Source organism: Hahella ganghwensis DSM 17046 (genome assembly GCF_000376785.1).
Lineage (GTDB): Bacteria > Pseudomonadota > Gammaproteobacteria > Pseudomonadales > Oleiphilaceae > Hahella > Hahella ganghwensis.
The window spans coordinates 1-46,893 of sequence record NZ_AQXX01000091.1 but is presented as its reverse complement, the minus strand read 5'-3'; the positions used below and the strand labels follow the sequence as shown (position 1 = coordinate 46,893).

58 protein-coding genes are annotated in these 46,893 nt (G+C 49.1%); 5 read left to right on the top strand and 53 right to left on the bottom strand.

The genetic code is table 11. From position 1 onward, the window contains the following. Both F566_RS0107535 and F566_RS0107530 read right to left on the bottom strand, forming a co-directional pair. On the bottom strand, positions 1 to 209 hold a 209-nt coding region (locus tag F566_RS0107535), incomplete at its 3' end, for an IS5/IS1182 family transposase (protein WP_020405923.1). Positions 210 to 311: 102 nt separating this feature from the next. Continuing rightward, positions 312 to 1,109, bottom strand: a complete 798-nt coding sequence (locus tag F566_RS0107530; RefSeq protein WP_020406380.1) for an alpha/beta fold hydrolase — start codon at positions 1,107 to 1,109, stop codon at positions 312 to 314. A 383-nt stretch (positions 1,110 to 1,492) separates the two neighbouring features. On the opposite strand from F566_RS0107530, the gene speD reads away from it, so the two are divergent. Both speD and rrtA read left to right on the top strand, forming a co-directional pair. Next, positions 1,493 to 2,284, top strand: coding sequence for an adenosylmethionine decarboxylase (gene speD / locus F566_RS0107525; protein WP_020406379.1), 792 nt, complete (start codon positions 1,493 to 1,495; stop codon positions 2,282 to 2,284). A gap of 77 nt (positions 2,285 to 2,361) precedes the next feature. Next, positions 2,362 to 2,901, top strand: a complete 540-nt coding sequence (gene rrtA / locus F566_RS0107520) for a rhombosortase (protein WP_245555179.1) — start codon at positions 2,362 to 2,364, stop codon at positions 2,899 to 2,901. Positions 2,902 to 3,065: 164 nt separating this feature from the next. Here the strand turns inward: rrtA and F566_RS0107515 are convergent, their stop codons facing one another. Next, complete coding sequence (locus tag F566_RS0107515; protein ID WP_020406377.1) at positions 3,066 to 3,611, bottom strand: hypothetical protein; 546 nt, start codon at positions 3,609 to 3,611, stop codon at positions 3,066 to 3,068. Between the two features lie 155 nt (positions 3,612 to 3,766). Continuing rightward, complete coding sequence (locus F566_RS0107510) at positions 3,767 to 4,633, bottom strand: phosphoribulokinase (RefSeq protein ID WP_020406376.1); 867 nt, start codon at positions 4,631 to 4,633, stop codon at positions 3,767 to 3,769. Between the two features lie 188 nt (positions 4,634 to 4,821). Between F566_RS0107510 and F566_RS0107505 the strand changes: the two genes are divergently transcribed. Next, the gene (locus tag F566_RS0107505; protein ID WP_020406375.1) at positions 4,822 to 6,321 is read left to right on the top strand and encodes an AAA family ATPase; all 1,500 of its coding nucleotides are present in this window, start codon (positions 4,822 to 4,824) and stop codon (positions 6,319 to 6,321) included. A 15-nt stretch (positions 6,322 to 6,336) separates the two neighbouring features. On the opposite strand, the gene F566_RS0107500 is transcribed toward F566_RS0107505, so the two are convergent. From F566_RS0107500 to F566_RS0107420, 18 genes are all read right to left on the bottom strand, one after another. After that, complete coding sequence (locus F566_RS0107500; protein WP_157496703.1) at positions 6,337 to 10,482, bottom strand: DUF6701 domain-containing protein; 4,146 nt, start codon at positions 10,480 to 10,482, stop codon at positions 6,337 to 6,339. Positions 10,483 to 10,550: 68 nt separating this feature from the next. Continuing rightward, the gene (locus F566_RS0107495) at positions 10,551 to 11,012 is read right to left on the bottom strand and encodes a hypothetical protein (RefSeq protein ID WP_020406373.1); all 462 of its coding nucleotides are present in this window, start codon (positions 11,010 to 11,012) and stop codon (positions 10,551 to 10,553) included. Continuing rightward, positions 11,002 to 11,778, bottom strand: a complete 777-nt coding sequence (locus tag F566_RS0107490) for a type II secretion system protein (RefSeq protein ID WP_020406372.1) — start codon at positions 11,776 to 11,778, stop codon at positions 11,002 to 11,004. The genes F566_RS0107495 and F566_RS0107490 overlap by 11 nt, the downstream gene beginning before the upstream one ends. Then, the gene (locus F566_RS0107485; RefSeq protein ID WP_020406371.1) at positions 11,778 to 12,287 is read right to left on the bottom strand and encodes a type IV pilus modification PilV family protein; all 510 of its coding nucleotides are present in this window, start codon (positions 12,285 to 12,287) and stop codon (positions 11,778 to 11,780) included. The genes F566_RS0107490 and F566_RS0107485 overlap by 1 nt, the downstream gene beginning before the upstream one ends. Further along, positions 12,265 to 12,759, bottom strand: coding sequence for a prepilin-type N-terminal cleavage/methylation domain-containing protein (locus F566_RS0107480; RefSeq protein WP_020406370.1), 495 nt, complete (start codon positions 12,757 to 12,759; stop codon positions 12,265 to 12,267). The genes F566_RS0107485 and F566_RS0107480 overlap by 23 nt, the downstream gene beginning before the upstream one ends. A 10-nt stretch (positions 12,760 to 12,769) precedes the next feature. Beyond that, entirely contained in the window at positions 12,770 to 13,249 is a 480-nt protein-coding gene (locus F566_RS37905; protein ID WP_020406369.1) for a pilin, read from the bottom strand. Between the two features lie 87 nt (positions 13,250 to 13,336). Continuing rightward, positions 13,337 to 13,903 (bottom strand): hypothetical protein, encoded by a 567-nt coding sequence (locus tag F566_RS0107470; RefSeq protein WP_020406368.1) that lies wholly within the window; start codon positions 13,901 to 13,903, stop codon positions 13,337 to 13,339. 30 nt (positions 13,904 to 13,933) lie between these two features. Continuing rightward, positions 13,934 to 15,163, bottom strand: a complete 1,230-nt coding sequence (locus F566_RS0107465; RefSeq protein WP_020406367.1) for a type II secretion system F family protein — start codon at positions 15,161 to 15,163, stop codon at positions 13,934 to 13,936. 8 nt (positions 15,164 to 15,171) lie between these two features. After that, positions 15,172 to 16,905, bottom strand: a complete 1,734-nt coding sequence (locus F566_RS0107460) for a GspE/PulE family protein (protein WP_020406366.1) — start codon at positions 16,903 to 16,905, stop codon at positions 15,172 to 15,174. A gap of 87 nt (positions 16,906 to 16,992) precedes the next feature. Next, positions 16,993 to 18,366 (bottom strand): tetratricopeptide repeat protein, encoded by a 1,374-nt coding sequence (locus F566_RS35315; protein WP_051085285.1) that lies wholly within the window; start codon positions 18,364 to 18,366, stop codon positions 16,993 to 16,995. Next, positions 18,363 to 19,205 (bottom strand): ExeA family protein, encoded by an 843-nt coding sequence (locus tag F566_RS0107450; RefSeq protein WP_020406364.1) that lies wholly within the window; start codon positions 19,203 to 19,205, stop codon positions 18,363 to 18,365. Before F566_RS0107450 ends, F566_RS35315 begins: the two co-directional genes overlap by 4 nt. Positions 19,206 to 19,222: 17 nt before the next feature. Next, positions 19,223 to 20,875, bottom strand: a complete 1,653-nt coding sequence (gene mshL / locus F566_RS0107445) for a pilus (MSHA type) biogenesis protein MshL (RefSeq protein ID WP_020406363.1) — start codon at positions 20,873 to 20,875, stop codon at positions 19,223 to 19,225. A 19-nt stretch (positions 20,876 to 20,894) separates the two neighbouring features. Beyond that, positions 20,895 to 21,281: a general secretion pathway protein GspB gene (locus tag F566_RS0107440; protein ID WP_020406362.1), complete on the bottom strand. Its 387-nt coding sequence runs from the start codon at positions 21,279 to 21,281 to the stop codon at positions 20,895 to 20,897. Then, positions 21,274 to 21,915 carry a type IV pilus inner membrane component PilO gene (locus F566_RS0107435; protein WP_020406361.1) on the bottom strand — a complete coding sequence of 214 codons (642 nt, stop codon included), beginning with the start codon at positions 21,913 to 21,915 and terminating at the stop codon, positions 21,274 to 21,276. The genes F566_RS0107440 and F566_RS0107435 overlap by 8 nt, the downstream gene beginning before the upstream one ends. Before the next feature lies 1 nt (position 21,916). Then, positions 21,917 to 22,600, bottom strand: a complete 684-nt coding sequence (locus F566_RS0107430) for a hypothetical protein (RefSeq protein WP_157496702.1) — start codon at positions 22,598 to 22,600, stop codon at positions 21,917 to 21,919. 14 nt (positions 22,601 to 22,614) lie between these two features. Next, positions 22,615 to 23,532: a type IV pilus biogenesis protein PilM gene (locus tag F566_RS0107425; RefSeq protein WP_020406359.1), complete on the bottom strand. Its 918-nt coding sequence runs from the start codon at positions 23,530 to 23,532 to the stop codon at positions 22,615 to 22,617. Between the two features lie 189 nt (positions 23,533 to 23,721). Then, positions 23,722 to 23,859 carry a helix-turn-helix domain-containing protein gene (locus F566_RS38170; RefSeq protein ID WP_425402008.1) on the bottom strand — a complete coding sequence of 46 codons (138 nt, stop codon included), beginning with the start codon at positions 23,857 to 23,859 and terminating at the stop codon, positions 23,722 to 23,724. Beyond that, complete coding sequence (locus F566_RS0107420; protein ID WP_026179828.1) at positions 23,837 to 24,718, bottom strand: GlxA family transcriptional regulator; 882 nt, start codon at positions 24,716 to 24,718, stop codon at positions 23,837 to 23,839. Before F566_RS0107420 ends, F566_RS38170 begins: the two co-directional genes overlap by 23 nt. 140 nt (positions 24,719 to 24,858) lie before the next feature. Between F566_RS0107420 and F566_RS0107415 the strand changes: the two genes are divergently transcribed. Beyond that, positions 24,859 to 26,562, top strand: coding sequence for a hypothetical protein (locus F566_RS0107415; RefSeq protein ID WP_033415939.1), 1,704 nt, complete (start codon positions 24,859 to 24,861; stop codon positions 26,560 to 26,562). 92 nt (positions 26,563 to 26,654) lie between these two features. On the opposite strand, the gene ssb is transcribed toward F566_RS0107415, so the two are convergent. Together ssb and F566_RS0107405 are read right to left on the bottom strand one after the other, a co-directional pair. Beyond that, positions 26,655 to 27,236: a single-stranded DNA-binding protein gene (gene ssb / locus F566_RS0107410; RefSeq protein ID WP_020406357.1), complete on the bottom strand. Its 582-nt coding sequence runs from the start codon at positions 27,234 to 27,236 to the stop codon at positions 26,655 to 26,657. 14 nt (positions 27,237 to 27,250) lie between these two features. After that, complete coding sequence (locus F566_RS0107405; RefSeq protein ID WP_020406356.1) at positions 27,251 to 28,633, bottom strand: MFS transporter; 1,383 nt, start codon at positions 28,631 to 28,633, stop codon at positions 27,251 to 27,253. Positions 28,634 to 28,843: 210 nt separating this feature from the next. Between F566_RS0107405 and uvrA the strand changes: the two genes are divergently transcribed. Continuing rightward, positions 28,844 to 31,669 carry an excinuclease ABC subunit UvrA gene (uvrA, locus tag F566_RS0107400; RefSeq protein ID WP_020406355.1) on the top strand — a complete coding sequence of 942 codons (2,826 nt, stop codon included), beginning with the start codon at positions 28,844 to 28,846 and terminating at the stop codon, positions 31,667 to 31,669. A 170-nt stretch (positions 31,670 to 31,839) separates the two neighbouring features. On the opposite strand, the gene rplQ is transcribed toward uvrA, so the two are convergent. From rplQ to tuf, 29 genes are all read right to left on the bottom strand, one after another. Then, on the bottom strand, positions 31,840 to 32,226 hold the full coding sequence (rplQ, locus tag F566_RS0107395; protein WP_020406354.1) for a 50S ribosomal protein L17: 387 nt from the start codon (positions 32,224 to 32,226) through the stop codon (positions 31,840 to 31,842). A gap of 69 nt (positions 32,227 to 32,295) precedes the next feature. Beyond that, complete coding sequence (locus F566_RS0107390; protein ID WP_020406353.1) at positions 32,296 to 33,300, bottom strand: DNA-directed RNA polymerase subunit alpha; 1,005 nt, start codon at positions 33,298 to 33,300, stop codon at positions 32,296 to 32,298. A gap of 33 nt (positions 33,301 to 33,333) precedes the next feature. Next, entirely contained in the window at positions 33,334 to 33,954 is a 621-nt protein-coding gene (gene rpsD, locus F566_RS0107385; RefSeq protein WP_020406352.1) for a 30S ribosomal protein S4, read from the bottom strand. Positions 33,955 to 33,971: 17 nt separating this feature from the next. Continuing rightward, entirely contained in the window at positions 33,972 to 34,361 is a 390-nt protein-coding gene (gene rpsK, locus F566_RS0107380) for a 30S ribosomal protein S11 (protein WP_020406351.1), read from the bottom strand. Positions 34,362 to 34,378: 17 nt separating this feature from the next. Further along, entirely contained in the window at positions 34,379 to 34,735 is a 357-nt protein-coding gene (rpsM, locus tag F566_RS0107375) for a 30S ribosomal protein S13 (RefSeq protein ID WP_020406350.1), read from the bottom strand. Between the two features lie 212 nt (positions 34,736 to 34,947). After that, positions 34,948 to 35,064 carry a 50S ribosomal protein L36 gene (rpmJ, locus tag F566_RS36230; protein WP_083921027.1) on the bottom strand — a complete coding sequence of 39 codons (117 nt, stop codon included), beginning with the start codon at positions 35,062 to 35,064 and terminating at the stop codon, positions 34,948 to 34,950. A 23-nt stretch (positions 35,065 to 35,087) separates the two neighbouring features. Then, on the bottom strand, positions 35,088 to 36,419 hold the full coding sequence (secY, locus tag F566_RS0107370; protein ID WP_020406349.1) for a preprotein translocase subunit SecY: 1,332 nt from the start codon (positions 36,417 to 36,419) through the stop codon (positions 35,088 to 35,090). Continuing rightward, complete coding sequence (gene rplO / locus F566_RS0107365; protein WP_020406348.1) at positions 36,420 to 36,854, bottom strand: 50S ribosomal protein L15; 435 nt, start codon at positions 36,852 to 36,854, stop codon at positions 36,420 to 36,422. Between the two features lies 1 nt (position 36,855). Further along, complete coding sequence (gene rpmD / locus F566_RS0107360; protein WP_020406347.1) at positions 36,856 to 37,041, bottom strand: 50S ribosomal protein L30; 186 nt, start codon at positions 37,039 to 37,041, stop codon at positions 36,856 to 36,858. A gap of 5 nt (positions 37,042 to 37,046) precedes the next feature. After that, on the bottom strand, positions 37,047 to 37,547 hold the full coding sequence (rpsE, locus tag F566_RS0107355; RefSeq protein WP_020406346.1) for a 30S ribosomal protein S5: 501 nt from the start codon (positions 37,545 to 37,547) through the stop codon (positions 37,047 to 37,049). A gap of 12 nt (positions 37,548 to 37,559) precedes the next feature. Then, positions 37,560 to 37,910, bottom strand: coding sequence for a 50S ribosomal protein L18 (gene rplR, locus F566_RS0107350; protein WP_020406345.1), 351 nt, complete (start codon positions 37,908 to 37,910; stop codon positions 37,560 to 37,562). A 9-nt stretch (positions 37,911 to 37,919) separates the two neighbouring features. Then, positions 37,920 to 38,453 carry a 50S ribosomal protein L6 gene (gene rplF / locus F566_RS0107345; protein ID WP_020406344.1) on the bottom strand — a complete coding sequence of 178 codons (534 nt, stop codon included), beginning with the start codon at positions 38,451 to 38,453 and terminating at the stop codon, positions 37,920 to 37,922. 9 nt (positions 38,454 to 38,462) lie between these two features. Continuing rightward, positions 38,463 to 38,855: a 30S ribosomal protein S8 gene (gene rpsH / locus F566_RS0107340; RefSeq protein ID WP_020406343.1), complete on the bottom strand. Its 393-nt coding sequence runs from the start codon at positions 38,853 to 38,855 to the stop codon at positions 38,463 to 38,465. Between the two features lie 79 nt (positions 38,856 to 38,934). Further along, positions 38,935 to 39,240: a 30S ribosomal protein S14 gene (gene rpsN, locus F566_RS0107335; protein WP_020406342.1), complete on the bottom strand. Its 306-nt coding sequence runs from the start codon at positions 39,238 to 39,240 to the stop codon at positions 38,935 to 38,937. Between the two features lie 11 nt (positions 39,241 to 39,251). Then, complete coding sequence (rplE, locus tag F566_RS0107330) at positions 39,252 to 39,791, bottom strand: 50S ribosomal protein L5 (protein ID WP_020406341.1); 540 nt, start codon at positions 39,789 to 39,791, stop codon at positions 39,252 to 39,254. Positions 39,792 to 39,809: 18 nt separating this feature from the next. After that, on the bottom strand, positions 39,810 to 40,127 hold the full coding sequence (rplX, locus tag F566_RS0107325) for a 50S ribosomal protein L24 (protein ID WP_020406340.1): 318 nt from the start codon (positions 40,125 to 40,127) through the stop codon (positions 39,810 to 39,812). 12 nt (positions 40,128 to 40,139) lie between these two features. Continuing rightward, entirely contained in the window at positions 40,140 to 40,508 is a 369-nt protein-coding gene (gene rplN / locus F566_RS0107320) for a 50S ribosomal protein L14 (RefSeq protein WP_020406339.1), read from the bottom strand. 40 nt (positions 40,509 to 40,548) lie between these two features. Further along, positions 40,549 to 40,815, bottom strand: coding sequence for a 30S ribosomal protein S17 (rpsQ, locus tag F566_RS0107315; RefSeq protein WP_020406338.1), 267 nt, complete (start codon positions 40,813 to 40,815; stop codon positions 40,549 to 40,551). Position 40,816: 1 nt separating this feature from the next. Then, entirely contained in the window at positions 40,817 to 41,008 is a 192-nt protein-coding gene (gene rpmC, locus F566_RS0107310) for a 50S ribosomal protein L29 (protein WP_020406337.1), read from the bottom strand. Then, the gene (gene rplP / locus F566_RS0107305) at positions 41,009 to 41,422 is read right to left on the bottom strand and encodes a 50S ribosomal protein L16 (RefSeq protein ID WP_020406336.1); all 414 of its coding nucleotides are present in this window, start codon (positions 41,420 to 41,422) and stop codon (positions 41,009 to 41,011) included. An 11-nt stretch (positions 41,423 to 41,433) separates the two neighbouring features. Beyond that, positions 41,434 to 42,117 carry a 30S ribosomal protein S3 gene (gene rpsC, locus F566_RS0107300; RefSeq protein ID WP_020406335.1) on the bottom strand — a complete coding sequence of 228 codons (684 nt, stop codon included), beginning with the start codon at positions 42,115 to 42,117 and terminating at the stop codon, positions 41,434 to 41,436. A gap of 12 nt (positions 42,118 to 42,129) precedes the next feature. Then, on the bottom strand, positions 42,130 to 42,459 hold the full coding sequence (gene rplV, locus F566_RS0107295; RefSeq protein ID WP_020406334.1) for a 50S ribosomal protein L22: 330 nt from the start codon (positions 42,457 to 42,459) through the stop codon (positions 42,130 to 42,132). A gap of 12 nt (positions 42,460 to 42,471) precedes the next feature. After that, the gene (rpsS, locus tag F566_RS0107290) at positions 42,472 to 42,747 is read right to left on the bottom strand and encodes a 30S ribosomal protein S19 (protein WP_020406333.1); all 276 of its coding nucleotides are present in this window, start codon (positions 42,745 to 42,747) and stop codon (positions 42,472 to 42,474) included. 11 nt (positions 42,748 to 42,758) lie between these two features. Then, positions 42,759 to 43,583, bottom strand: coding sequence for a 50S ribosomal protein L2 (gene rplB, locus F566_RS0107285; RefSeq protein WP_020406332.1), 825 nt, complete (start codon positions 43,581 to 43,583; stop codon positions 42,759 to 42,761). An 11-nt stretch (positions 43,584 to 43,594) separates the two neighbouring features. After that, positions 43,595 to 43,891, bottom strand: coding sequence for a 50S ribosomal protein L23 (rplW, locus tag F566_RS0107280; protein ID WP_020406331.1), 297 nt, complete (start codon positions 43,889 to 43,891; stop codon positions 43,595 to 43,597). Continuing rightward, entirely contained in the window at positions 43,888 to 44,490 is a 603-nt protein-coding gene (gene rplD, locus F566_RS0107275) for a 50S ribosomal protein L4 (RefSeq protein ID WP_020406330.1), read from the bottom strand. Before rplD ends, rplW begins: the two co-directional genes overlap by 4 nt. A 12-nt stretch (positions 44,491 to 44,502) precedes the next feature. Further along, positions 44,503 to 45,141, bottom strand: coding sequence for a 50S ribosomal protein L3 (gene rplC, locus F566_RS0107270; protein ID WP_020406329.1), 639 nt, complete (start codon positions 45,139 to 45,141; stop codon positions 44,503 to 44,505). 101 nt (positions 45,142 to 45,242) lie between these two features. After that, positions 45,243 to 45,554, bottom strand: a complete 312-nt coding sequence (rpsJ, locus tag F566_RS0107265; RefSeq protein ID WP_011399921.1) for a 30S ribosomal protein S10 — start codon at positions 45,552 to 45,554, stop codon at positions 45,243 to 45,245. Between the two features lie 175 nt (positions 45,555 to 45,729). Further along, positions 45,730 to 46,893, bottom strand: a 1,164-nt coding sequence (tuf, locus tag F566_RS0107260; RefSeq protein ID WP_020406328.1) for an elongation factor Tu, incomplete at its 5' end; no start/stop codon positions are given.

Below are 46,893 nucleotides of genomic sequence, written 5' to 3'. Positions count from 1 at the left end.
TTATAAAATAGCTGCATGCAGTGGACACGAAGCATGGTGGATAACGGATACGGAGGGCGGCCGTTCTCGCCCTTGGGGTAATAGCGGGCGATCTTCTTTTCCATGCGTTTCCATGGGATCAGCTTATCCATTCGCTCCAGAAAGATTTCCCGGCGGGTCTTACGCTTCTTATTCTGGTATTCAGCTTCGGAGAAAGTCATCTGATCCATGGATAGTATTCCTGATGAGTGAAGTTGGCCGTATTATGACTGATTTGGGGAGTTATTCAGAGCCTCCCTAGATAGAGAACTCCTGTGTTACAAGGAGCAGAACTACCGGAGGCCCATGAATTCCACAAAGGTCCGCGCCAGCTCATCTCCTGCGCCAAGCATGGCATGACTGCCGTCCGGTACTTCATAAAGCTGGGCATTGGGGATATGCCGATAAAGATCATGAGAATGATGGTGGGACAGAATCATGTCGTTCGTTCCCGTTGCTACCAGCGTTGGACAAGCCAGTTGCGCCAGCCGGCTCCGGCTGTTAAAGCCCATAATCGCCAGATATTGTTTTAAGTGGGTGACTTTGGGATTAGGCAGGGAAGCGATTCGACGGGCAAAGGTCTCAATATCAGAACTCAGGGATTCATCCTCCTCCCTGGAAAACATCAGATCCAGTTGCCTCTCCTTTAGCGAGCGGTCACGTCTGAGCAGGCTTTTCAGCCAGAACTGCTGCTGACTGCGCGTAATGTGCCTGAGGGATATCGGGCTGGCAGATGTGGACAACAGGATGAGATGCCTGACCCTCTCGGAATACCGCAGTGCGATTTCCTGAGCCACCATGCCCCCCATGGATACACCGAGCACATGGGCTTTCTCAAGGCCCAGGTCATCCAATACGGCCATAGCATCCTGCGCAAGATCCGCCATGGTATAGATCCCTGCCGTATCACTGGAGTTCCCTGCCCCGCGGTTATCCACCAGGATCATCTGTACATGAGGCTCCAAACTGGCCAGCAGCGATTCTGGCCACCATACCCGATTCGCAAGCCACCCCATGATCATCAGCAACGGCATCCCCTGGCCTCGGGTTTCATAGAAAATCCTGACTTTACCGGAACTCGCGTACGGCATTGGGTCACCCCCTCAACTGCTTCAGCGTCGGTATATCTGTCTTTCAACGTTGGTATACCTATCTGTCAGCTTCGGTATACCTTTAAAGTATAGTTCACCGGGAAAATCAGCCAGATCAGAATTTTCGTTCATTTATGGTTGAAACTGTTCATGATCATGTCAAACTTGGTGGTTAAATTTGATGCAGAAGACTAACAAAAGCGAATTTTGACAAGCGTTCAATTTTTGCTATCCAAGAGGGCTTGTTGTCTGCATAATATGCGACCTTTCGCAATAGGGGTAAGGGCCTGTCGCTCATTTGAAGCGCAACTTACAAATGCATTTGCGGTGAACCAGTCGACCCTGTCGGCTTTATTTTTATCGTCTGTTATAGAGGGTCTGAGATGTCTGATAAGCTCAAACTCCACGGGTTTAATAACCTGACCAAATCACTCAGTTTCAATATTTACGATATTTGTTATGCGAAGTCTGAAAAGGCCAAGCAGGAATATATCGCCTATATAGACGAACAATATAACGCCGAACGCCTCACACAGATCCTGACCGATGTGGTAGAGATAATTGGGGCCCATATCCTCAATGTCTCCCGCCAGGACTATGATCCACACGGCGCCAGCGTTACCATGCTGATTGCTGAACATGAGGTCCCACCTCCTGCCGGTTCTGACGAAGAGTCTCCCGGTCCGCTGCCGGATACCATTGTTGCCCATCTGGACAAAAGCCATGTCACGGTTCACACCTATCCGGAGAGCCATCCGGATAACGGCATCAGTACTTTCCGTGCGGATATCGACGTATCCACCTGTGGCCTGATTTCCCCCCTGAAAGCTCTGAACTACCTGATTCACAGCTTTGACTCGGATATCGTCACCGTGGACTACCGGGTACGTGGGTTTACCCGGCATGAGGACGGCACCAAGCTTTATATTGACCACGACATCAATTCCATCCAGAACTACCTGAGTGAAGACACTCAGGAGGCATATCAGATGATTGACGTCAACGTGTACCAAGAAAACCTCTTTCATACCAAGATGATCCTGAAAGAGTTCAACTTGGATAACTATCTTTTTGCAGAAAACCCCAGCAATCTGTCTGCGGAAGAATGCAAGGATATTCAGGACCGGTTACAAAAAGAAATGCTGGAAATTTTCTATTCACGTAATATGCCCTGATCAATTGTCATCAACTCACTGACGAAAGACAGGATATGCAAAGGATCAATATTTCCTTAAGTCGAACGGGGCTGCTGATGGCAGCCCTTCTTGTTTGCATTTACTTCATAGCCGAATGGTTCAATCTCGGTCTGGCGTATTCACGTCCCGCTCTTAGCCGGGGTGTGCTATGGCCAGCGATTACCGGTCACTTCGTACATTTGAGCCTGCCTCATCTGCTGATGAATGCCGTCGCCACTTATCTCATAATCGATGCCTTTGAAAGTGGTCTTTACCGCTGGCGGCTCCCGATCGTCACGATTCTCCTATGCATCATGATTTCAGCGGGACTCTACTACTTTTATCCCGGCTTGCGTTATTACTATGGGCTGTCCGGTGTACTGCACGGCATGGTTCTGGTCGGTGCGGCCTGGAGTGCGCGTTATCCTGATTGGGTAAGATGGGTCGTCATTGGCGGCGTTATCGCCAAGGTGGCGTGGGAACAATCCCCCTACTATGACGAAAGCCAGATTGCTCGGATGATTGGTGGCCCCGTGGCTGAGCAGGCTCACCTGCTGGGGGCTGCAGGCGGCATCCTGATATTATTGGGAGCCCGAATTATGAAGGCCTTCCGCTAATCCCCTGCCGCAATACCATGGTTGTCAAAGAGGATCTGTCTGCAACAGACGGAACGCCCGACACAGAAAAGCTCTGCTTAGCTCCACAGGCACATTCTTGTGCCTGATTTACAGAGCTCTTCTGCCGATCACCAGAGTTGTGACGAGTTAATCTGCCACATACCTCAAGAATGCGCTTTCCTGAACATCTGGATTATGGCATCCGGCTTTTTCTTGCTGTCTGCTTTCGACAGCACATAGACCACTGTCTCACCATTAGGCCCGGAACCAATATCGGTAAACCGATAGGTGGCCTCACCGGTTTTACGGAAATCATTCATCATTTCCAGAGAAGAAAACACGTAGATCCGACCATCAGAAATGGTTTCACCGTAGAATGGCTCCGGCACCAGCTTACCTGCCAGCATGTCAACGCTGGGAATCCCCTCGCGCTTTTTCTTGTCTTCGCTGGTCAGGGCATAAACGACAGTTTCCCCCTTGGGACCTGCGCCTATCTGGGTATACATGTAGGGTGTGTGACCGGATTTCAGAAAGTCTGCATATAAATCCTGATCATAGAACACATAGATACGGCCATTCGCGTGAGCCTCATAAAGTGATGCCATGGAATATTCGGCCATTTCCTGTTTTTCCTGGGCTCCCTGCATTGAGGAACACCCAACTGTGGCCAACCCCAATCCCGCCACCAGGATAATATTTGCTAAATGCACGGTATATCTCCTGCATTGCCTGTTATTGTCGAAACCACAACCTAAACTCCGGTTATGACAGCCCCGTGACATTCCGGTGACAATTACAGTGACATGACCGTGGCGAGAGAGAACTCTTTACGTTTGTTTTTTGTACCGTCTTATACTTTGCAGACTTAAACTTTGCGGCCGGCCTCAACCAGATCAATGACCCTGGGGCGGACAATAAAATCCATGGCAAGCGTCAGCTTGTTGCCAGGAATCACAATAGTGTCGTAGCGGGAAATAAAAGCATCAGGAATCATATTGATCAGATAAGGGAAGTCTACCTCCTGATAGTGCTTGAAGCGGATCACTACCATGCTTTCATCTTCGGAAGGAATATCCTGCATGATAAAAGGATCAGAGGTATCGACTGTGGGAACTCTCTGAAAGTTGATATCTGTTCGGGCAAACTGGGGCACAATATAGCGCACGTAGTCCTCCATCCGGTTCAGGATGGTGGAGACCACCGCTTCCTTACTGCAGCCCCGGACATGAGTGTCGCGATAAATCTTCTGAATCCACTCCAGGTTCACAATCGGGGCGACGCCAATCAACAGGTCGACATGACGCACCACATTGTACTGACCGACTTTGAGACCTCCGTGCAGACCTTCATAAAAGAGGCAATCAGTATCAGACGGTAAATCCCGCCAGGGCGTGAACGTCCCTGGCTGGTACCCTTGTTTCAACAATGGCATATCTTCGTCATGAACATAATGTCGGTAACGACCGCTTCCACTGGCGGCATAGTCCGCAAACAGAGCTTCCAGCTTATCCACGTAATTGGCTGCCGGCGAAAAATGGTTCCAGTGACCATATTTCCCTTCACTCGCCAGTGCGGCCATCTGATCCCGGGTATAACGGTGGTAACTATCCCCTTCAACAACAGCCGCACGGATCTTCTCTTCCTTAAAAATCTTTTGCATGGCCAAACCGGAAGTCGTGGTTCCTGCTCCGGATGACCCCGTCAGGGCAATAATGGGGTGACGCGTCGACATAATCAGCTATTCCTTTTCGAGCTTCTCACTATAGCATGTCGAAATATTTTTTTGGCCTGAGAGCTTTTACGAAATGGGCATAAGACTCCATTTTTAGATAAACTCTCTCAATTAGGCTTATATAGGCAAATATCCCCGAAATGGGTACGTTTGCATTAACGTTATGACAGGCAAGTGAAGGAAATATTATGCCCGAAGTCCATGACCTTGGACTGATGATTGATTCGCGAATTCCGTTGATCACCATACAGAGCCATGAAGAATCCCGTACCTTGGACACCCTGAGGCGTCTTGCGCTTAAACGCAATCTGCCGTTGTTTCAGTGGACTGTCACAGATGGACTAAGGCGTCTGGGCTTTGGCCTGGAACTGATGCCGGAAAATAAACTGGAAGACCCCACCAAAGCTCTCGAACATATCAAGCGCTCCAGCACAGCCAGCATTTTCGTGCTTTGTGATTTCCACCCATACCTGGATGATGACCCCAAACATATTCGCCTGCTCAAGGATATTGCCATCGGGCATCGCAGTAACGGACATACGGTCGTTCTGTTAAGTCATTCCGTCAATATTCCCCCTGAATTAAAAAATTACAGTGCCAATTTCAGGATGCGTCTACCGGATTTGGATCAGTTGATGAATATTATCCGGGATGAAGCTCAGCGCTGGTCAGAACAGAACTACCACCAGAAAGTGAAAACCGACAACAAAACACTGCAACAGATTGTGCGCAACCTGTCCGGTGTCAGCTTTGAGGAAGCGCGACGCCTTGCCAGGGGAGCCATCTTTGATGACGGCGCCATTACCCAATCGGATATCCCTGAAATCAACAAAGCCAAGTTTGAGCTCATGGATATGGAGGGAGTTCTCAGCTTCGAATACGATACAGCCAAATTTACCGATGTCGGTGGTCTGGAGGGTCTGAAGAAATGGCTCAAACAAAGACGCCATGCCTTTATCGACGGCAAGGGCGACACCTCATCAGGCTCCCCTCAACTGGATCCGCCCAAGGGAATTCTGCTGCTTGGGATACAGGGAGGAGGTAAAAGTCTCGCTGCGAAAGCAGTTGCCGGAATGTGGAACATTCCATTGCTGCGTCTGGACATGGGCGCCCTTTACAACAAGTTTTTCGGCGAAACCGAACGCAATATGCGGGAATCTCTGCAACTGGCAGAACTGATGTCACCCTGTGTGTTGTGGATTGATGAGATCGAGAAAGGTATTGGTCAGGGCACTAATGATCAAGGGGTATCCAAGCGTGTACTCGGTACTTTATTGACCTGGATGGCCGAAAATTCACATCCAGTATTTCTGGTGGCTACCGCCAACAACATCCGCGACCTGCCTCCGGAACTGATCCGCAAAGGCCGGATGGATGAAATCTTCTTTGTCGACCTGCCCGATGCTGCGGTCAGAAATCTGATCTTTAATATTCATCTACAGAAACGCAGCCAGGATCCCAAGGAATTTGACTGCTTTTTACTGGCAGAGAGTTCAGAGGGGTTCTCAGGGGCTGAAATTGAGCAGGCGATTGTCTCAGCGCTTTACTCCGCATCGGCTCAGGGAGAACCACTCTCGACCCAGTTAATTCTGGATGAATTATATAAAACCCAACCCTTATCCGTCGTCAGATCTGAAGATATGGACGCACTGCGAAGCTGGGCTGAAGATCGGTGTGTTAAGGCCTGACAAACAGACTCAGTATCAATTCACCACTTCCCGCCAATAGATAATCCGGTCATGTCCACGATACTGACCGAAAGTTGCGCGGGAGGTGGGATTATCGAGATTACCATCACCATCCCAGTCGTACTGGAGCCACACATCGACAGAAGGCGCCAGCTCCACACTTCCGTCATTGCCAAGACCAGGTGCCGTCAGGTACAGGTGTTTGCTGTTCCCGTAATCGAAACCACCTTTGACAAATCCTTCTGTGGTTCCTGAACTACCATCAATTTCCAATTTGGTTTCACCATCATCCAGATTATCGGTGTAGTTCTGCATAGTGATCCAGGTGTTATCCGTAGTATAGGTTGTGCAGTCATCTGCATCATTCACCACAAAATTATCGCCATCCCAATATTCCACTTGCATAGGGGCTGTCAGGGGATCAGTTTCGGGGCCGAAGGCGTTTTCCATTCTCAGGCGTCCGTAGCGAATTTGTGTGCCTCCGACATTGGATATGGTGAGCGGCAGGCAGGTTCCTGTATTTGGTCCAGACTGATAACAGACCCCGTCGGAATCCGTTAGCGCTATAGCAGAAAACGAAATATCAACACTTGCTTCAAAGGGGTCGTCCTGACTCGCGGGAGTCATGTTGGTTTTTTGGTGGGTAAACATATCTCCGTTGATTTCCAGCTCCCTCACACCATCGAATGGAGTCCCCGACTTAAAGCTATAGACTCGTCCACTGGTATCTTCATCCCATTCAGATGGACGGTCCGTCGCGTTGTTATTTACATAGCTCAGCGCAGGATCAGTCAGTTTGAAAAAACTGCTGTCATAATTAGAGGTTATTCCACCATTGCGGTTATATGCCGTAATGGTCAACTCAGGTGCAATAAGATAACCAAACGCTTGATCCTGATAGGTGAACCCGCAGGTATGGGGTGGTTCAAATTCAGGCACATTGGCGGTGATACCCAAATAAGCGGGGTAAAAACGCCCCACCGTTACTATTGAAGAACTACCAACGGTTTGCCCAAAGTAATCACTCACAGGTAACGCCTGCAATGTAATCACCCCCACTTCATCATACTTCTGATCGGTGATGGTTTTGGATCCATTATCACTACTGACAATTTCAGGTTGCTGTATAGAAAGAATCCCACTGGCACCTCCGACAGGGGCTGACAGACTATGATTCAGATCAACCGTTCCCAGATAACTCTCCGCCACACTGGCATCTGTACACACCGCAGCGACTGTCATGGAGAACGCATCACCCGCTGGAACAAACTTCGTGCAGGTAGCATCACCACTTGCACAATCTGAATCGACAGTGTTAACACTCACACTCAGCCGCTGAGGCTTAGCGATAATTATACTGGATGTTGAGCCCTCCAGCTCTCCCAGACCTGTAACAGAACCATCGTAGGGAGCTTCGTCATGTATAAAATTCACACCAAGAATCTCACCGCTATCCGCATAAGCTAACGATGCTGTCGCGACGCCACTATTAAAGTCCAGAGTGAGGCCATCGGCACTGGGTTTATCCTGAGCACTGATGCTGTTACCGCCAATCACCATGGAAGTGGAGACCGTGTCCGCCTCTCCCGGAGATTCTGTCGGATGAACATTCACCTCATACCATGCTTTCAGATTCTTAGAACCATCAAATCCGCTTAATGTTGTACAGGATGCTCCGCCATCTGGATCCTGCCCCACAGCCCTTACAGTCAGTGTTACGGAGTTGCCGCAGGCAAAGTTATCAGCTGAAGATGTCACGCTGAAACCGGAACTGCGAAAATCCGTACCAGATGCTGCTGTGCCATCGACTCCAGTTGCTCTGTCGGTCGCAGTGACTTCGACATTCGGGTTTTCATTCTTGTGGTACAGGTAAACATTCTGGTCACCGTTTTCTGATCCATCAAAGGTGATGCTGCTGATTTCGCTCCCACCACTGGAGACCGAATAGAACTCGCTAAGACTGTTTTCGTTGGAACTCAGATCGACAATACCGGCATAGGTTGTATGTGTGGTCACTCCATCATCACACATGGCCCGAATCTCGATTTCGGCCCGAGTATCCGGACAAGCCAGACCATAGGATGGCTGAGAAATAGCAAAGCCCCCCAGGGTACAGCTCGGGCAGTCATGGGTTTCCGCATAGAGATCATTGATTTCGGTGCTGTCCAGCGCACTGTTGTATATTCTGACTTCATCAATGCGGCCATTGAAATAACGACCAGGGAATACCTGGTCCTGCCCGATCTGAAGTGGGTCGCTATTGGTTCTCAGGGTGCCGGTATAAGTCCGCGTGGCACGTTGTACACCATTAACGTAAATGACCTGGGAGCCGGAAGTGTAGGATACTGCTATGTGATACCAGTTATCCGGTGTGATATTCGCCCCCACACTGTCAAACTCTCTGGTGGTGCCACTGTCATCATTCCACCACCAGTTGATCTCACCACCAGGGGTGATATGAAATTCGTAGTTCTCATCTTTCGACAGGATACTCATCAGCCCACTACCCGGTAGCGCATTGGGATACACCCAGGCAGTGATGGTCAACTCATCACTGAGGTCCAGCAGATCATCATCCGCCACTTCGAGATACTGGGTACTGCCGTTGAAGTTTGCGTAGTCACAGGTCCCGGGATCACCGGCTATCGCTGGAGAGGTACCCAACGAAGAAGCCCCGCCGACAGTACGTCCGTTCAGACCATTACCAGAACTGTCCAGAACCTCCCCGGAAGTCCCGTCCCAGGGGCCTGATTCCATACGCCACAAGCCAACCAGCGGATTGACACAAGCGGCTCCCGCCCCAGACACATCGATGGCGACATTATCGATATTCATGAACTCGCCACTACCGCCATAACCGTCAGTAACGATAAACCGAATTCGAGTGGAAGAGGAGATATAGGAGGTCAGATTGATGCTCTCAGAGCCACTGGTATCATTGGAGTAACTGGCCACAGTGGTATAGCTGACTCCACCGTTAGTGGATACCTGCACGGCAAAACGGTCATTACTTTCGAGTGACCCCTGAGTGTAATAATCGAATGTCAGTGTAACGCTGTCATAGGGAGAAAGGTCAACAGTGCGATAGATAGACGGCCCGTCTCCATCGTCATCATCAAAGAGCAGACGGCTACCACTGATCAGAATATCACCACTACTGTAACTGCCGTAATCATTCTCCTCCTGCCAGTTTCCCCCCCAACTCAGATCCCCGCTGTTGTTACTGTAACTCCTGGTGTTGAAGTTATCCGCAATCGTTCCGCTGACCGCTCCGGTTGTCAGGATGAAGCTCTGGTTCTGATCCGGATAGGTCGTACTGAGCGTGTAGGTCGTGCCAGCAGACAGGGTAGATGTCGTCAGCTCCACCGTGGTGCTGTCTACAAGTGTTGCTGAAGTGATGGTGATACCGTTATCGATGCTGTAATTAGCGGTATTAGTGGCCCGGGGAGGTTGTACTGCCGCATCAAACTGTACAGTTACGGTATTAAAATCCGTACAACTGGCACTGACACTGGCAATCGCCGGAAATTCCCTCACCCAATAAAGATCCAGAGCATCCGATACTCTCTCGGAACTGTGAGAAAACTCTAGAAAATCACTGTCGTCCACCTCGATCCCGATGGTTGCGCTGGTTCCTGTAGCATCGTCATCACCGTAGCGAAATAACACTTCACCTGTTTCATAGAGCACAATCTGGACACTGTAGGCCGTTGAGGGCCCGTTATATCGGGGTACAGAATCCCAGGTTGCTACAAATCGGCGGTCTGAGCCACTCCCCAGAGTATCATATGTAATCGAGCCTCCAAGAGAGGGTTCCAGGTCATCCCAATAACCAAGAATGACCCGATCAGCCGGTTCTTCATAACCCGGACAATTACCCGAGCAATCACTGGTGATAGGCAGACTTTCGTTGGTGTAGTCTTTATAAAATCCCTGGTCGCTACCAAAATGCAGCGCACCGTTTGAGAGGATTCTTACCTGGGTATATGCCGTTTCCCCGAGGTAAAACGAAAACCCGATATTCACCAGCGCAAAATCATCATCTTGAGGATACGCCGTCAGGCTGGAGTTATTTGTCCAGGTGACATTCGTACTGGTGGAATCAAATGGCGTGCCCGCAATTTCTTCTACCGTATAGGCGGCCTGTGCCTGCTGAGTCATCACAACCAAACTGAGGAGTGTTAACAGCCATGTTGACAAAAGAGTCATGAGTCCCGCAAACCGAACCATCAGTGGGCCCTCACTTCAATCGTTCTTGTTGCTGCCTCTGCCCCCGAGCCACAGCTACCTGTGCTGCGCAAAGTGAAATAAGCAACGCTGGAAACTTCATCCTTAAAACAACTGATATCCGCTGAGCAACCTATCAGGCCGGTATTACCTGCATTAAAACTGATCGTTCCATAGGCGGGACAATCTGTGGGTGCTGCCGCATTGGAGGGATCGGCTTCGTCAATAGGAAACAGCGTCACCAGGGCAGCCTCGGCTCCACTTTGTGCAGCATAAAACGCCCTGGCGGACTGCACATTGATAGAAACGCCCTCTGCCGTGGTCCGCTCAAGTTCGGTAATCGCGACAACCAGTAGGCCCAGTACCACAATCAGAAATAGTGCAGCAGGCAGCCCCAGGCCACTTTGACGTTGAGACCGGATCAACCCGCTACTCACATGCAACTTACGATGCTCAGGGCACATTACGAATATGTACCTCCTGCTCAGTCTGCCAGTTTTCATCACCACTGCTGAGCGCATATCTGAAATTCACCACGGCATTTCGGACCAAAGAAGCCGGGGTATAGTCAAAAGTATTTGCGCCAGTAGAGATATTATCCAGCAACACTGCTCTGCTGCCACCAGAGGGTGGTAAAGAGACACTACTGTTAAAACCGTAGTTCCGATACAGAAACATTTTCCCGGAGACAACGCATAACGCTCGGGGCGTATCTACCACATAAATCCTGCGGGCAGGAGAATCCGCATCAAACTGATGGTTCGCACTCAAAGTGATAGTAATCTCATCTGTGCCAACTGGCAGCGTCGCCGTCGCTGCGGTAATTGCGCCGGTGTTTGCTGGGGAGTACAGGTCCGAGACGCTTACCGGATAAACGGCTGCCCGGCCGCTCACAGCACTACTGACTCTTGCGCCGACAGCCGTAATACTGTTGTCTGCCGATGCCAGGGGGATCGAAGTGTAAAAGGTACCGGCCAGTATGGGGATATATTCGATGCAGGAGTCGGTTGCATTCAGCCTGATGGAGTTCGGCAAGGCGGTTCTCAGCTCCCTGGAAATTTTTTCGGAGGCAACATAGCTGGCCGTCGCCAGTTTTTGTCGGTCTGCCGTATCGACATATCCGCCGACTGTGGCCGTGATAAAGCGTGTCACCCCAACACCAAGAATGGCGACAATCACAATGACCATGACCAGTTCAGTCAATGTAAAACCACCTTGCCGACGCAACATCAGTAATTTCCTTTGTAGGCAGTGAAGGTCATCGACTGGCCATTAGGAGCGCCTATTGTCAGTTGAATCCGTTTGGCCCATTTATTGTCGCCCAGCCCCAGGTCTGTGCCGGCGCAATTCACTTCGATAGATACACTGTAGTCCGTGTAGTTGGCAAAATTGGCTGTTGTCTGGGAGGTGGGCGCTTCGCTAAGACCATGATAGTCATCCACATCGTCAAAATTGTCGCGGTCACTTTCCTCTGTGTTGATGGAGCAATTGGTTACTGGTGGGTAGCCTCCGATGGGAGAATTCTCATCAAAGCGTTTACCCAGAATCTCATCCATATAAGCCTGGGAAAGTTCAATCACCCGATCCTGCAGTAGTATATTGCTACCACGCCCGATGGAAGTGCTGATTGCCTGGACAATCGCCGTCAAGGCAATCCCCAGAACGACGATCGAAATCACCAGTTCCACCATGGTGATCCCTCGCTGGTGACCTTTTTTAGGACTCGCAGACGCCTTCATAGGCATATCCCAGAGATGAGATGCAGATGGGAATGGTTCTGTTGCCTACCACACATATCAGCGTATCAACGGCATTTCCGCCGGGGGATGTAGCATCTCCCCGTCGGTCGAACTGAACGGTGAAATCACTGCTACTGCCACCACTACAACTGGCAGTACTGGACTCTTTCCAGCTAACGGTCACCCCTTGCACATCGGCATCACGGATCGACGAGTATGGCGATTGAGTGACGGCTAAGGTTAGATCGTCTCCACTGCGGGATACGCTGAAACTGACATTGGAGGAAAGGCTACGCCCAAGCGCGACCTGCTGTGCAAGTCGCGCTTGGGCAAGAATCAAATCGGCTGTTGTGCGGGCAGTATACCCATCTTTGGTGGCAAACAATCCGATGGCAGAGGCGGCCAGTACAGATGTCAGGATAAGAACCAGAACCAGCTCTACGAGTGTGAATCCTGCCTGCCTGACCGACATATCACAAGAATCAGCATCCAGTCGTGACAACAACGAATTCAGGCTGAGCTGTGATCGGAGCAGTGTTATCTGTGGCTGCATTAGCTGAAGTGTAGGTTACCTGGCAGTTGCTGCCGCTATACCCGTTGATGGTATAAACAAGATCAACATCCCCAGCGGTTCCGCCACCGGAAGATGAGTAATCGGCTGAGTCCACACCGGCTGCGGCACCAATACCGGCAGCATTGGCAGTCGGATAGCCATTTACCATCGTAACCACCTGCCCGTCCAGCGTCACAGAATCGCCCAATGCGCCCTGCTCAACCAATTGTTCAGCCCTTGCGATGGCTGCTGCAGACTTCAGCGCCCCGGCGAGTCCTTCGATACTTGCAGTCCTTGCGTCTCCTGTCAGGTCAGCAAACTTGGGTAGAGCAAATGCTGCCAGAATTCCCAAAATCACGATGACCATGACAAGTTCAATCAATGTAAAACCTGATTGTTGTTTCTTCACAAGTAGTACCTCTAGCTGGGTATATTTACGTTGACTTATCAAAAGTATAGATGCTTTGCTTAAATCCGTTTGTTAAAAATTGAAAGATTATTCCGTCTTCTGTTCAGCCGAATCAGAGCCTGCAGCTCTAACTTCACCACTGGCTGAGTTATATAGCAGCGAGTAACTTGCCTGTTGCCCGATACCAATCTGATAAACACAAACAGTTCCCACCGCCAGTGACCGAATCTGGACACCTTGCGCTGTTACCACCCCCGGTTTAGACGAAGCTCCAGTCTGATCCGGCAACAACTCGCCGGGAATATGATCGGTCAACAATGCCCGATAAACATCCTCGCATGACTGATCTGTTATCTCAGATACCGGCACTCCAGCCCCCACACCCACCGGCCATCCCTGACCATTCATCTGCATCATCTGCTGTCCGACCGGAATCTCGTTGCCAGACCCAACAGGACGGCCTCTTGCCAGCCAGACAATATGAATATCCCGCAGAGAAGCTTCTAAGGCTGTTTTTACCTGCTCTGGCTTATATTCCTCAATCAAACTGAAAGTGACATTAAAACTGCGAAAAAAAACCACTAACAGCAACGAGATCAATCCTATGACCAACCATAACTCCACACGCAGCAGCCACCGAACCAACTGTCCCATCAATCCCTCTCCGGTGCAGACAACCGAGTTTCAACGCCCAAGCGCCGCAGCCCCCAGGTTCCACATGGGCAGGAACACCCCTAGTGCCAACACCAACACCATTGCTCCCATAAATACCAGCAGTATTGGTTCAATGGACTCGGACAGCCGCTTCAGCGAAAAGTCGATTTCCTCATCATAGAAATTTGCGACATCAATCAGTAGAGCGTCCACAGCCCCGGTTTCTTCCCCTACAGACAACATCTGCATCACCAGCGGAGAAAACATTTCTGATGCCCGCGCCGTTCGAACCAATGTATCACCACGTTCAACCCCGGTACGCATTTCCGCAACAGCTCTACCGATATACGCGTTATTCACAGCTTCAGACACCAATGTCAGAGCGGTGGTGACAGGCAGACCCGCTGCCAGCATCATGGAAAAGTTGCGGGAGAAACGTGACAGCGCAACCAACTCAAACAACGGGCCGATAATGGGGATCTTCAATTTAAACCGGTCCCATCGATAACGCCCTGACGGGGTCTTGATCCATCGCAGAAAAGCATACAACACAGCGACCACTCCAATTGCCAGCCACCAGGCATAAGTCGTCAGAAAATTCGAAGTAGCCACCAGGATTTTTGTTGCCAGAGGCAGATCTGATCCAAACTTGGCAAAGACACTGGCAAAGGCTGGTATCACAAAGAAGTTCACTATCAGCAATGCAACGAAAATGGCGACAACGACCATCAATGGGTAACGCGTCGCTTGCTTGACTCTTTTTCGGGTATCTCTTTCCAGCTCAATATTATTGGCCAACTGTTTGAACGCCTCTTCAATCTGGCCGGTGTTCTCTCCAACCAGAATCATGGAAACAAACAGGTCATTAAATACCTTGGGATGGGCACGCATCGCCGTTGCCAGATTTACCCCTCCCTCCAGCCGTCTTGCCACATCTTCCAGGACTTCCGCCAGAGTTTCAGACTTTGTGGATTCAGCCAGACCACGAATAGCACGAATGATGGGGATGCCAGCCCTACTCAATGCGTGCATCTGGCGACAGAGAATAATCAACTCATCCAGGGATACCCGGCGACGAAATAGAGGATGCTTTCGAAGAGATTCAAGGATATCAGTCTGGGCAGCCTTCTCCTGGATGCTAGTCGGTGTAATTCCCTGACGCAGAAGTTCATTGGCAATCACATCCCTGCTTGCCGCTTCAAGAGAGCCTTCAACCAATCCGCCCTTGTTGTCTCTGCCTTTGTACGCGAACAGCGCCATGCAATCACCTAACTGAAATCAATTGCCGCTTTCCCTACCCCTTCACCAAGCGAGGCAGAAATACGGAAAACCTCATCGATGGTCGTGACTCCTTCTCTGGCATAATCCAGGGCACTCAGTGCCAATGGACGGTATAGCTTCGCCGTTTTTGCGGCAGACACAAACTGGCTTTGGCTGTTAAGACGCAGCGCTTCCAGTAATGCCTCATTCATTTCCAACAGTTCGAACACACCAATACGCCCGCGATAACCGCTATTACCACACTGATAACAGCCCTTCCCTTTAAAATAATGGTCTGGAAGCCCCGTATGCGTCAGACCATGTAACCAAATTTTTTCCTGCTCAGTCGGTGTGTATGGTTGCTTGCAATCATCACAGATACGCTTGACCAGACGCTGTGCCAGAACCGCCGTCAATGCACTGGCCACCAGATAGGGCTCTGCCCCCATATCGATTAACCGCATGGCACTGGAGATGGAGTCATTGGTATGCAGGGTAGACAATACAAAGTGGCCCGTCATGGCGGCACGCAAACCGATTTCCGCCGTTTCCTGATCTCGCATCTCACCCACCAGGACAATATCCGGATCCTGCCGCAGGGCAGAACGCAGAATCGTGGCAAAGTTCAATCCAATCTTGGGATTCACCTGAACCTGGGTAATTCGCGGCAGACGATACTCAATTGGATCTTCCGCCGTAATGATCTTGGCGGCAGAACTGTTGAGTTCCGTTAAAGCACCATACAAGGTAGTGGTTTTACCGCTACCCGTAGGGCCCGTTACCAACAGGATTCCGTGGGGACGTTTGATCAAAACCCGCATCCTGTCCAGTAACTCTTTTGGCATCCCTGTGGCTTCAAGATTAAGCATGCCCTCCGTCTGATCCAGCAGACGCATAACCACCGATTCCCCATAAGTCACCGGCATCGTGGAGAGTCGCACATCAATGGAACGCCCCTTAACACGAATGTTAAACCTGCCATCCTGAGGCAGGCGCTTTTCTGAAATATTCAGGCCCGACATCAGTTTCAGACGAAGCACCAGCGCAGCATTAATCCGTTTTTCTTTCATGACCTGTTCATGCAGAACACCATCAATCCTTTGCCGGATACGCACGACGTTCTCGTCAGGCTCAATATGGATATCCGAGGCTCTGGCCACCACAGCATCTTCAAAAATAGACTGTAACAGACGCACTACCGGCGCTTCGGAATCGTCACCACCTGCCGCCAGTTGCGCCAGATCAAAGGCATCTTCGCCTAGCTCGTCCTCCAGCTCACCAGCGATACTGGCGATTTCCTCGGTACGCCGATATACCATATCCAGCGTGTTGAGTAGTTCAGTTTCACGCACGACAGCTTGTCGTATGGGCTGTTTAAGTTGGCGAACCAGTTCGTCGTAGGCAAAGATGTCCATGGGATCGGACATGCCGACTAAAAGCTCCCCTTGATCCTCTGACAGGACGATCGCCCGATACCGCCTCGCAGCGGTTTCCGGCAGCTTCTTGATGAGCTCCTGATCAAACTGGAAATGCCGTAACTGGACAAAGGGGATCCCGAGCTGCTTGGAAAGAAAACGCAGTAGGCTGTCTTCATCCATATAGCCCAGATCTATCAGAGCCCGTCCCAGCTTGGCGCCCGTCTTTTTCTGCTCGCTGAGAGCAGTCATCAACTGATCTTCAGTAATGACCTCACCTTGCACCAGTAAGTCACCGAGACGAATTTTTTTCTTGGGTTCTGTCATAAGTCTATGTAGGTTAATTCCCGTTTCTTGTTCCTGGATTTCACTTCGATTGATACAGAAATCCTGTTCGCTTGATACTTTGGCATTTCAACTGCCAGCCGTACTGTTTCCGGAAAACCCGTTAAGTTGCTCAATTCTCTGTCTCGCATAGCGGGACAACTGACCACTTAACTTTGGATCACCCAATGCCTGCTGATACGCCCTGACGGCAGAGGTCACACGACCCGTCTGATCCAACGCAATGGCCAGGCCTGCCCACCAATCACCCCGACGCGGATCAGCATCCACCAGCTCAGCATAGACCTCCAGTGCCTCTTCATATTGGCCGGCTTGCTGCAAGAGTCCGGCTCTTAGACTCTGGTACTGGGGAAAGTCCCTGGAAGCAGGAGGATTGAAGTTCAATAAATTAACGGCATCGGCTTCTTTACCTGAGGCGACCAGCGCATGAGCTTTCACTTCACGCAAACCGTCAGAACTGTTCTCGTTGACATCACTGAGCACATTCAACGTTTCCCGGACGCCACCGCGCGCCAAAAGCCACAAGGCTAATTGCTTTCTGGAGGCTTCCATATCCGGCTGTTCGGCCAGTTGCCGCCAAAGAATTTGTTCTGCTTCTCTGGTATTTCCGGATTGATAAAGCTGTCGTGCCTCCCGCAGACCACGTGCAGCGACCGCAGCCGGACTTTGCGAAAGCTGGATATCATTATTGTCGACTCCCGGTGAAGCTTCGCTTTTCCTTTCACTCCCCGCTTTTTCCACCTCAGGGGCTGTCTTTACTATTTTGGTACTGGGTTGCTGCAAGATACTTTTCGCAGGTTCTTTTGCCGCAAGCATCTGAGGGTTAACCACCTTCATTTGAGGTTTCGTGATCGTCTTCTGAATGCTCTGATCGGCACCTTTATCCTGGACACCAAAACCTTTCACATCGTTGCTTTTGAGAGTCTGCCCAGAAACTTGGGGGGATAACTGAGAGACAGCGGGTTCCGAACCAAACGATCTTGAGCTGACTGACGTGCCAGCCAACTTGGCAGCTGATGCAGAATTCGAATGAGTAATTTGTATCGGACCAGGAATCTCTTCCTGTGAAACGTCAGAGAGCGGATTCAAACTTTCCGTTTCTTCATTGATCGCTGCCAGGTTTACCGACCCTCCATTTTCAGGAACCTGAACAGATTCCTCATTAAGAGAGTGCCTGGAAGTCGGCGATTCAAGCACAGCACCCGTTGTTTCAGAGATAGCGGGAACCAACTGTGTACTTGAAGACACACCTTTCTGCCAGCTTATCCAGCCGAATCCTCCGACCAGAATAAGCAGAATAAATAAGATCAACCACCACCAGAGCTTCATGCGGCTTTGCGAATGATTACCTGCGCCAGTGAGACCTGGTGGTAGACCTGTCAGATCCCTCTGCTGAGCATTCTGCTTATCCAGATCTCTCAGAACATCATTCAGCAGACTCACGCCCATACTCCCTGCAGCCAGCCCAGTGGCCGGGCACTTTCGGTGTCTTTGACTGCCCGTCGCACATGCTGGCCGGTTACCTGACGGGTTCCATCCCCATATGCAGCCAATAGAGCTTTGTGGGCAAGGATATTCACCAGGCGTGGCACACCACCGCTGGAACGACCGATCCAGCGTACAGCTTTAGGATGAAACAGGTTCGGCCCGTTATAACCCGCCAGAGAAACTCGATGTTGGATATAATGACTCACCTGTTCACTGGAAAGCGGCTTCAGGTATTCCTGGAAGGTAATGCGTTGCTTGAGCTGTCGCAGATGAGGCTGATTCAGCAGCCCGTCAAGCTCAGGTTGCCCGAATAAAACCACCTGCAGCAATTTACGCGACTCCGTCTCCAGATTGGTTAACAACCTCAGAGATTCAATTGTTGCATCAGGCATTGCCTGTGCTTCATCGATAACCAAAACCACCTGACTTCCGGCGGCAGCATGTTGCACCAGTTTTTCATTGATCCTCTTCAATAGCTGATGCTGGCCCACCGAACTGTCCACGATGACTCCCAGTTCCTCAGCCACCGCCAGACATAATTCCAGGGGTGATAATTGAGGATTGGGTATATAGGCGGTGACATACGGCTCATTAAGAGTATTCAACAGCCGGCGACACAGTAACGTTTTGCCGGTACCAACCTCTCCCACAATCTTGATGAAACCTTCCATGGAATCCAAAGCAACACGGACGGTCTGAAATGCATTCTGATGACTCTGGGAATCCAGATAGAAATGGGTATTCGGCGTCAGAGAAAACGGCGCTTCTTTTAACCCGAAGTGCGTCTCGTACATAAACACCCCACCTTCTCTTAACGATAATCCCTTTCAATGGTGTTCCGCAGCTCTCCAAATCGACCTTCGGACTGCTGCAGATCAGTATTGATGATCGAGGGATCGGAAATAATCGGACGAATCAATATCACCAGCTCACTTTTTCTTTCTGTCTGGCGTTTTTGTTTAAACGCTTCGCCAAGCCATGGTATATCCGCCAATAGAGGTACTTCTGCGGAGTCATCTTCAGTAATACTCTGAATCAGACCACCGATAATCACTACCTGCCCATTCCTGGCTTTGATCACACTGTCCGTTTCCCGCACAGTACTCAGTGCCAAAGGCAGAATCAGAGAACGGTTCCCAATCACGATCGTTTTGGTCTGGTCTTCCACCTCACTGACCGTCGGATGAACATGGAGCGTAATTTCACCGTTATCACCAATCTGCGGCGTTACATCCAAAGCAATACCGGAGAAAAATGGTGTTATTTCCACGTCAGTTGAGGTTTCGTCACTGTTGTTGTTATCGTTGGCCTGTATTCCGGTGACGAAAAACTCGTCAGTCCCGACTTTTATCACCGCTTTCTGATTATTGATGGTGGCAATTCGGGGACTCGACAGAACCTGCACCGATCCCTGCTTGCCCAGCAGTTGAATCAATGCAGTGAAATCGTTGATTCTCAAGGCCGCACTGAAAATACCTTCAATGTTCGTATTGGTTAATGCCTCAGAGGTTTGTCCCAGTGTCAGGCTCTTGGCCGGATCACCGTTCAGATCTAGTTGGGAGGAGTATTCGTCAAAATAGCTCCAGTTGATCCCCTGCTCATATCCCTTGTTAAGCTCAACTTCCAGTACCTTGGCTTCCAGGATTACCTGCCGTTGCAGAATCAGTTGCGAGCGTTTCAGATAATCTTCCACTGCCCTTAACTCCTCCGGCAGCGCTTTGACAAGCACAATGCCGGCGTTTCCATTGGTCACCACGGAGCGCCCTTCTCCATCTCCTACGATGGTGATCAGTGTGTGCTGCAGCGCCGTCCAGAAATCGGATTCGGTTTCTGTCGTAATTCGCGATAACACCGCATTGGACGTTGTCGTGTTGTTACCACTGCTGTCCGATGAACCACCGGCACTGGAACCAGACACAGAACTGGAAAGCTGGCCTGAGCTGACCATAATATCTGAGGCGCCACGGCGTTTGATATTCAGATAGTTGATTTGATAGATTTCTGTCCGGATTCCCCCTGGCAGTACCTTATAAATCCCTTCCTGATACTTGTAATCGTACCCATATAACTGTCGGCTCAACTCCATGACCTGCGCCAGCGTGACATTCTTCAAGTCCAGAGAAACGCTACCCGTCACCTCAGGATGCACCACCATATTGTAGGGTGTCCCCCTGACCAGCCCCTGAAAAAAGTCTTTGGCAGGAAGTTCATTAACCGTAATATCAAAACGTTCTTCATCCTGAGGTAGCTGTACTCCCGTATCCAGTGATGGAATCAGTTCGCGGGTCACTTCAGCTGGCGGCGTTTCTGGCATGTCAACTGCCGACTGACTTTGAGCCTGCCGCAACTGTTCTTCTATTTCACGGGTATTATCTGTACTGATCGGCGCAGGCCCCACACCTGCGCATGCATTCAGCACCAGGATAACGGCACCACAACTTAAGGCACGCCAGACTCTTGTCATTCTATTCTCCGAATACCTGTCACTGAGTTCTCCGTATACTGAAAGAACCATCCGCTGCTGCAGATACCGAGGCATGCCACCGGTCTCCCTGCCACTCCAGCAACACACGACGCTGCTCTATTTTGACCACTTTCACACCATTGCTCTGCTGACCTTCCGCCAGAGTCCTACCATTAATCACAGCTATACGACGCTGCGGCGAATAAATAATGGATTCCAGCCTGATTGTCGGTCGTTGTACTGAAACTCCTGTTACTCTTCCGGCTTGCCATCCAGCCGGACGTGTAGGATCTTTCAGGGTGATACCATCAATAGTGATGGATGTTTCCACAGCTGATACCGGTACGGATAAGCTCCAGCATCCCAGTACCAGCAACAGGCAACGGCAAATACGACTCTCAAACACCCAGCCACCTCTCATCCAGCCCAAGAGTTTCAAAGCCGAGAACCAGCACACCGCGGGGGTACTGTTCAACCCGATAATCTAGACTGATCAGCCTGACACGCCCAGTATCCGACTCAACCTTCCGTACGTAATTCAGAGCATCAAAAAACGAGCCTTCAACAATGATGTTGACCTTATGGCTGTACAATACTGCGGCACTTTCCCCCTCGCCCTGCTGTATTTTCTGGGAAGGCAGCTTTTCTACTTTCACCACTTTCAGACCGGGGTTATTGCCAAGCAAGGTCACCAGAAGTTGCGGCATTTCTTCCGGAGTCACCAGACGGGAAAGGCTCGCTCTCAGCTCATCCTCTTTTTCCTGCAATTGGGCCTGGAGTTGCTGATTTTCCTTCCTCAAGGCCACATTGGGGTCCTGCTCCAAAGCTCGCTGCAAGGTTTGACGTTGTGATTTGAGAGATTCATTCAAAAGATACCCATTTAGCAGACTCTGGTTATTCTGTTTCTGTGATTGCCACTGAGGCCCCCAGACAAACTGAAGAAAAACCATCATCAGAACTGCGATACAGGTGATCAGCAGAATGACTTTTTCACGAGGATTAAGGCTGTTGACCTTTTTAGCCAATTGCTTCCATTTCATACTATCCGGAAAGCCCTCCTGCCATGTCGAGAATACGAGAGGAAACACTGCCGGAGGTAGACGTCCCCTGTTCCGGCGCATCTGCAGGTATCTGGGTATCAATCCTGAATATCCGAAGAGATTCAGGCCCCCCTTCTGGCTTCTCTACCTGGAATATGTTGAAAGAACGGCCGGTCATCACCGCATCAGACCCCAAAGCTTTCAGATACTCGGGAATCATTTCCGGTTCTTCGGTAACTCCTCTTAAAGCGATTCCCTGACCAAAGTTGTAGATCTCTATCTGAAATAACCAGACAGGTTCTACGCGATGTCGGGCTAACGACATCAGAATATCGCCAAATACTCCCCGGTCTTCTTCATCGTTAATTCCCTCATCAATAATATCCAGCAAATGTTGAGTATTTCTCAGCCGGGCTTTAAGAATCTTATTGTCACTCTGGAGCTGGACATCTCGTGCGCGCGCTTCAAGCTTCGCCTCCAGAATATCCACTTCCTGCTGTAGACTGGCATTGTCGACCTCCAGACCGGCCATCCGCTGCTCATCCTTTAGCACGTCCCAAATCAAGTAACCGCTGTAGGCTAGACCGACAAACCAGATGACACTCAAAACCACCAACATATTCTTGAACGCCAATGGGTCTTTGCGAGGTCTGAATTCTTGTGTGTAGAGGTTTATCTGCTGCATCTGCATAGAAGTGCCTAACCTGAAACCTGTTTACGCAGGGCGGCCCCGCAGGCAATCCAATGCTGAGCAGAGGCAAACTGGTCATCGGCAATTCCCAGTTGATCTTCTGGCAGAGTATTAATTTCCAGGCCAAGGGTTTCATCCAGCCGGGAAAGCAGTTCTGCTTCATGCATAATGGAGGAAGCAATGATGGAGCGTGGTGGCGTCTGCCCCAACTGACTTTCGAAATAATCCATTGATCGCTGAATTTCCAGGGCTAACTGCTGACCGACCCTGGCACTGGTATCCGGATCATCGAAGCCTTCCATGTCTGCATCGATTCGACGGGAAAGGTAGACCGAGCCGTCCTTGATCAACAGCATCAGGCCACGGTGCTCCTGCATGACCATTAGTGCAACGGACTTACCTTCCTGCTGGACACCAAGTACCAGATTTCGCAGTGCTAACTCAGTGATATCGATACTCTTGAGAATAAGGCCACAGCTATTGACCATGGCAATCAGTTCTCGTATGAGTGTCCGACGAGCACTAATGACATTGACCTGGAGAGGCTTGCCGCGAAGGGCATCTGCGGGAAAATCGAATACATCGATGACCGCTTCTTCGATAGGATAATCCAGTGTGTCTTTGATCTTCCAGCGAACGGCTTCCGCTAACTCGTCTTCTTCTACCGGAGGTCGTTCAATCTGTTGCCATCCATAAAGCTCGGGAGGCAGCACGAGATTGCAGGACATACCTTCAATTTTTTGGGTGTTGACGTAGTCTTTTAGAGCTGTGGAACGCTGTGCCGCTTTGGCCTCGATAAAATCGAGTCTGTTGATACGGTTCCCATTCGCAGTAGGCTCAGCCACTGCAATTGCCAGTCCGTTCGCTCGTACTTCAATCCCTACCAGCCCTTTCTTGCCACGCCGAAAAAACGGCCAGGACAGCAAAGTAAGCCTCTCAAGTAATTGAAAATTGGCACCATCTGGATCGTGGTTTTATATAACTTTAGCTTAGTCCACTAAACTATTGTTGCAAATATATTTTTGAACGCCGGACAACACTGTCGCGCTCAGAAAGGCCACCGATTGGGAAAGGTTAAATGATGAAGAGAGAACTGCCTGATTGGGAAAGCGCAGTTAGCCAGCGTTTATGACTTCCAACGCTTTTTCATGGCCGGAAAAGTGTTCTCGATAGGTCGTGGGAGATACGCCAAAATGCTTACCAAATGCCCGGGTAAAAGATCCTGTCTGGTTAAAACCACATTGAGCGGCCACACTTTTCACAGAAATATCCTGACGCTCGAGCTCGCTCTAGACGTAGTTTCGTCAGCAGTTGAGCCGGAGTCAGCGAAAAGGCGTTAATACATTTTCGATGCAAACTTCGAACGGAATTATTGCTCCGCTCTGCCATTTCATCCACAGAGATGTGCTTGTTCAGATTGGCTTCCAGCCAGGCTATCAAAGACAGAATGCCTGAGTCCTGAGCTCTGGACTGATAATCGATAGGCGCAGAAAACTGTTCCTGGCCACCATCCCTAACGAGATAAACCACCAGCACCCGAGCGACGCTCAGCGCCATTTGTGGACCGAGATCTTCCATCACCATTGCCAGCATCATATCAACCCCAGACATAATCCCTGCGGAAGTCCAAATATCTTCTTCTTTTACATACAGAATATTTTTTTGCACTTTTGCCAACGGGTAGCGAAGACTTAACTGCTCAATACCATTCCAATGGGTGGTAACCCTACGCTGATCCAACAACCCCAGCTCCCCCAAAAAGAAACACCCCATACAAATGCTGGCTTTGATATCAGCGCGCTGAACGAGATTCTTCAAACGCAGCAGAAAATCAGGCTGGCCGAGCTTACTGATGACGATGGGCTCCCTGGCTCCTGGAACCAGTAATAAATCAATATTCTGGATGGTTCTGTCATCTATTTCCCCACATGCCAGCGACACCCCGGCCGAAGTCCGCGGAGCGTGATCGCCATCCAGATTCAGATAGTGCAGTTGATAAAATGGTTCGCCAACCAGAGCGTTAGCCACAGACAACACTTCCACCGGACCTGCTACATCCAGCAGTTGGATATCGTCAAAAAGAGTGACAACGACTGTTTTTGATTTACGCATGCCTTAAGCCATTTCACAAAACGCTAAATTATGGAGCGTTTGGCAGATTTGTCCAACAGATTGGCAGGATCTTCAGTATCGCTTTTATCTAACATTCCAGCAGATTTCCGAACGCACTTTCGGAAAAGTTGTGGTAGATAATGGAGTTTAAAATGAGATTGTTGTCAGTACTGTGCATAAGTACGGTTGTCCTCAGTGGTTGCGGATCATCAGGCGATGGTTCATCTAGTAATAATCATGCACCGGTTGCATCAAATGTTGCGATAGAAGATATCAACGGAGGAGATATTCGCACTCAGGATATTCTGAAGGCGACCTATCAATATACTGATCAGGACGGAGATCAGGAGGGGAATACAAAGTTCCGCTGGACCATTGACGGGAAAGTGGTTTCAGAAGAATCAGAATATGCACCTGTTTATGCGGATATCGGTAAAACCATTACATTGGAAGTCACCCCTGTTGCAAGCGATGGAAAAACGACAGGCAATGCAGTATCAGTGGAAACTGATAGCGCCGTCCTAGAAAGAGAGCTTCTTATTTTTACAGCAATGGCAGAGCCCGAAGATGAATTCGATATTGCCGCCACCGCAGTTCCCTCTCCCGGAGAAAACTTTCTTGGATTATATGCCACAGATGGAAGCGAGTCTGGAACAACGCTTTTAAGAAAAGTGGTCATCGCGACAAAACCAGAGAAACTCGATAATAATTTCATCATTCCAATCGGTTACTGGAATGATGAAAATACCCCTCGCGGCGCTCTGCTGTTATCAGATGGAACAGCAGAAGGTACGAAGACGATTAAAGAGTCCAGTATAGACGAGTTGCCTTGGGGACTTGCGACATTTAACGGCAAGGTCTTCCTGTCATGGGAAAATGCAGATACTGGACGTGAGTTGTGGGTCACCGACGGAACCGAAGAAAACACAAAGCTCTTTAAAGACTTAATCCCAGGAGAAGAAAGTAGCAGCCCGGCAGAATTCACTGTTGTCGGTGACCAAATGTATTTCCGAGCCTACGCCAGTGATGGCTCCAGAAAATACGTTCTATGGCAAACGAATGGTACAGAAGAAGGGACTGAAGAAGTATCACCTGCAGTTTACAATCCACGAAACCTGACTGAATATAAAGGCAACCTGGTACTTGCTGGCTCTATAAACCAGGACCTCCCGGCAGACATTGAACCACTATATCTGGATACCGATACCGGAGAAACAACACTGATCGCCGATATCAATCCAGGGTTGAACACTTCTAATCCTTCCTTTTATACCCATGGAGACAGGCTTCTGATCAGGGCCAATAGCCCAACCTATGGCAACCAACGTCTGTGGTTCAGCCAAGGTGAAACAGGAGATCCTGAACTGATTGAAGCAACTGCAGCCGCTTTTCCTTATGTCTACGCTACATCTCAAGGACTATTTGGTATCAACAGCTCTAATCCTGACGAACCTTATGCTTCTTTATGGAGCCTGAATGAAACAGAAGGCGCCACTAAAATGACGATGGAAAACAATCTTGAGTACAAACCACTATATATCGCTGACCTAAATGGTACGGCCTATGTAAGTGCTCAGGATGCCATGGAAGATCGCGAGCTTTATCGGGTTGAAGAAGGAACCCTGAAGCTTGTAGCGGACATTAATGAGAATGGTTCATCCTATCCAGGCTACCTGACCACAGTAAACAATACGCTTGTTTTTATCGCTCAGAATGACGAATTTGGCCGCGAACTATGGCGCACTGATGGGACTGAAACCGGAACCCAGTTGCTCATGGACATCACAGCAGGAACCCAAAGTAGTGATATTATTTTAGACCTGTCCAAGAATCCCAGATTTTAGCCTTCATTCAGAGCTAAAGAGACAAGGTCTCTTTTAAAATGAAAAAGCCCCGATTACGGGGCTTTTTTAAAAATTGCATCACATCAGTTCATTCAAAACGGAATATCGTCATCGAAGTCATCAATTGACTGAGGACTGTTTTGTGGCTGTGGCTGTTGGGGTTGATGAGGCTGCGGTTTGGGCTGCCCGTATCCACCACTGGAAGCGCCACCGCCATATCCACCACCGCGCTGGGGTTGTGGCTGTGACTGAGGAGCAGGCGCTGCGGCAGGCGCGGACTGCTGTCCCCAACCATCGTCCATTGGCGCGCTGTTGTCCATACCGCCACCACGGCTATCCAGCATCTGCATTTGTCCCTGCATATCCACAACAATCTCTGTCGTGTAACGATCCTGTCCGCTTTGATCCTGCCATTTACGAGTTTGCAGTCGGCCTTCGATATAAACCTTGGAACCTTTTCTCAGGTATTGCTGAGCGATTTCGGCCAGCTTGCCGAACATTACCACTCTGTGCCATTCCGTACGTGGCACCATTTGCCCCGTCTGGCGGTCTTTATAACTCTCGTCCGTAGCGATATTCAGATTCGACACCGCGCTTCCCGAAGGAGTGTACCGAGTGTCCGGGTCAGCACCCAAATTACCAATCAAAATTACTTTATTTACACCACGCGCCATATCGCTCTCCCAGTTTACCCCTCGGCTCGCGCAGCCAGAGGGTGTTTATAAAGTGCCTCCTCGTCGAGACACTTACGATCAATCTTCAAATAAGCCAAGTTTTCTTCCACCACCAGAGTCACATCCTGGACTCCGGGAATATCCCCCAACTGCTGACTGATATGCTCAGCAGAGCCTTGTTCAAAAGGCTTCAGAGGTAATACTAAACTGGTGGTGTAAGGTGGTTCAGGCATAGACAATGTCAGGATCGTCCATACTAAACCTATCGCCGCACAAAGGCCATAGACGGCAGTCAAGCCTCCGATATCATAGGCGAGTCCTCCGAGGGTCCCCCCCAGAAAAGCCCCCAGAAACTGTGAGCTTGAGTACACACCCATAGCAGTCCCCCGCATTCCGGCAGGAGCCACTTTGCTCACAAGTGAGGGCAATGTCGCTTCCAGGTAATTAAAAGCGACAAAGAAGCAGAACAACAGAAGTGTGAAGGATATAAACCCTTTCATACCCCAGATTTCTGCCATCAGGGCAACGGTTAACAGTACAACCGATCCCTGAAATACCCGGCGAATCTGACGATGCTTTTCTCCAATAATGATCAAAGGAACCATCGAAATAAACGCACCGAATATGACCGCCAGATAAAAGTAACCATGCGAGGCCTTCTCCAGCCCAAACTGATTCAAAAGGGATATTGGGATGGCAACGAAAAGTGCTGTCATCACCAAATGCAAAGAAAATATTCCCCAGTTAAGCCTCATTAACTCTTTATTGCCAAATACGGCATTCATTGAACTGGTAACGACCTGAGTTTCCCGGTGTCTTTTTGGCTGAACGGTCTGAGGAACTTTCAGCAACAGCAACATACCAACCACCGCCAGACCGGCAGTCACCCAAAAGACGCCACTCAATCCAAAGGCCGCGGTCAGTATCGGGCCCAGCACAAGCGCCACAGCAAAAGACAAACCTATCGTCATTCCAACTGTCGCCATGGCCTTGGTGCGCTGTTCTTCCCGAGTGAGATCACTTAATAAAGCCATCAGGACACTGGCAATAGCCCCCGCTCCCTGCAAAACCCGACCAATAATTACACCGTGTATTGTCGAACTACTGGCAGCCACAACACTCCCAAGAGCAAACAGAATCAGGCCAAGCAAGATCATCTTCTTACGCCCCAGTCTGTCGGAAAGAATTCCAAACGGAATCTGTAGAACGGCCTGACTCAGTCCATATACGCCGATGGCGAGTCCTAACAAGGTTGGAGTCGCCCCCTGCAATGACTGCCCCTCAATCATAAATACTGGCAATACCATAAATAAACCAAGCATTCGCATGGCATACAACGAAGCCAAAATGGTAACCGAACGCTTTTCAGCGGGGAGAAAACTAGTTGTCGATTTCATGCAAAAAAGACTGCCTGGGCAAAAAAGGCGCCATTGTAGCATCTCATCTGGCCCAGTTTAATGACCGAAAGAGCATCAACCAGATACGGACACCATTAACCTCCTGACAAAATCTGTCAGGAGGTTTGTTATAGCGGGGCAATCTGGTTAGTAAACTCTTGTCAGGAACCTTATAATGGCCGGTTTAATTTCATCGGGTAAGCAGGATTTATGGACACAATACAGGTCCGCGGCGCACGTACGCACAACCTCAAGAACATCGATCTGGAACTCCCCCGGGATAAACTGATCGTCATTACAGGTCTGTCAGGATCAGGCAAGTCTTCACTGGCGTTTGATACCTTGTATGCTGAGGGACAGCGTCGCTATGTAGAGTCACTATCCACTTATGCCAGACAGTTTCTGTCAATGATGGAGAAACCGGATGTCGACCATATTGAAGGTCTTTCACCGGCGATCAGTATTGAACAGAAGTCGACCTCTCACAATCCACGCTCAACCGTTGGAACCATTACCGAGATCTATGACTATCTCCGTCTACTGTTTGCCCGCGTAGGTGAGCCACGCTGCCCCGATCACGATATTGTTCTGGAAGCACAAACCGTTAGCCAAATGGTTGACCGTATAATGAATCTTCCGGAAAACAGTAAATGGATGCTACTGGCTCCTGTTGTCAGAAATCGGAAGGGAGAACATCTCCACGTTATTGACGGTTTGAAATCCCAGGGGTTTATACGGGCCCGTATTGATGGCATCGTGGTCGACCTGGATGATGCTCCCGAACTGGATAAAAAGCGCAAACATACAATAGAAGCCGTCGTTGATCGACTTAAAATCCGGGAAGATATCCAGACACGCCTGGCCGAGTCTATCGAAACCTGCATAGAAATCGCGGAAGGCATCGTGATTGCAGCCCCTATGGATGACGATGGCGAAGAGCTGATTTTCTCCGCCAAGTTTGCATGCCCGACATGTGGATATAGCGTCAGTGAGCTTGAACCAAGAGTATTCTCATTCAACAATCCTGCCGGCGCGTGCAGTGCCTGTGATGGCCTTGGTGTCAAACAATTTTTTGATCCAGGTAAAGTCGTCGAACGGCCAGAACTCACTCTCGCAGAAGGTGCCATTAAAGGCTGGGATCGCCGCAGCGTGTTCTATTTCCAGATGATCACCAGCCTTGCGGAACATTTCGACATTGATGTGGACACCCCTTTTGTCGACTTGCCGGAAAGCTTCCGCAAGGCGCTACTATCTGGAAGTGGCAATACCAGCATTAAATTCAAGTACGTCAACAGTCGTGGAGACATTGTATTTCGGGAGCATCCTTTTGAAGGCGTTATTCCCAACATGGATAGACGCTATCGGGAAACGGACTCTCAGATGGTCCGTGATGAATTATCTAAGTTCCTGACACAACGCTCCTGTCCGGATTGCAGTGGAAGCAGATTGAAGAAATCTTCCCGTCATGTTTTTATCGATGAAAGGAACCTACCCGATCTAACCAGACTGGCCATAGGCGAAGCTGGTGATTTCTTTCAAAAGCTAAACCTCACAGGACGAAAGGGAGAAATTGCGGCCAAAATCGTCAAGGAAATTCAACTCCGATTGCAATTCCTGATCAATGTTGGACTGGATTACCTTTCCCTTGACCGCAGCGCAGAGACACTTTCTGGCGGTGAAGCCCAACGTATCCGTCTTGCAAGCCAAATTGGCGCCGGCCTGGTAGGTGTAATGTATGTACTTGACGAGCCTTCAATCGGACTGCACCAGAGAGATAACGACCGACTTCTCGCGACCCTGAACCACCTAAGAGATCTCGGTAATACTGTTATCGTGGTCGAGCATGATGAAGACGCCATTCGGACTGCTGACTATGTCGTTGATATAGGTCCAGGTGCAGGTGTTCACGGAGGAGAAATCGTCGCCCAGGGTAGTCCACAGCAAATTATGGATTCCCCACACTCTATTACCGGACAGTATCTCAGTGGAAAGCAAGAGATCTCTATTCCCAGCCAGCGGAGCGTGGCAGACCCGAAGAAGCAACTGGTAGTAAATGGAGCTCAGGGCAATAACCTTAAAAACGTTACGCTGAAAATTCCTGTCGGACTATTTACCTGTGTCACCGGTGTGTCAGGATCGGGCAAGTCAACGCTCATCAATGGGACCCTATACCCCATCGCAGCGCAAAAGCTGAATATGGCAACCACTTTAAATGCGGACAAACACCGTTCCGTTGAGGGGCTGGATCACTTTGATAAAGTCATAGATATCGACCAAAGCCCAATAGGGAGAACCCCTCGCTCAAACCCCGCTACCTATACACAAATCTTTACCCCTATCAGAGAACTTTTTGCAGCGACACAAGAAGCAAGATCGCGGGGCTATAAGCCTGGACGCTTTAGCTTTAACGTTCGTGGAGGTCGATGCGAAGCATGCCAAGGTGATGGCGTGATCAAAGTAGAAATGCACTTCCTGCCAGACCTTTACGTTCCTTGCGATATATGCAAAGGGAAGCGATACAACCGGGAGACATTAGAAGTCATCTATAAAGGAAAATCCATTCACGACGTTCTCGAAATGACTGTAGAAGATGCCAGGGAATTCTTCGATGCGATCCCGGTTATCTCCAAAAAACTGCAAACGCTAATTGACGTGGGGCTTTCATATATCCGATTAGGCCAGAGCGCTGTCACCCTATCCGGAGGGGAAGCCCAGCGGGTAAAACTTAGCCGCGAGCTATCAAAAAGAGACACAGGTAAAACCCTGTATATTCTCGATGAGCCCACAACCGGACTCCACTTTCACGACATCGACCAGTTATTGAAAGTCCTTCACCGTCTTCGCGATCATGGAAACACGATTGTGGTTATCGAGCACAATCTCGATGTCATAAAAACAGCTGACTGGATTGTTGACCTGGGACCTGAAGGTGGCAATGGTGGTGGCGAAATCATCGCTGAGGGTCCCCCTGAAGAGGTTCAGGATAGCGAGCGCTCTCATACAGCCCGCTTTCTGAAACGAATGCTTAATAACTAAACTTTCTGCTCATCAGCGAAGGCTTGAGAGCTAGGCCTTCGCCATTATCTCCGCCCTGCCAACAACTGCTTCATCCATCAAGCAATTAATCTCTAGCGCAACTCTATTGCGGAGTTACAGGCATAAAAAAACCGCCCAATAGGACGGTTCTTTTATTTCGCCGCGAAGAATTAATCTTCGCCTGACTCCACATCCACTACAGGACGGTCAACCAGCTCTACGTATGCCATTGGAGCACTGTCACCTGCACGGTAACCACACTTCAAGATACGCAGATATCCACCAGGACGAGCCTGATAGCGAGGACCCAGCTCATTGAAAAGCTTGGTTACCGCATCACGATCACGCAAACGCGCGAATGCGAGACGACGGTTAGCAACACTATCATTCTTTGCCAAGGTGATGAGAGGCTCAGCCACTCTTCTTAGCTCTTTCGCTTTGGGCAACGTGGTTTTAATCAGCTCATGCTCTACCAACGATGCCGCCATATTCCGGAACATCGACTTGCGATGCGCGCTAGTCCGGTTAAATTTACGACCACTTTTACGATGACGCATCTTCTTTATCCTTCAACCTCAGTGAGGGCTTAACTGCATGCCGGACTTCATAAAGTCCGGCTGAATAGCTTAGCCGCCAAGTACCCGATCGTCGCCTCGAAGGCTGGCTGGTGGCCAGTTCTCCAAGCGCATACCCAATGACAATCCGCGCGAAGCGAGAACGTCTTTGATCTCAGTTAATGACTTTTTACCGAGGTTTGGAGTCTTCAGAAGCTCAACCTCAGTACGCTGAATCAAATCACCAATATAGTAAATGTTTTCAGCCTTCAGACAGTTCGCAGAGCGCACTGTCAATTCCAGATCATCAACCGGACGCAACAGAATTGGATCGATCTCTTCCTGCTCTTCCACCTTCTCTGGCTCATTCTGCTGATCAAAATCAACAAAAACAGCCAGTTGCTGTTGAAGGATTGTCGCAGCACGACGAATCGCTTCTTCAGGATCGATAGTGCCGTTGGTTTCCAAATCGATAACCAACTTATCCAAATCCGTACGTTGTTCAACTCGAGCGCTTTCAACGTTATACGCAACTCGACGAACCGGGCTAAAAGAGGCATCCAGTTGCAGTCGTCCAATTGCGCGAGTTTCGTCGTCTGCAGAATGACGCGCATCTGCGGGCTCGTAACCACGGCCACGAGCAATCTTCAGAGTCATCTTCATCTCGCCGTTCGAGTTAAGGTTACAAATCACCAGATCAGGATTTGCAACTTCGACGTCGTGATCAAGCTGAATGTCACTCGCTAACACAGCGCCTGCCCCTTTCTTATTCAGGGTCAGGGTTGCTTCGTCACGGTTGTGCATGTTTATCGCCAGATTCTTCAGATTAAGAAGAATTTCGATAACATCTTCCTGCACGCCCTCAACGGTGCTGTACTCATGCAATACACCCTCAATTTCAACTTCTACCACGGCGCAGCCGGGCATAGAAGAAAGTAGAATGCGGCGCAGAGCACTCCCCAAAGTGTGACCAAATCCGCGCTCCAGCGGCTCCAAAGTCACTTTGGCATGAGTTGCTGTGATTTGATTCACCTCAATAGTGCGAGGTGTAAGAAATTCATTTACTGAACGCTGCATAGATGCCCCTATTGGCTAAATGAGTTGCAAGCCTTACTTAGAGTACAGCTCGACAATCAAGTTTTCGTTAATGTCCGCTGACAAGTCCGTTCTTTCTGGTACAGTCTTGAACACGCCTGACATCTTAGCGGCATCTAATTCAATCCACCCAACAGTGCCACGTTGAGCAGCCAGATCGAGTGCACCTTTAATGCGAAGCTGATTTTTCGACTTTTCACGGATACTGACAACATCACCAGGCTTAACGGTGTAAGACGGAATATTAACCGCTTTATCGTTAACCAGTATGGCTTTGTGAGAAACCAACTGGCGAGCTTCAGCGCGGGTAGATCCAAAGCCCATGCGGTAAACTACGTTATCCAGGCGACTTTCCAGCAGTTGCAACAGGTTTTCACCGGTCGCACCTTTCAGACGTGCAGCTTCTTTGTAGTAGTTACGGAATTGCTTTTCCAGAACACCGTACATACGACGAACTTTCTGCTTTTCACGCAACTGCAAACCGTAGTCCGACAGACGGCCACGACGCTGACCATGCTGTCCAGGAGCGGTTTCCATATTACATTTGTTTTCAAGAGCTTTAACGCCACTCTTCAAGAACAAATCAGTCCCTTCACGACGGGACAATTTACATTTCGGTCCAATATAACGAGCCATTAAACTTTTCCTCTTCCTTACACTCTACGTTTCTTGGGAGGACGGCATCCATTGTGTGGAATCGGCGTAACATCAGTGATGTTAGTGATTTTGTACCCACACGCATTCAATGCACGAATTGCGGACTCGCGACCGGGTCCAGGTCCTTTAACCAAAACGTCAAGGTTCTTTAGGCCGTATTCAGAGGCCGCATTACCGGCTCTTTCAGCTGCTACCTGCGCAGCAAAAGGTGTGCTCTTACGTGAACCACGGAAACCTGAACCGCCGGCTGTTGCCCAGCTCAGTGCATTACCTTGGCGATCAGTAATAGTCACGATGGTGTTGTTGAAGGAAGCGTGGATATGAGCCACACCGTCAACAACGGTCTTTTTCACCTTTTTACGGGTACGTGTACCTGGTTTTGCCATGCTCTATACCTAAAAATTTATTTACGAATAGGCTTACGTGGACCTTTACGGGTACGCGCATTAGTTTTAGTGCGCTGACCACGAACTGGCAGGCCATGACGGTGACGAAGACCGCGATAGCAACCAAGATCCTTAAGCCGTTTAATGTTCATTTGCACTTCACGACGAAGATCACCTTCAACGACGATCTTGCCGATCTCATTACGCAATACGTCCAGCTGTTCCTCTGACAGGTCACGGACCTTAGCCTGAGGATCAATACCGGCAGTCTTGCAGAGACCACTGGAAGTGGTGCGTCCAATACCGTAGATGTAGGTCAAGGACACAACAGTGTGTTTATTGTCGGGGATATTGACACCCGCTATACGTGCCATCCATCTTACTCCGCGTTTATACCATTGGCTCCCCGCCAATTCTGACCAGCAATACTAACAGCCACCCAAAATAGACGATCACCAACAAATTAAAAGGCGCAGAATAATAGCGCCTTCATGTATACAAATCAAGCAAATTGGCCAGTTTGATACAACTTTCTCCATCTCGCCCGCTTACTACAATGCGGGAGAGATTTTGATAGTAGCTTCAATTAGCCTTGCTTTTGTTTGTGTCTTGGTTCTGCACTGCAGATGACCATAACTGCACCATTACGACGAATGATTTTACAGTTACGGCATACTTTTTTAACCGATGCTCTTACTTTCATGACCTTCTCCAATCGTAAGCCGATTATCTAACTAATCCACTCTTGCCGTAATTTTTTAGATTGGACTTCTTCATCAGCGATTCATACTGATGAGACATCAGGTGAGACTGCACCTGGGCCATGAAATCCATGACTACGACAACCACAATCAACAGGGATGTACCACCGAAATAGAAAGGCACATTCCAAGAAACAACTAAAAATTGAGGCAACAAAGCTACTGCTGCGATATATAGGGCACCAAAAAGAGTCAGGCGTGTCAAAACTCCGTCTATATACTTCGCTGTATGGTCTCCTGGGCGAATTCCAGGAACAAAAGCACCTGAACGCTTCAGATTTTCAGCGACTTCTTTTGGGTTATACATCAACGCCGTATAGAAGAAGCAGAAAAAGATGACAGCTACAGCAAACAAGATAATATACAGAGGCTGACTGGGGCCAAGCGCCTGAGACACTACCTGGAGCCACTCCATACCCTCACCACGACCGAACCATTGCCCCAAAGAAGCAGGGAACAGCAGGATACTAGAGGCAAAAATGGGTGGAATTACCCCGGCCATATTCACTTTAAGTGGCAGATGGCTACTTTGTTGAGCAAAAACCTTCCTTCCCTGCTGCCTACGCGCATAGTTAATAGTGATTCTGCGCTGCCCTCTCTCCATGAAGACTACAAAGGCAATAATTGCTATCGCAAATACAGCAATAGCAATCAAGGTCAACACGCTCATTTCGCCCAATCTGGCCTGCTCAAACGTTTGTCCGATAGCACCTGGCAAGCCAGCAACTATTCCAGCAAAAATCAGTAAGGATATCCCGTTACCGATTCCTCTTTCAGTAATCTGCTCCCCTAACCACATAAGGAAAACAGCACCACAGACAAATGTTATTACCGCAACAAAATAGAAGCTTGGGCCATCCGTGAAGGTGACCCCTTGATTTGCCAGCCCAATAGACATACCAAATGCCTGTATTGTTGCCAGCAACACCGTTCCGTAACGAGTGTATTGACTAATTTTTCGGCGTCCAGCCTCACCCTCTTTCTTAAGCTGCTCCAGCTGAGGGCTCACCACCGTGAGTAACTGCATGATTATCGACGCCGAGATATACGGCATGATACCCAATGCAAATATACTCATCCGCTCGAGAGCTCCTCCGGAAAACATATTGAACAAGCTCAATATGGTTCCTTGGTTCTGCTCGAACAGCGCAGCCAGCTGATCAGGATTGATTCCCGGCACAGGAATATGTGCACCTATCCGATACACTAGAATGGCCAAAAGAACAAACCATAGCCGAGCTTTTAGCTCGCCCAGACCTTTGCCTGCGCCTGCAGGTAGTGAGTTTAATTTAGCCATTTACTCCTCGACTTTACCGCCGGCGGCTTTAATAGCTTCCAAAGCGCCTTTTGTGACTTTCAGGCCTTTAACCGTAACTGCTTTAGTGAGCTCTCCTGAAAGGATCACTTTCACAGATTTGGCACGAGCGTCAACGATGTTAGCAGCTTTCAATACCGCTAAATCAATAACGTCTGTACCCAACGATTCGATTTCGCTAAGACGCACTTCCTCAACGAACCGACCTTTACGTGACGTAAAGCCGAACTTGGGAAGACGACGCTGCAACGGCTGTTGACCACCCTCGAATCCTGGCTTAACACCACCACCAGATCTGGATTTAGTCCCCTTATGGCCGCGACCACAGGTTTTACCCAGGCCACTACCAATACCGCGCCCAACACGCTTAGCAGCTTGTTTAGCGCCTTCACCTGGCTTGAGAGTATTCAGATGCATGTTACTCTCCTTCAACCTTTACCAAATAGTTAACTTTGTTGATCATGCCACGAACTGCCGGAGTGTCTTCCACTTCGACAGTGTGATTGATCTTCCTCAAACCCAAACCGCGAACACAGTCTTTATGCTTAGGCAGGGTACCGATCGTGCTTTTTACCAAAGTCACTTTAATCTTTTTGTCTGCCATGGGACTTACTCCAGAATATCTTCTACGGTCTTGCCACGCTTGGCTGCGATATCTTCTGGAGCCTGCATAGCTTTCAGACCTTCAAAAGTAGCGCGAACAACGTTCACAGGATTTGTTGACCCGTAGCACTTAGCCAAAACGTTCTGAACACCTGCTACTTCCAATACCGCACGCATCGCACCGCCTGCGATGATACCGGTACCTTCGGAAGCTGGTTGCATAAACACTTTAGCTGAGCCGTGACGAGCTTTGACTGGATACTGTAAGGTATTCCCGTTCAAAGTTACGTTGATCATGTTCTTTCTGGCTGCATCCATAGCTTTTTGGATAGCCACAGGCACTTCACGAGCCTTACCACGTCCAAAACCTACACGACCATTACCATCACCAACCACAGTCAAAGCAGTAAAGCCGAAAATACGTCCGCCTTTTACAACTTTGGCCACGCGGTTGACCTGAACAAGCTTCTCCTGGAGCTCTGCTCCTTTTTGCTCGTTATTTGTCATCTGTTTCACCTCTTAAAACTCGAGACCATTTTCCCGCGCAGCATCGGCTAACGCTTTAACACGACCGTGGTATTTGAAACCGGAGCGATCAAACGCCACTTTATCAATACCTGCTGCCTTTGCACGTTCAGCAATCAAAGCACCTACTTTACCTGCTGCTTCTACATTACCAGTAGAGCCGGAGCGCAACTCTTTATCTAGAGTTGAAGCTGTTACCAGAACCTTGCTTCCATCTGCGCTGGTGATTTGCGCATAAATATGGCGGGGCGTCCGGTTGATGCACAACCGACTGATACCGAGCTCACGAATTTTAAAACGGGTTTTCTTAGCCCGACGCAAACGAGAATCTTTTTTATCACTCATGACCGCGCCCTACTTTTTCTTAGCTTCTTTAACACGTACTTGCTCGCCACCGTAACGAACACCCTTACCTTTATAAGGCTCTGGCGGACGAATGCTACGAATTTCAGCTGCAACCTGACCAACCTTCTGCTTGTCGATACCACGAATCATGATTTCAGTTTGAGAAGGAGTCTCAGCGGTGATACCTTCTGGAAGGTCATAAACTACCGGATGAGAAAAACCTAAGGTCAGATTCAGAGCCTTACCCTGAGCCTGAGCACGATAACCAACCCCGATGAGCTCTAGCTTCTTTTCAAAGCCGTCAGTAACACCCTTTACCATGTTGTTAATCAACGCGCGAGTGGTACCTGCCATAGCCCAAGCAGATTTTGAACCGCCCTTGGGTTCAAAGGTCAACTGATCACCGTCCTGTTTAACTTCAACAGTAGAGTGCACATCAATAGAAAGAGCGCCTTTGCTGCCTTTTACATTGACTTGTTGACCATCAAATTTAACTTCTACGCCTGCGGGAATCTGTACAGGACTTTTTGCTACCCTAGACATGATTCACTCCTAGAAAACGGTGCAAATAACTTCACCGCCTACACCCGCCTTACGTGCGGCACGATCAGTCATGACGCCTTTGGATGTAGACACAATTGCGATACCCAACCCACCGTTAACTTTAGGCAGCTCGTCCGCGCCTTTGTATTGACGTAGACCAGGGCGACTTGCTCGAGAAATACTCTCGATAACCGGACGACCTTGAAAATAGCGCAGCACTACTTGCAATGTAGGCTTGGCATCACCCGAAACGCTGTAATCGGAAATATAACCTTCCGCCTTCAACACTTCTGCTACTGACACCTTCATTTTGGATGAAGGCATTTGCACAGACTCTTTTTCTGCCATCTGTGCGTTACGGATACGAGTGAACATATCCGCAAGCGTATCTTGCATGCTCATTTATTTACTCCAAACATTTTAGTTGTGCAGCGGCCCACCCAAAAAATGGATGGGACCGCTTACCAACGGCGCCGCTATATTACCAGCTTGCTTTCTTAAGTCCAGGAACATCGCCACGCATCATAGCTTCACGAAGCTTGATACGGGACAAACGGAACTTACGCAATACGGCGTGAGGACGCCCGGTAACCTGACAACGGTTACGCAACCGGCTAGGGCTGGCATCCCGTGGCAGTTTCTGCAGCTTCACCTGCGCTTCCCACTTTTCTTCATCTGAAGCAGTGGAGCTGCTGATGATAGCTTTAAGCGCAGCACGCTTTTCAGCATACTTGGCAACCGCTTTTTCGCGCTTTAATTCGCGATTTTTCATTCCAACTTTAGCCATGGTTCAACACCTTACTTTCTAAACGGGAAGTTAAATGCACTTAACAGGGCTTTACCTTCCGCATCAGTAGCGGCAGAAGTTGTAACAGTAATATCCATACCGCGAACTTTATCGATCTTATCGTAATCGATCTCCGGGAAGATAATCTGTTCCTTAACACCCATAGAATAGTTGCCGCGGCCATCGAAAGATTTACCGTTGATACCGCGGAAGTCACGCACACGTGGCAACGCGATATCTACCAACCTTTCCATGAATTCCCACATACGCTCGCCACGCAGTGTTACTTTACAACCGATGGGGAATCCTTGACGGATCTTAAACCCAGCAACTGATTTACGCGCTTTAGTCACCATAGCCTTTTGGCCAGTGATAGCTTCCAGATCAGCAACAGCTGCATCTATCTGCTTTTTGTCACCCAGCGCTTCACCCACACCCATGTTGAGTGTGATTTTCTGAATCCGAGGCACTTGCATTACGTTATTGTAGGAAAATTCCTTCATCAACGTAGGCACTACCTCTTTTTGATAGAGCTCTTTGTACTTAGCCATAATCAGACCACCCAACCCTTACTTATCGACAACTTCGTTTGTCGATTTGAAGATGCGCACTTTCTTGCCATCTTCCAGAATCTTAAAGCCTACGCGGTCTGCTTTGTTTGTTGCAGAATTAAAGATTGCAACATTAGAGGACTGAATAGGAGCCTCTTTTTCAACAATACCACCCGCTGTACCCAGCATTGGGTTAGGCTTAGTGTGACGCTTAACCATGTTGATGCCTGAAACAATCAACTTTCCGTCAGCCTGAACACGCATCACCTTACCGCGCTTACCTTTATCGCGTCCGGCAATAACCAGGACTTCGTCGTTCTTTCTGATTTTATTCATCCGGTCCGACTCCTATAACACTTCAGGCGCAAGCGAAACGATCTTCATGAACTTTTCACTGCGGAGTTCCCGAGTTACGGGTCCGAAGATACGAGTCCCAATCGGCTGATCGTTGTTGTTCAACAGGACTGCAGCATTACCATCGAAACGAATAAGAGAACCGTCCTGGCGACGAACTCCCTTACGAGTACGAACGACTACCGCCTTCAATACTTGACCTTTCTTAACTTTTCCGCGCGGGATGGCTTCTTTAACAGAAACCTTAATCACATCTCCGATACTTGCGTAACGACGGTGCGAACCACCCAGCACTTTAATACACATTACCCGACGTGCGCCGCTGTTATCGGCTACATCAAGCACGGTTTGTGTCTGAATCATTGGTTATCTCCACCTAACAGCTTTAATTAACGTTGCTCGATTAGACTTTAACGGCACGCTCGACAATGTTAACCAGCTTCCAAGTCTTAGTCTTTGAGTAAGGACGGGCCTCCTGGACAGTTACCAGATCACCTATCTTGCACTCATTGGCTTCGTCATGAGCATGAAGCTTGCTGGAGCGTTTTACATATTTTCCGTAAATCGGATGCTTAACTCGGCGCTCAACCAGAACCACAATGGACTTATCCATTTTATCGCTTACAACGCGACCGGTTTCAGTGCGCACTACACTTGCTGTCTCAGCCATATTACTCACCTGCCTTCTCTTTCAGGATAGTCTTGACACGAGCAATATCATGACGAACCTTCTTCATAAGATGAGTCTGATTCAATTGGCCGGTTGCCTTACGCATCCGCAAATTAAATTGCTCTTTAAGTAAGGAGATCAGCTCTTCGCTGAGCTCCTTTTCAGTTTTTGATCTCAAATCTGCAGCTTTCATTTACATCACCGTTCTCGTAACAAAAGTAGTTGAGACAGGCAGTTTTGCCGCTGCAAGCTCGAAAGCTTCGCGTGCCAATTCTTCACTAACCCCTTCCATCTCGTACAGCATTCTGCCTGGCTGGATTTCGGCAACCCAGTACTCTACTGGACCTTTACCTTTACCCATCCTAACTTCAAGAGGTTTCTTTGTGATTGGCTTGTCTGGGAATACTCGAATCCAGATCTTACCGCCACGCTTAATTCGACGAGTCATGGTACGACGAGCAGCCTCAATCTGGCGTGCAGTAATTCGTCCACGACCTGTCGCTTTCAAACCAAATTCACCAAAACTTACTTTATTACCGCGCTGCGCCAGACCAGTATTACGGCCTTTGTGCATTTTACGGAATTTCGTACGCTTAGGTTGCAACATGTCAGTGCCCCCTACTTAGTAGATTTCTTTTTAGACGCTTTCTTCTCAGCACGAACCTGTTCGATACCGCCCAGGATTTCGCCTTTGAAGATCCAAACTTTTACGCCGATTACACCGTAAGTAGTGTGCGCTTCATGAGTGGCGTAATCGATGTCAGCACGCAAGGTATGCAAAGGCACACGACCTTCACGATACCATTCACTACGCGCAATCTCTGCTCCACCCAAACGGCCGCCTACTTGAATCTTGATCCCTTTGGCGCCTTGACGCATCGCGTTTTGCACCGCGCGCTTCATTGCGCGACGAAACATAACACGGCGCTCTAACTGACTGGCAACACCGGCTGCAACCAATTTTGCGTCCAGATCAGGCTTACGAATTTCTTCGATGTTGATATGCACAGGCACACCCATCAGGTCGCCAATTTCTTTGCGCAACTTATCAACGTCTTCGCCTTTTTTACCGATAACGATACCGGGACGCGCAGTATGGATAGTGATCTTGGCATTCTGAGCAGGACGCTCGATCACGATCTTGCTGACTGAAGCCTTCTCCAGCTTCTTCATCAGATATTCACGAACTTTGATATCTGTAAGAAGATTAGCGGAGTAATCACGCTTATCTGCGTACCATACCGAATTATGATCTTTCACGATCCCCAGTCGAATACCGACCGGATTTACCTTCTGACCCATTGCTATCTCCTGTTATTCAGATACCTTGATGGTGATGTGGCAGGTCCGCTTAAAAATACGGTCCGCTCGCCCTTTAGCCCGTGGCTTGATACGCTTGAGAGTTGGACCCTCGTCAACCATAACCGTAGCCACTTTCAGCTCATCCACATCCAGGCCATCGTTATGCTCAGCATTGGCGATAGCTGACTCCAGCACTTTCTTCATGATGCTGGAAGCTTTCTTGGGACTGAAAGTCAAAATGTCTAATGCTTCTTCTACTCGCTTACCGCGCACTTGGTCTGCAACTAAACGAGCTTTTTGAGCAGACAAGCGAGCACCAAATAATTTTGCCGCTACTTCCATCTCTATTTCCTCTTACCGTTTAGCTTTTTTGTCTGCAGCGTGACCGCGATAAGTACGTGTGGCTGCAAATTCACCTAACTTATGGCCGACCATGTCTTCTGTAACGTAAACAGGTACATGTTGACGGCCGTTATGTACAGCGATAGTTAAACCCACCATTTCCGGGAAGATCGTAGAACGACGCGACCAGGTTTTAACAGGTTTCTTATCCTTCGCTTCAATTGCCGCTTCCACCTTATTCAGAAGGTGCAAGTCAATGAATGGTCCTTTCTTAAGTGAACGTGGCACGTGTGACCCCCTTACTTAGCTTTGCGACGACGCACAATCATTTTGTCTGTACGCTTGTTCTTACGAGTTTTATAACCTTTCGTAGGAACACCCCAAGGCGTAGTTGGGTGTTTACCCATATTACGCCCTTCACCACCACCGTGTGGGTGGTCCACCGGGTTCATCGCAGTACCGCGAACGGTGGGTCTAACACCTCGCCAACGCTTCGCACCGGCTTTACCGTAGACACGAAGGTTATGCTCACTGTTAGATACTTCGCCCAATGTCGCACGACATTCGGCCAAAATCTTACGCATTTCTCCTGAACGCAACCGAATGGTTACATACGCCCCTTCACGAGCAACAACCTGAACAGATGCACCAGCACTCCGGGCCATCTGGGCACCTTTACCTGGCTTCATCTCGATGCAGTGAACAACTGAACCAACAGGGATGTTTCTCAAAGGCAGGCAGCTACCAGTCTTAATTGGCGCTTCTTGACCAGAGAATACTGGATCACCGGCTTTAAGACCTTTTGGAGCGATAATATAACGACGCTCACCGTCAGCATACTTCAGCAATGCAATATGCGCTGACCGGTTAGGATCGTACTCCAAGCGTTCCACGACAGCAGGAATACCATCTTTCGTGCGCTTGAAATCAATAACACGATACAACTGCTTATGACCACCGCCCTGATGGCGAACAGTGATACGACCAGAGTTGTTGCGACCGCCTTTCTTACTTTTCTTCTCAGTAAGAGCAGCTACTGGCGCACCCTTGTGAAGCTGTGAATTAGTCACAGCTACCACATGCCGACGACCGGCAGAGGTTGGTTTTACTTTAACAACAGCCATGATCTATCTCCTTACTCGACATCAACGAAATCGATGGTCTGACCCGCCGCCAGGCGAACATAGGCTTTACGAACATCATTGCGTTTACCAAGGCCGCGCATAGTACGCTTTGTTTTACCCTTGATATTCACGACCTGTACGGACTCTACTTTGACGTCAAATAAAGATTCGACAGCTTTCTTAATTTCCGGTTTCTTTGCATCAGGCGCCACACGGAAGACCACTTGATTGTTGATTTCCGCTAACAATGTGGCCTTTTCCGAAATATGGGGCCCAAGCAAAACCTTGTATAGTCTCTCTTGGTTCATCCCAACATCTCCTCAATTTTCTTAAGTGCCGGAACAGTAACAACGACTTTCTCGTGAGCAATAAGGCTCACTGGATCAATTGCTACAGCATCACACACATTCACATGCGGGATATTACGGGATGCCAAATACAGGTTCTGATCGACCGCTTCCGCAATAATCAGCGCATTTTCAAGCCCCATATCTTTCAACTTAGCATTGAAAGCTTTGGTTTTAGGCGCTTCTACAGACATATCTTCAACTACAACCAATCGCTCCTGGCGAACAAGCTCAGAGAGGATAGACTGCATTGCTGCCCGATACATCTTCTTATTCACTTTCTGCGCGTAGTCTCTAGGCTTGGCAGCAAAAGTAACACCACCACTTCTCCAGATCGGACTACGAATAGTTCCGGCGCGAGCACGGCCAGTACCTTTTTGACGCCATGGCTTTTTGCCACCGCCACTTACTTCAGAACGAGTCTTCTGAGCTTTGGAACCTTGGCGAGCGCCAGCCATATAGGCAGTAACCACCTGATGGACCAGAGCTTCATTGAAATCTCTTGCGAAGGCTACATCAGATACAGATACAGTACCTGCGCCATTTACATTTAACTCCATCTCCAACCCCTCTTATGCTTTAACCGCGGGCTTAACAACAACATCCGCACCGGTCGCTCCAGGAATAGCGCCTTTAACCAACAGCAGACCCTTTTCCTGATCAACGCGCACTAACTGCAGAGTCTGTACGGTGACGTTCTTGTTACCCATCTGGCCGGCCATCTTCTTACCTTTGAAAACACGACCAGGAGATTGGTTTTGCCCAATAGAGCCGGGAGCCCTGTGAGACAGAGAGTTACCGTGAGTAGCGTCCTGGGTAGAGAAGTTCCAGCGCTTAACAACACCAGCAAAACCTTTACCTTTTGAACGACCAGAAACATCAACTTTCTGACCAGCTTCAAAAATACTCAGAGATACTTCGTCGCCAGCTTTATATTCATTTGAATCATCTGCATCGATACGAAACTCTGTAACCACACGTCCAGCTTCAACGCCAGATTTCGCATAGTGACCAGCTGATGGTTTATTGACGTGAGATGCTTTAACCGCACCAGTCGCCACCTGAATAGCTCGGTAACCGTCTACTTCAACGGTCTTCACCTGCGAGATTACATTCTTCTCGACTTGAATGACTGTGACAGGAACGGCGGAGCCGTCGTCTTGAAACACACGAGTCATGCCAGCCTTACGGCCAACCAAACCAATTGCCATTTTTCACCTCTTAGTGCACGGGGCTTTCACCCTCTATGGCCACATTAACGAGTGTTACACCAATGAAGCAGCGCTTTGCGCGCCTATCTTGCCAGCTTTAATTAGCCAAGGCTAATCTGGACGTCAACGCCCGCTGCGAGATCCAACTTCATCAGTGCGTCTACAGTTTTTTCTGTAGGCTCAACAATATCCAACAAACGCTTATGAGTACGAATCTCATACTGATCACGCGCATCTTTGTTTACGTGAGGAGAGATAAGCACGGTAAAGCGCTCTTTCTTTGTAGGTAAAGGAATCGGACCACGCACTTGCGCACCGGTACGTTTCGCAGTATCTACAATTTCCTGCGTAGACTGATCGATCAAACGATAGTCGAACGCTTTTAGCCTGATTCTGATTTTCTGGCCTTGCATTTATTCACTCCGAGTCAACAACGGATAACAGCCATACCCAACAAAAAGGAGCCGCATTGTACGCAGCTGGTCATTTTGTGTCAAGGGCACTTTTTAACCTACCATTCAAAAAAGGCAGATCATCCATAAAAAAGGGGGAAGCTATTGCCTCCCCCTCTTAATCTTCGAGCAACAATTACTCGAAGATCTTAGCTACAACACCAGCACCTACGGTACGGCCACCTTCGCGAATCGCGAAGCGCAGACCTTCTTCCATGGCGATAGGTGCGATCAGGCTAACCTTCATCTTCACATTGTCACCAGGCATTACCATTTCAACACCTTCTGGCAACTCACATGAACCAGTCACGTCAGTAGTACGGAAGTAAAACTGTGGACGATAGCCCTTGAAGAATGGCGTATGACGACCACCTTCATCTTTACTCAGAACATACACTTCTGACTCGAATACTGTATGAGGAGTAATGGTACCTGGCTTCGCCAGCACCTGACCACGCTCAACTTCATCACGCTTGGTACCACGCAGCAGAACACCTACGTTCTCACCTGCTCGACCTTCGTCCAGAAGCTTACGGAACATTTCAACACCAGTACAGGTAGTCTTGGTGGTATCTTTGATACCAACAATTTCAACCTCCTCACCAACCTTGATCATTCCACGCTCTACACGACCGGTAACAACCGTACCACGACCAGAGATAGAGAATACGTCCTCAATCGGCATCAGGAACGGCTTATCAATTGCACGCTCAGGCTCAGGAATGTAATCATCCAGAGTCTCTACCAGCTTCTTAACAGCACTGGTACCGATTCCGTTATCATCTTTACCGTCCAGCGCCATCAGAGCCGAACCAATAATGATCGGAGTGTCATCACCTGGGAATTCGTAAGTGCTCAGCAGATCACGCACTTCCATTTCCACCAACTCCAACAACTCTTCATCGTCAACCATGTCCGCTTTATTCAGGAACACCACGATGTAAGGTACACCTACCTGACGAGCCAACAGAATGTGCTCACGAGTCTGAGGCATAGGGCCGTCAGCTGCAGAACATACCAGAATCGCACCGTCCATCTGAGCAGCACCGGTGATCATGTTTTTAACATAATCAGCGTGCCCTGGGCAGTCTACGTGAGCGTAGTGGCGAGTCGGTGACTCATACTCAACGTGGGAAGTCGCGATAGTGATACCACGAGCCTTTTCTTCTGGTGCCTTATCAATACCGTCAAACGCTACGGCAGCACCACCCCAAACTTCAGAACATACGCGAGTCAGGGCCGCTGTCAGAGTAGTCTTACCATGGTCAACGTGACCAATGGTGCCTACGTTAATGTGCGG

What these genes read in the sequence shown, in the direction of transcription:
- secY (WP_020406349.1), bottom strand. Translation starts at nt 36,419, where the DNA reads ATGGCTAAATTAAACTCACTACCTGCAGGCGCAGGCAAAGGTCTGGGC.
- rplF (WP_020406344.1), bottom strand. Translation starts at nt 38,453, where the DNA reads ATGTCTAGGGTAGCAAAAAGTCCTGTACAGATTCCCGCAGGCGTAGAA.
- F566_RS0107465 (WP_020406367.1), bottom strand. Translation starts at nt 15,163, where the DNA reads ATGGCGCTGTTCGCGTACAAAGGCAGAGACAACAAGGGCGGATTGGTT.
- rplO (WP_020406348.1), bottom strand. Translation starts at nt 36,854, where the DNA reads ATGCATCTGAATACTCTCAAGCCAGGTGAAGGCGCTAAACAAGCTGCT.
- F566_RS0107495 (WP_020406373.1), bottom strand. Translation starts at nt 11,012, where the DNA reads ATGTGCCCTGAGCATCGTAAGTTGCATGTGAGTAGCGGGTTGATCCGG.
- rplW (WP_020406331.1), bottom strand. Translation starts at nt 43,891, where the DNA reads ATGAACCAAGAGAGACTATACAAGGTTTTGCTTGGGCCCCATATTTCG.
- F566_RS0107480 (WP_020406370.1), bottom strand. Translation starts at nt 12,759, where the DNA reads ATGTCGGTCAGGCAGGCAGGATTCACACTCGTAGAGCTGGTTCTGGTT.
- rplR (WP_020406345.1), bottom strand. Translation starts at nt 37,910, where the DNA reads ATGAGTGATAAAAAAGATTCTCGTTTGCGTCGGGCTAAGAAAACCCGT.
- F566_RS0107415 (WP_033415939.1), top strand. Translation starts at nt 24,859, where the DNA reads ATGGAGTTTAAAATGAGATTGTTGTCAGTACTGTGCATAAGTACGGTT.
- F566_RS0107485 (WP_020406371.1), bottom strand. Translation starts at nt 12,287, where the DNA reads ATGAAGGCGTCTGCGAGTCCTAAAAAAGGTCACCAGCGAGGGATCACC.
- rpsE (WP_020406346.1), bottom strand. Translation starts at nt 37,547, where the DNA reads ATGACAAATAACGAGCAAAAAGGAGCAGAGCTCCAGGAGAAGCTTGTT.
- rplC (WP_020406329.1), bottom strand. Translation starts at nt 45,141, where the DNA reads ATGGCAATTGGTTTGGTTGGCCGTAAGGCTGGCATGACTCGTGTGTTT.
- F566_RS0107420 (WP_026179828.1), bottom strand. Translation starts at nt 24,718, where the DNA reads ATGCGTAAATCAAAAACAGTCGTTGTCACTCTTTTTGACGATATCCAA.
- rpmC (WP_020406337.1), bottom strand. Translation starts at nt 41,008, where the DNA reads ATGAAAGCTGCAGATTTGAGATCAAAAACTGAAAAGGAGCTCAGCGAA.
- rpsK (WP_020406351.1), bottom strand. Translation starts at nt 34,361, where the DNA reads ATGGCAAAACCAGGTACACGTACCCGTAAAAAGGTGAAAAAGACCGTT.
- rpsQ (WP_020406338.1), bottom strand. Translation starts at nt 40,815, where the DNA reads ATGGCTGAGACAGCAAGTGTAGTGCGCACTGAAACCGGTCGCGTTGTA.
- F566_RS0107470 (WP_020406368.1), bottom strand. Translation starts at nt 13,903, where the DNA reads ATGGGACAGTTGGTTCGGTGGCTGCTGCGTGTGGAGTTATGGTTGGTC.
- F566_RS0107500 (WP_157496703.1), bottom strand. Translation starts at nt 10,482, where the DNA reads ATGACTCAGCAGGCACAGGCCGCCTATACGGTAGAAGAAATTGCGGGC.
- rplB (WP_020406332.1), bottom strand. Translation starts at nt 43,583, where the DNA reads ATGGCTGTTGTTAAAGTAAAACCAACCTCTGCCGGTCGTCGGCATGTG.
- uvrA (WP_020406355.1), top strand. Translation starts at nt 28,844, where the DNA reads ATGGACACAATACAGGTCCGCGGCGCACGTACGCACAACCTCAAGAAC.
- rpsN (WP_020406342.1), bottom strand. Translation starts at nt 39,240, where the DNA reads ATGGCTAAAGTTGGAATGAAAAATCGCGAATTAAAGCGCGAAAAAGCG.
- F566_RS0107405 (WP_020406356.1), bottom strand. Translation starts at nt 28,633, where the DNA reads ATGAAATCGACAACTAGTTTTCTCCCCGCTGAAAAGCGTTCGGTTACC.
- speD (WP_020406379.1), top strand. Translation starts at nt 1,493, where the DNA reads ATGTCTGATAAGCTCAAACTCCACGGGTTTAATAACCTGACCAAATCA.
- rplQ (WP_020406354.1), bottom strand. Translation starts at nt 32,226, where the DNA reads ATGCGTCATCGTAAAAGTGGTCGTAAATTTAACCGGACTAGCGCGCAT.
- F566_RS0107505 (WP_020406375.1), top strand. Translation starts at nt 4,822, where the DNA reads ATGCCCGAAGTCCATGACCTTGGACTGATGATTGATTCGCGAATTCCG.
- rpsC (WP_020406335.1), bottom strand. Translation starts at nt 42,117, where the DNA reads ATGGGTCAGAAGGTAAATCCGGTCGGTATTCGACTGGGGATCGTGAAA.
- ssb (WP_020406357.1), bottom strand. Translation starts at nt 27,236, where the DNA reads ATGGCGCGTGGTGTAAATAAAGTAATTTTGATTGGTAATTTGGGTGCT.
- F566_RS0107490 (WP_020406372.1), bottom strand. Translation starts at nt 11,778, where the DNA reads ATGTTGCGTCGGCAAGGTGGTTTTACATTGACTGAACTGGTCATGGTC.
- rpsJ (WP_011399921.1), bottom strand. Translation starts at nt 45,554, where the DNA reads ATGCAAGGCCAGAAAATCAGAATCAGGCTAAAAGCGTTCGACTATCGT.
- F566_RS0107510 (WP_020406376.1), bottom strand. Translation starts at nt 4,633, where the DNA reads ATGTCGACGCGTCACCCCATTATTGCCCTGACGGGGTCATCCGGAGCA.
- F566_RS0107450 (WP_020406364.1), bottom strand. Translation starts at nt 19,205, where the DNA reads ATGTACGAGACGCACTTCGGGTTAAAAGAAGCGCCGTTTTCTCTGACG.
- rplE (WP_020406341.1), bottom strand. Translation starts at nt 39,791, where the DNA reads ATGGCTAAGTACAAAGAGCTCTATCAAAAAGAGGTAGTGCCTACGTTG.
- rpsM (WP_020406350.1), bottom strand. Translation starts at nt 34,735, where the DNA reads ATGGCACGTATAGCGGGTGTCAATATCCCCGACAATAAACACACTGTT.
- rplD (WP_020406330.1), bottom strand. Translation starts at nt 44,490, where the DNA reads ATGGAGTTAAATGTAAATGGCGCAGGTACTGTATCTGTATCTGATGTA.
- rrtA (WP_245555179.1), top strand. Translation starts at nt 2,362, where the DNA reads ATGGCAGCCCTTCTTGTTTGCATTTACTTCATAGCCGAATGGTTCAAT.
- rpsD (WP_020406352.1), bottom strand. Translation starts at nt 33,954, where the DNA reads ATGGCTCGTTATATTGGACCGAAATGTAAATTGTCCCGTCGTGAAGGG.
- F566_RS0107390 (WP_020406353.1), bottom strand. Translation starts at nt 33,300, where the DNA reads ATGCAGCGTTCAGTAAATGAATTTCTTACACCTCGCACTATTGAGGTG.
- rplV (WP_020406334.1), bottom strand. Translation starts at nt 42,459, where the DNA reads ATGGAAGTAGCGGCAAAATTATTTGGTGCTCGCTTGTCTGCTCAAAAA.
- rpmJ (WP_083921027.1), bottom strand. Translation starts at nt 35,064, where the DNA reads ATGAAAGTAAGAGCATCGGTTAAAAAAGTATGCCGTAACTGTAAAATC.
- mshL (WP_020406363.1), bottom strand. Translation starts at nt 20,875, where the DNA reads ATGACAAGAGTCTGGCGTGCCTTAAGTTGTGGTGCCGTTATCCTGGTG.
- rplP (WP_020406336.1), bottom strand. Translation starts at nt 41,422, where the DNA reads ATGTTGCAACCTAAGCGTACGAAATTCCGTAAAATGCACAAAGGCCGT.
- F566_RS0107430 (WP_157496702.1), bottom strand. Translation starts at nt 22,600, where the DNA reads ATGCAGCAGATAAACCTCTACACACAAGAATTCAGACCTCGCAAAGAC.
- rplX (WP_020406340.1), bottom strand. Translation starts at nt 40,127, where the DNA reads ATGAATAAAATCAGAAAGAACGACGAAGTCCTGGTTATTGCCGGACGC.
- F566_RS0107460 (WP_020406366.1), bottom strand. Translation starts at nt 16,905, where the DNA reads ATGACAGAACCCAAGAAAAAAATTCGTCTCGGTGACTTACTGGTGCAA.
- rpsH (WP_020406343.1), bottom strand. Translation starts at nt 38,855, where the DNA reads ATGAGCATGCAAGATACGCTTGCGGATATGTTCACTCGTATCCGTAAC.
- F566_RS0107530 (WP_020406380.1), bottom strand. Translation starts at nt 1,109, where the DNA reads ATGCCGTACGCGAGTTCCGGTAAAGTCAGGATTTTCTATGAAACCCGA.
- F566_RS0107435 (WP_020406361.1), bottom strand. Translation starts at nt 21,915, where the DNA reads ATGAAATGGAAGCAATTGGCTAAAAAGGTCAACAGCCTTAATCCTCGT.
- rpmD (WP_020406347.1), bottom strand. Translation starts at nt 37,041, where the DNA reads ATGGCAGACAAAAAGATTAAAGTGACTTTGGTAAAAAGCACGATCGGT.
- rplN (WP_020406339.1), bottom strand. Translation starts at nt 40,508, where the DNA reads ATGATTCAGACACAAACCGTGCTTGATGTAGCCGATAACAGCGGCGCA.